The 57,671-nt window shown below is 42.3% G+C and carries 54 protein-coding genes and 1 pseudogene; 36 read left to right on the forward strand and 19 right to left on the reverse strand.

Going from position 1 to position 57,671, the window contains the following annotated elements; translation table 11 throughout:
- On the forward strand, positions 1–445 hold a 445-nt coding region (locus AAC854_RS03940; RefSeq protein ID WP_479715121.1), incomplete at its 5' end, for a phage tail fiber protein.
- Positions 446–1,027: 582 nt separating this feature from the next.
- Here AAC854_RS03940 and AAC854_RS03945 read toward each other — a convergent pair.
- Positions 1,028–1,561, reverse strand: a complete 534-nt coding sequence (locus AAC854_RS03945; protein ID WP_273548121.1) for a hypothetical protein — start codon at positions 1,559–1,561, stop codon at positions 1,028–1,030.
- Positions 1,562–2,214: 653 nt separating this feature from the next.
- Here AAC854_RS03945 and tmaR point away from each other — a divergent pair.
- Positions 2,215–2,535 carry a PTS system regulator TmaR gene (gene tmaR / locus AAC854_RS03950; protein WP_047964408.1) on the forward strand — a complete coding sequence of 107 codons (321 nt, stop codon included), beginning with the start codon at positions 2,215–2,217 and terminating at the stop codon, positions 2,533–2,535.
- A 76-nt stretch (positions 2,536–2,611) separates the two neighbouring features.
- On the opposite strand, the gene AAC854_RS03955 is transcribed toward tmaR, so the two are convergent.
- Together AAC854_RS03955 and rne are read right to left on the reverse strand one after the other, a co-directional pair.
- Complete coding sequence (locus tag AAC854_RS03955) at positions 2,612–3,238, reverse strand: SDR family oxidoreductase (RefSeq protein ID WP_340615976.1); 627 nt, start codon at positions 3,236–3,238, stop codon at positions 2,612–2,614.
- A gap of 176 nt (positions 3,239–3,414) precedes the next feature.
- Positions 3,415–6,654: a ribonuclease E gene (gene rne, locus AAC854_RS03960; protein WP_340615977.1), complete on the reverse strand. Its 3,240-nt coding sequence runs from the start codon at positions 6,652–6,654 to the stop codon at positions 3,415–3,417.
- Between the two features lie 556 nt (positions 6,655–7,210).
- Here rne and rluC point away from each other — a divergent pair.
- The gene (rluC, locus tag AAC854_RS03965) at positions 7,211–8,167 is read left to right on the forward strand and encodes a 23S rRNA pseudouridine(955/2504/2580) synthase RluC (protein WP_340615978.1); all 957 of its coding nucleotides are present in this window, start codon (positions 7,211–7,213) and stop codon (positions 8,165–8,167) included.
- Here the strand turns inward: rluC and AAC854_RS03970 are convergent.
- Positions 8,164–8,754 carry a Maf family protein gene (locus AAC854_RS03970; protein WP_340616023.1) on the reverse strand — a complete coding sequence of 197 codons (591 nt, stop codon included), beginning with the start codon at positions 8,752–8,754 and terminating at the stop codon, positions 8,164–8,166. The two genes, rluC and AAC854_RS03970, sit on opposite strands and share 4 nt — an antisense overlap.
- A 144-nt stretch (positions 8,755–8,898) precedes the next feature.
- On the opposite strand from AAC854_RS03970, the gene yceD reads away from it, so the two are divergent.
- The 19 genes from yceD to umoD all read left to right on the forward strand — a co-directional run bounded on the left by yceD (position 8,899) and on the right by umoD (position 25,634).
- Positions 8,899–9,423 (forward strand): 23S rRNA accumulation protein YceD, encoded by a 525-nt coding sequence (gene yceD / locus AAC854_RS03975; RefSeq protein WP_340615979.1) that lies wholly within the window; start codon positions 8,899–8,901, stop codon positions 9,421–9,423.
- Positions 9,424–9,435: 12 nt separating this feature from the next.
- A complete protein-coding gene (rpmF, locus tag AAC854_RS03980; RefSeq protein ID WP_004247080.1) occupies positions 9,436–9,606 on the forward strand; it encodes a 50S ribosomal protein L32 in 171 nt (56 codons plus the stop codon).
- A gap of 29 nt (positions 9,607–9,635) precedes the next feature.
- On the forward strand, positions 9,636–10,688 hold the full coding sequence (gene plsX / locus AAC854_RS03985; RefSeq protein WP_340615980.1) for a phosphate acyltransferase PlsX: 1,053 nt from the start codon (positions 9,636–9,638) through the stop codon (positions 10,686–10,688).
- A 7-nt stretch (positions 10,689–10,695) separates the two neighbouring features.
- Positions 10,696–11,649: a beta-ketoacyl-ACP synthase III gene (locus tag AAC854_RS03990; protein WP_340615981.1), complete on the forward strand. Its 954-nt coding sequence runs from the start codon at positions 10,696–10,698 to the stop codon at positions 11,647–11,649.
- Positions 11,650–11,667: 18 nt separating this feature from the next.
- The gene (gene fabD, locus AAC854_RS03995) at positions 11,668–12,597 is read left to right on the forward strand and encodes an ACP S-malonyltransferase (protein ID WP_340615982.1); all 930 of its coding nucleotides are present in this window, start codon (positions 11,668–11,670) and stop codon (positions 12,595–12,597) included.
- An 11-nt stretch (positions 12,598–12,608) separates the two neighbouring features.
- On the forward strand, positions 12,609–13,343 hold the full coding sequence (gene fabG, locus AAC854_RS04000; RefSeq protein ID WP_340615983.1) for a 3-oxoacyl-ACP reductase FabG: 735 nt from the start codon (positions 12,609–12,611) through the stop codon (positions 13,341–13,343).
- Positions 13,344–13,504: 161 nt separating this feature from the next.
- On the forward strand, positions 13,505–13,741 hold the full coding sequence (acpP, locus tag AAC854_RS04005) for an acyl carrier protein (protein ID WP_012989255.1): 237 nt from the start codon (positions 13,505–13,507) through the stop codon (positions 13,739–13,741).
- Between the two features lie 74 nt (positions 13,742–13,815).
- Complete coding sequence (gene fabF / locus AAC854_RS04010; protein ID WP_340615984.1) at positions 13,816–15,057, forward strand: beta-ketoacyl-ACP synthase II; 1,242 nt, start codon at positions 13,816–13,818, stop codon at positions 15,055–15,057.
- 170 nt (positions 15,058–15,227) lie between these two features.
- Positions 15,228–16,055 (forward strand): aminodeoxychorismate lyase, encoded by an 828-nt coding sequence (gene pabC / locus AAC854_RS04015; RefSeq protein WP_340615985.1) that lies wholly within the window; start codon positions 15,228–15,230, stop codon positions 16,053–16,055.
- Positions 16,056–16,122: 67 nt separating this feature from the next.
- Positions 16,123–17,148, forward strand: a complete 1,026-nt coding sequence (mltG, locus tag AAC854_RS04020) for an endolytic transglycosylase MltG (RefSeq protein ID WP_340615986.1) — start codon at positions 16,123–16,125, stop codon at positions 17,146–17,148.
- Positions 17,145–17,786, forward strand: a complete 642-nt coding sequence (gene tmk, locus AAC854_RS04025) for a dTMP kinase (protein WP_340615987.1) — start codon at positions 17,145–17,147, stop codon at positions 17,784–17,786. Before mltG ends, tmk begins: the two co-directional genes overlap by 4 nt.
- Positions 17,783–18,772, forward strand: coding sequence for a DNA polymerase III subunit delta' (gene holB, locus AAC854_RS04030; RefSeq protein WP_340615988.1), 990 nt, complete (start codon positions 17,783–17,785; stop codon positions 18,770–18,772). The genes tmk and holB overlap by 4 nt, the downstream gene beginning before the upstream one ends.
- Positions 18,773–18,794: 22 nt before the next feature.
- Positions 18,795–19,574, forward strand: a complete 780-nt coding sequence (locus AAC854_RS04035; protein ID WP_340615989.1) for a metal-dependent hydrolase — start codon at positions 18,795–18,797, stop codon at positions 19,572–19,574.
- 25 nt (positions 19,575–19,599) lie between these two features.
- Positions 19,600–19,950 carry a purine nucleoside phosphoramidase gene (gene hinT / locus AAC854_RS04040; protein ID WP_099113227.1) on the forward strand — a complete coding sequence of 117 codons (351 nt, stop codon included), beginning with the start codon at positions 19,600–19,602 and terminating at the stop codon, positions 19,948–19,950.
- Between the two features lie 50 nt (positions 19,951–20,000).
- Positions 20,001–20,570, forward strand: a complete 570-nt coding sequence (gene lpoB / locus AAC854_RS04045) for a penicillin-binding protein activator LpoB (protein WP_340615990.1) — start codon at positions 20,001–20,003, stop codon at positions 20,568–20,570.
- Positions 20,533–21,417 (forward strand): phosphotransferase, encoded by an 885-nt coding sequence (locus tag AAC854_RS04050; protein ID WP_340615991.1) that lies wholly within the window; start codon positions 20,533–20,535, stop codon positions 21,415–21,417. Before lpoB ends, AAC854_RS04050 begins: the two co-directional genes overlap by 38 nt.
- A 167-nt stretch (positions 21,418–21,584) precedes the next feature.
- Entirely contained in the window at positions 21,585–22,607 is a 1,023-nt protein-coding gene (gene nagZ / locus AAC854_RS04055) for a beta-N-acetylhexosaminidase (protein WP_340615992.1), read from the forward strand.
- 422 nt (positions 22,608–23,029) lie between these two features.
- On the forward strand, positions 23,030–24,334 hold the full coding sequence (locus AAC854_RS04060; RefSeq protein WP_340615993.1) for an NAD(P)/FAD-dependent oxidoreductase: 1,305 nt from the start codon (positions 23,030–23,032) through the stop codon (positions 24,332–24,334).
- An 835-nt stretch (positions 24,335–25,169) separates the two neighbouring features.
- The gene (gene umoD / locus AAC854_RS04065) at positions 25,170–25,634 is read left to right on the forward strand and encodes a UmoD family flagellar biogenesis regulator (protein WP_340615994.1); all 465 of its coding nucleotides are present in this window, start codon (positions 25,170–25,172) and stop codon (positions 25,632–25,634) included.
- 153 nt (positions 25,635–25,787) lie between these two features.
- Here the strand turns inward: umoD and mfd are convergent, their stop codons facing one another.
- Positions 25,788–29,237 (reverse strand): transcription-repair coupling factor, encoded by a 3,450-nt coding sequence (mfd, locus tag AAC854_RS04070; protein ID WP_340615995.1) that lies wholly within the window; start codon positions 29,235–29,237, stop codon positions 25,788–25,790.
- 647 nt (positions 29,238–29,884) lie between these two features.
- Between mfd and lolC the strand changes: the two genes are divergently transcribed.
- From lolC to pepT, 5 genes are all read left to right on the forward strand, one after another.
- On the forward strand, positions 29,885–31,087 hold the full coding sequence (lolC, locus tag AAC854_RS04075; RefSeq protein WP_340615996.1) for a lipoprotein-releasing ABC transporter permease subunit LolC: 1,203 nt from the start codon (positions 29,885–29,887) through the stop codon (positions 31,085–31,087).
- Positions 31,080–31,811 carry a lipoprotein-releasing ABC transporter ATP-binding protein LolD gene (gene lolD, locus AAC854_RS04080; RefSeq protein ID WP_340615997.1) on the forward strand — a complete coding sequence of 244 codons (732 nt, stop codon included), beginning with the start codon at positions 31,080–31,082 and terminating at the stop codon, positions 31,809–31,811. Before lolC ends, lolD begins: the two co-directional genes overlap by 8 nt.
- Positions 31,811–33,058 carry a lipoprotein-releasing ABC transporter permease subunit LolE gene (gene lolE / locus AAC854_RS04085; protein WP_340615998.1) on the forward strand — a complete coding sequence of 416 codons (1,248 nt, stop codon included), beginning with the start codon at positions 31,811–31,813 and terminating at the stop codon, positions 33,056–33,058. The genes lolD and lolE overlap by 1 nt, the downstream gene beginning before the upstream one ends.
- 188 nt (positions 33,059–33,246) lie before the next feature.
- Positions 33,247–34,077, forward strand: coding sequence for a Sir2 family NAD+-dependent deacetylase (gene cobB, locus AAC854_RS04090; protein ID WP_340615999.1), 831 nt, complete (start codon positions 33,247–33,249; stop codon positions 34,075–34,077).
- Between the two features lie 64 nt (positions 34,078–34,141).
- On the forward strand, positions 34,142–35,386 hold the full coding sequence (pepT, locus tag AAC854_RS04095) for a peptidase T (protein ID WP_340616000.1): 1,245 nt from the start codon (positions 34,142–34,144) through the stop codon (positions 35,384–35,386).
- Between the two features lie 176 nt (positions 35,387–35,562).
- On the opposite strand, the gene AAC854_RS04100 is transcribed toward pepT, so the two are convergent.
- The 8 genes from AAC854_RS04100 to rluE form a co-directional block, all read right to left on the reverse strand.
- Entirely contained in the window at positions 35,563–36,684 is a 1,122-nt protein-coding gene (locus tag AAC854_RS04100) for a ribosomal protein uL16 3-hydroxylase (RefSeq protein WP_340616001.1), read from the reverse strand.
- Between the two features lie 133 nt (positions 36,685–36,817).
- On the reverse strand, positions 36,818–38,275 hold the full coding sequence (gene phoQ, locus AAC854_RS04105; RefSeq protein WP_422824044.1) for a two-component system sensor histidine kinase PhoQ: 1,458 nt from the start codon (positions 38,273–38,275) through the stop codon (positions 36,818–36,820).
- Positions 38,268–38,951 carry a two-component system response regulator PhoP gene (phoP, locus tag AAC854_RS04110; protein ID WP_340616003.1) on the reverse strand — a complete coding sequence of 228 codons (684 nt, stop codon included), beginning with the start codon at positions 38,949–38,951 and terminating at the stop codon, positions 38,268–38,270. Before phoP ends, phoQ begins: the two co-directional genes overlap by 8 nt.
- 517 nt (positions 38,952–39,468) lie before the next feature.
- Positions 39,469–40,839, reverse strand: a complete 1,371-nt coding sequence (purB, locus tag AAC854_RS04115) for an adenylosuccinate lyase (RefSeq protein ID WP_340616004.1) — start codon at positions 40,837–40,839, stop codon at positions 39,469–39,471.
- Positions 40,840–40,890: 51 nt separating this feature from the next.
- Positions 40,891–41,517 carry a high frequency lysogenization protein HflD gene (gene hflD, locus AAC854_RS04120; protein ID WP_340616005.1) on the reverse strand — a complete coding sequence of 209 codons (627 nt, stop codon included), beginning with the start codon at positions 41,515–41,517 and terminating at the stop codon, positions 40,891–40,893.
- Positions 41,518–41,519: 2 nt separating this feature from the next.
- Positions 41,520–42,623 (reverse strand): tRNA 2-thiouridine(34) synthase MnmA, encoded by a 1,104-nt coding sequence (gene mnmA, locus AAC854_RS04125; RefSeq protein WP_340616006.1) that lies wholly within the window; start codon positions 42,621–42,623, stop codon positions 41,520–41,522.
- A gap of 83 nt (positions 42,624–42,706) precedes the next feature.
- Positions 42,707–43,183, reverse strand: coding sequence for an NUDIX hydrolase (locus tag AAC854_RS04130; protein WP_340616007.1), 477 nt, complete (start codon positions 43,181–43,183; stop codon positions 42,707–42,709).
- Complete coding sequence (gene rluE, locus AAC854_RS04135) at positions 43,176–43,805, reverse strand: 23S rRNA pseudouridine(2457) synthase RluE (protein WP_340616008.1); 630 nt, start codon at positions 43,803–43,805, stop codon at positions 43,176–43,178. Before rluE ends, AAC854_RS04130 begins: the two co-directional genes overlap by 8 nt.
- A gap of 140 nt (positions 43,806–43,945) precedes the next feature.
- On the opposite strand from rluE, the gene icd reads away from it, so the two are divergent.
- Positions 43,946–45,199: an NADP-dependent isocitrate dehydrogenase gene (gene icd, locus AAC854_RS04140; protein WP_340616009.1), complete on the forward strand. Its 1,254-nt coding sequence runs from the start codon at positions 43,946–43,948 to the stop codon at positions 45,197–45,199.
- Between the two features lie 96 nt (positions 45,200–45,295).
- Here the strand turns inward: icd and AAC854_RS04145 are convergent.
- Positions 45,296–45,454: pseudogene (locus tag AAC854_RS04145) on the reverse strand (integrase); the annotation flags it as partial.
- An 81-nt stretch (positions 45,455–45,535) separates the two neighbouring features.
- The gene (locus AAC854_RS04150) at positions 45,536–46,285 is read right to left on the reverse strand and encodes an SDR family oxidoreductase (protein ID WP_340616024.1); all 750 of its coding nucleotides are present in this window, start codon (positions 46,283–46,285) and stop codon (positions 45,536–45,538) included.
- A 149-nt stretch (positions 46,286–46,434) separates the two neighbouring features.
- Between AAC854_RS04150 and AAC854_RS04155 the strand changes: the two genes are divergently transcribed.
- From AAC854_RS04155 to prfH, 4 genes are all read left to right on the forward strand, one after another.
- A complete protein-coding gene (locus tag AAC854_RS04155) occupies positions 46,435–46,644 on the forward strand; it encodes a hypothetical protein (RefSeq protein WP_273548380.1) in 210 nt (69 codons plus the stop codon).
- 114 nt (positions 46,645–46,758) lie between these two features.
- Positions 46,759–47,160: a putative signal transducing protein gene (locus AAC854_RS04160; protein ID WP_273548379.1), complete on the forward strand. Its 402-nt coding sequence runs from the start codon at positions 46,759–46,761 to the stop codon at positions 47,158–47,160.
- A gap of 463 nt (positions 47,161–47,623) precedes the next feature.
- Positions 47,624–48,745, forward strand: a complete 1,122-nt coding sequence (locus tag AAC854_RS04165) for an RNA ligase RtcB family protein (protein ID WP_340616010.1) — start codon at positions 47,624–47,626, stop codon at positions 48,743–48,745.
- A complete protein-coding gene (gene prfH / locus AAC854_RS04170) occupies positions 48,742–49,359 on the forward strand; it encodes a peptide chain release factor H (RefSeq protein ID WP_047962055.1) in 618 nt (205 codons plus the stop codon). Before AAC854_RS04165 ends, prfH begins: the two co-directional genes overlap by 4 nt.
- 117 nt (positions 49,360–49,476) lie before the next feature.
- Here prfH and AAC854_RS04175 read toward each other — a convergent pair whose 3' ends face one another.
- The gene (locus AAC854_RS04175) at positions 49,477–49,848 is read right to left on the reverse strand and encodes a hypothetical protein (protein WP_340616011.1); all 372 of its coding nucleotides are present in this window, start codon (positions 49,846–49,848) and stop codon (positions 49,477–49,479) included.
- A gap of 111 nt (positions 49,849–49,959) precedes the next feature.
- On the reverse strand, positions 49,960–50,442 hold the full coding sequence (locus tag AAC854_RS04180; RefSeq protein ID WP_273548376.1) for a PliI family lysozyme inhibitor of I-type lysozyme: 483 nt from the start codon (positions 50,440–50,442) through the stop codon (positions 49,960–49,962).
- Positions 50,443–51,750: 1,308 nt separating this feature from the next.
- Here AAC854_RS04180 and AAC854_RS04185 point away from each other — a divergent pair.
- Complete coding sequence (locus AAC854_RS04185; protein WP_273548375.1) at positions 51,751–53,205, forward strand: alanine/glycine:cation symporter family protein; 1,455 nt, start codon at positions 51,751–51,753, stop codon at positions 53,203–53,205.
- A gap of 269 nt (positions 53,206–53,474) precedes the next feature.
- Entirely contained in the window at positions 53,475–54,305 is an 831-nt protein-coding gene (locus AAC854_RS04190; protein ID WP_273548388.1) for an N-acetylmuramoyl-L-alanine amidase, read from the forward strand.
- A gap of 113 nt (positions 54,306–54,418) precedes the next feature.
- Here AAC854_RS04190 and AAC854_RS04195 read toward each other — a convergent pair whose 3' ends face one another.
- Entirely contained in the window at positions 54,419–54,805 is a 387-nt protein-coding gene (locus AAC854_RS04195) for a helix-turn-helix domain-containing protein (protein ID WP_047962082.1), read from the reverse strand.
- Positions 54,806–54,993: 188 nt separating this feature from the next.
- On the opposite strand from AAC854_RS04195, the gene mgrB reads away from it, so the two are divergent.
- Positions 54,994–55,155, forward strand: coding sequence for a PhoP/PhoQ regulatory lipoprotein MgrB (mgrB, locus tag AAC854_RS04200; RefSeq protein WP_340616012.1), 162 nt, complete (start codon positions 54,994–54,996; stop codon positions 55,153–55,155).
- Positions 55,156–55,440: 285 nt separating this feature from the next.
- Positions 55,441–56,808 (forward strand): amino acid permease, encoded by a 1,368-nt coding sequence (locus AAC854_RS04205; protein WP_340616013.1) that lies wholly within the window; start codon positions 55,441–55,443, stop codon positions 56,806–56,808.
- 163 nt (positions 56,809–56,971) lie between these two features.
- Here AAC854_RS04205 and pagP read toward each other — a convergent pair whose 3' ends face one another.
- On the reverse strand, positions 56,972–57,586 hold the full coding sequence (gene pagP, locus AAC854_RS04210) for a lipid IV(A) palmitoyltransferase PagP (protein ID WP_340616014.1): 615 nt from the start codon (positions 57,584–57,586) through the stop codon (positions 56,972–56,974).
- Between the last annotated feature and the right edge of the window lie 85 nt (positions 57,587–57,671).

A 57,671-nucleotide genomic window follows, 5' to 3' on the forward strand; every position in this document is an offset into this window, starting at 1 on the left:
GTACATCAAAAAATCCTCCCCCATCATCCAAATCCACCCCGACGGCACCTTCATCACCAACGACGAATCCGAGGGGGCCACGGTCACTAAACTCGGCCTCGGTCATTATCAAATATCCGGTGTGCTGGGCTATAACGCCGATGGCGCATGGGGCGTGCATGGCGGCATTTCATCGCCGAAGAATAACAACGGCCTCGAACTCATCTACATCGACGATAAGGTCCACAAGGACGGCAGCATCACTATTGAGACGTTCCACCGTCAGCATACCCATTTACCCAAGCAGTTTCAGAACAAGCGGATAAAAGAAATTGTGGACGGGGAAAAGGTTTACTATGCCGATGGTGAGCCGTGTGATATTCCCGAAGGTTGTCGCTTAGACGTCCGTGTCCAGATGCCGGAAGATTCGGTGTGGAATGTGGGGCAGGGGGAAATTGAGGCGTAAAATAAACCCGCAGAAGTTGCGGGTTTAAATTGCCTAGTTATCTCGCCAATTAATCCAGTGCTATTACATCAAATGTAATCGAAATTAATATTTGAGTACAAAATTGAGTACATAAAAAATTAATTTTAATTAAATTACGTTTAAATACAGTAAATTACCAGTTGGCTTTCATAGTCATGAAAGTAGAAACTTTGTTCTTCTTTACTGGTGTTCAATGTTGAGTTATCCCCATTTAATTTATCAATTAATTATAGAGTTAGGCTTTTATTGGCTTCTCATTTGTTTGGTTAATGTAGCTAAATTTCTTTACTGTTTTCCTGATGAAATACTGTATATGTGTACCAAACTCATGTTTAAGATGTGTGCTCAGAACTACGGTTCTCAGTGACACCAGATTAAGCCTTTTACATGGTAAACCATATTCAGGCCAATCTGAATTATTAGATATGGATGGTTTTGGGATTAAGGTATCCGTTATGTTGTGATATTCCCTTTCGCATATCAAAAAGCACACTTGCCGATTATCGGGTAAGGCGTGCTAACCAAACAGGTGTGCTTTTTGATATGAGGGATTCGGTGCTGCTATTTGGTCAGAGAAAGGAGCGCATAAGCATGGATGTTAGCAGCATCTGCATTAAGGTGTACCAATCCTCTATCTAGCAAACGTAAGTCTATGTTGCTGTTATCCCATACAAGTGGGTCAACACAATCATCAGATAGAAGATCAGGAATATAATATTTTGTACCTTTCAGGGGCGGTTTTCTTTCAGGTACAGGTACGTCACATTCGCCAATGCGGACAATGAGCGGATTAGGCTTTAGCCTGAATTCCAATGTCTGGATAAAAATTAAATTTTTAGTGCAATTCTGCCAATTTTCGGAAGCGTCCTTGCGATATTGAAACCAGCGCCATGGTTCATCATGTTCGGCTGCGAGTTTTGCATATTCTTCAATTAAAGCCGCGTGTGGGTGCGGATACACGGCTACCACAGTGTCAGAATGAACAAAAACCCCATTAATCGAATACTTACCGTTATCTTGCTCTGTGAGTTTATAAATCTTGTTTTTAACTAAATTATTTTGGGGATCATCTTTCCCGATATATTTGGCGTACATGTGTATTCCTCGGCCTGTGCAATGTTTAACTCATTACAGTCCACTCGAAAATGAGCTAGAGTTAGTTAAATTTGCAGTAATTCAAACTGTATCTTTTTACCGAAACCTGTTTTCCAATGTATTCAGGCAATTTTTTAAATTTTCCCAGTGTGGGCAATATTACCTAAGGTTTCGACAAGATTTAATAAACCGATTTTGGATTTTATGATGGGGTTGTTAGTATGAGGCATGTGAATTCACTGTTTGCAATCTGTTTACGCGATCAAGGGAGGTTGATTGGTATGGGACGTGTGATTGGAGATGGAGCATGTTTTTTTCACATAGTAGACATTATGGTTGATCCTGACTACCAGCTTACAGCGCCAAGTGCTCAAGGAATGTGCCAGAGAAATGGTTTAGGGGGATGTTGTTGATTACCATTTTGCTTGTCAGGATTGTGGTGAACAATTCACTTTAGGAGCAGAAACCTATCATGGCAGCGGTGGCTATTGGGCTCCGGATACAGACAAAAAGAGGTTAATTGATTAAGGGGTATCTCTCGAAAGTAGATCCCATCAATAAATTGTCGAAACTGACTTGTCTATGTGTTGCTTGAAATTGTATTGTGTAGTTAGCATAAGAAATTATCGGTCTGATTAAAAAAGGTGTAAAAAATGGACAACACAAATAAACCAACATTCCACAATGTACTGGAGTTTGTGCGTATATTCCGTCGTAAGAACAAATTACAGCGCGAAATTGTAGATAATGAGAAAAAAATTCGAGATAACCAAAAGCGTGTACTCCTCCTCGATAACTTAAGTGACTACATCAAACCGGGAATGTCGGTTGAAGATATTCAAGGGATTATCGCTCATATGCGCAGTGATTATGAAGAACGCGTTGATGAATACATCATCAAAAATGCTGAACTGTCTAAAGAGCGCCGGGAATTATCTAAGAAACTCAAAGCGATGGATAGTGGAATCAAGTGAGTTTTAGTTGTTCAAGTTTGAACAGACAATTAACCACGCCATTAGGCGTGGTTATGTTTTTAGGATCTTTTGTAAATCAGTTCCAATGCGGTTTTAGCTCAGGATCAACTAAGGCATAAATTTGATAGTAAGCTTGTTCATCTTCGGCCATTTGTGCTAATTGCTTGGCGACATCTTCCCGACTTACCATGCCATGAACTTCTTTTTGATAACGCTGGCAATGGCCTGTACCTGATTGATCAGTTAAGCCTCCAGGACGAATGATTGTAAAATCCAATGTGCTGGTTTGCAGGTAACTTTCTGCAAGTGATTTGTGCCGGACTGACTGCCCAAATAATGATTTGGCCCGTGGAGATAATGTCTTCCAACTGTCACCACATCCGATAGATGTCACCAATAACATGCGAGAGATCCCAGCCTGTTCCAACGCATCTATGATGGCAATATTTCCATAATGATCGGCATCTCCCCCTCCAATAGTTGAAAAGATGATAGGATTTTCTCCTGCTTGTGAAATCGCTTTTTCTATACTCTTTTTGTCACAGGCATCACCGTGTATTACGTTAACGCCTGCTGTACTCAGTTCCAACGCCTGTTGGTCATTGCGGATTAATGCTGTGACAGGGCGGTTCTGTTCCAGAGCGATAGTGACCAGATGGCGTCCGACCCCTTTTCCTGCACCAAAAATAAGCCAAGGTTTCATAGATGGGAATTTCTCCATAAAATTAACTATATTAAATGAGAATGATAACCATCCAATTTTATTGGAATAGTTGGCTAAATAAAATTAAATTGGACTATATTTATCGTATATGGATAAAAAAATGGCTCCTAACAAGAGGAGCCACTTTGAGTTTTACAGAAAATCACACTATCTGATTATTCGAATGATTGTGGTTTCGACATAGCAGAAGTTGCGATGTTTGTTGCAGAATGCCCACCTGCACCACCTTTACCTTTGAACGGATAATCAGGGCGCTGCCATTCAGTGATAACAACAGGTTTTGTTGCCATATCTGGTGCTGGCGCTTTCGTCATTGGGGAATAAGCGTGATGATTTTTTTCCACGATAATCGAAGACTCAGCAGCTTTTGCCTCTTTCGTTTTAACTTCCTCTGCCTTAGCACATACTTCCGTTGCGACAGTTGGTTGTTCTTCATGATGTTCCTGTTCAAGAATAGGCGTCACAACGATGGTTTCCGCAGGGTGACGTGTTTCTTCAGCATCATGTGATGCTGCACTATCATGCTGTACTGTTTCATGAGATACAGCTTCATGAGATACAGCTTTATGAGATGTAATATCACCTAAAACTTCTGGCTGATGTTTTTCATGATGATTGATAATAGGTTCCGCGATTTCCGGTTCTACAGATATCGTGATAGGCGCATCATTGCTGGCTGATTCAGCCTTGTCATGAGTAGTGACATCTTGTTTTTCCACAGCCTCAATATGAACTTCTGTTGAAGCTGGCGCAGATTCAACTACTGCTGGCATTAGAATCACATTTTCTTGCTGCGCAAGTGTTGTGCTTTCTTCAATGCTAGCAATAGCTACCGGGGTTTCAAGCTCAGCAGATGTTACTGGTGTGACGGGATAACGAACCCAAACTTTGCCTGATGCCAGTTCTGGTGAAACGACAGCCATTGTCAATGGCACTGGTGATTGAGTCAGATTACGTTCATCACGATAACGACGACGACGTTGACCACTGACACGTAAGTGGCGTGGCGAACGGCGGGAGCGACGTGGCATCGTGTTATCTTGTTGCTCATTATTTTGTGAAGCTGCATTTTGTGCAACCGGGCTTTGTGGCATAGCGGGTTGGTTTGCTGCTTCAATATTCGTATCAATAACGGCAGGGACAGACGCTTTAACTTTTTGCGCTTCTCCTGTATTTGTTGATACAGTTTCAGGCATTACTGTTGGTAAAGCTGCAATGCTGACTTCTTTTTTCACTTCATCAATGATACGTACTTTTTGCTCAAGCTGGCGACGTTGACGACGAGGCATGACAGGCTGGAGCTCTTCAACTTCCTCTTCAACAACCTCAGGTTTATTCGTTGCCTGTTGAGCTTTGGCTTCCAGTTGTTGCTGGCGTTTTTCTTCCTGACGACGACGCTGACGTTCAGCACGTTGTTCACGGCGTTGTTGTTGCTGTGCTTCACGGGCTTCATTGTCTATTGCCGGGTTTTCTTGAGCATTATTTTTCTGCTGAACATTGCGGCCCTTGCGTTGTTCATCGCGTTCACGGTTATTGCGAGTTTCATTCTCGTTGCGTTCACGGCGTTGATTCTGGCGGCGAGAGTTGCGACGTTCTACTGTGCGACGGTTATCATTACCAGAAGGTTTTCTTCCCTTTTCCTGAGCTTGTTTTTCTTCTTCACCACCGAACATTTTCTTCAGGGCAGAAACAAAACGGCTGAGTAACCCGGGTTTTTCAGCTTGCTTCTGGTTATTGACAATTGCCTTTTTCTCTTTTGCTTTTGCAACAGCAGGTGCTGGTGTTTCTGCTGGTAGATCAAACGCTGAAATGGCAGGTTGTTCTGGACGTTTACGCTCAGGCTGGCTGTCATCCTGAGCGTTTATCATTTCTGTTTCATGAATTTGAGGGAGCATATAACTTAAAACAGAAATTTCTTCACCTTTACGTACACGTAAAACGGAGAAATGCGGAGTCTGCATCTGATCGTTCGGGACAATAACAACACCGACACCACCCTGGCGATGTTCAATTGCGCTGACTGCCTTACGCTTTTCATTCAGTAAGTAGGAAGCAATTTGTACCGGAACAATAGCATGAACCTGATGTGTATTTTCTTTTAGTGCTTCTTCTTCAATGAGGCGCAATATTGACAAGGAAAGTGATTCATTGTCACGAATAGTCCCTGTGCCGCTACAACGGGGGCAGACATGGTGACTGGATTCGCCCAGAGATGGACTTAAACGCTGGCGTGACATTTCCAATAGGCCAAAGCGGGAAATACGGCCAATTTGAATACGAGCCCGATCTTGGCGTACCGCATCACGCAACCGATTTTCAACTTCACGCTGGTGACGAACAGGTGTCATGTCAATAAAGTCAATAACAATGAGGCCACCGAGGTCACGCAAACGCAATTGGCGGGCAATTTCATCAGCAGCTTCTAAGTTAGTATTAAAGGCCGTTTCCTCGATATCGCCACCGCGGGTTGAGCGGGATGAGTTAATATCGATTGCGGTCAAGGCTTCAGTCGTATCAATGACTACTGAACCACCGGAAGGCAAACGAACTTCACGCTGAAAAGCCGATTCAATTTGTGACTCTATTTGATAATGGCTGAACAGGGGAACTTCACCGCTGTACAATTTGATTTTACTGGCAAAATCAGGACGGCCCAGAGCAGTGATGTGCTGGCGTGCCAAGTCAAGGATTTTCGGATTATCAATCAGGATTTCGCCGATGTCTGGACGCAGATAATCACGGAAAGCCCGCACAATAACATTGCTTTCCTGATGAATCAGGAATGGAGCGGGGTGGCTGTCTGCCGCTTTCTTAATTGCTTCCCAATGTTTCAGACGGAAATTCAAATCTCCCTGCAAGGCTTCAGCAGATTTGCCTACACCTGCGGTACGGACGATAAGCCCCATTCCCTCAGGAACTTCAAGAGAAGAAAGCGCTTCTTTTAATTCGATGCGATCATCACCTTCGATACGGCGAGAAATTCCGCCTGCTCTTGGGTTATTTGGCATCAGAACCAGATAGCTGCCAGCCAGACTGATAAAGGTTGTTAAAGCTGCACCTTTATTACCGCGTTCTTCTTTATCAACTTGAACGATGACTTCCTGACCTTCTTTAAGGATATCCTTAATATTAGGGCGACCATGGGAGTGATAATTACTTGGGAAATATTCGCGAGCAATTTCTTTAATGGGGAGGAAACCGTGCCGTTCTGCGCCATAATCAACAAAAGCAGCTTCTAGGCTAGGTTCAATCCGGGTAATTTTACCTTTATAAATATTGGCCTTTTTCTGCTCGTGTCCTGGGCTTTCAATATCCAAATCATAAAGACGTTGCCCATCAACAAGGGCAACACGCAACTCTTCCTGTTGAGTTGCGTTGATTAACATTCTTTTCATTCTAACTTACTCATTATTTTTTACATTAATATAGAGCTGCGAGTAAAAAGAGATGCGCTACTGGTTACCGATGGCCTCGTGTCTTTTACAAAACCGCCAGCCTCACGGCTATCGTTTGTATAGAGGCGCCTATTTGTCGGTGAGCCTGAATTTCATTTAAATACAGCACTCTTTATTTGGGATACTGTAATAAACTGGTACAGATTTTACCCAATCCAGTAAGCTGCAACTCGCAGCCCATAAATTGTTTGCTTAAACATTACGTCTTACGCCATTGCTGCGTTTTTGTTCAAACAAACAGATAACAAACAATTTCAATCTTGCCATTCATAGTTTAGTAAACTGTGGCCAGAAAGCATTATTCCATTGCTATTGGGGTGATAGCAAGGTGACTTTATCGCTTTGCGGCTTTTTTATTAGGAAATAGTGATAAGTTGTTAATCTTTAGTCTTTATCCTAAGACACTTGGAATAATGAAGTAAGAAAATATGGATATTATTTAGTCATATTTAAAAATGAGTGGCACTATGTTTGTTGGATAATTAGAATCTCGCCCATGAAAACAAATAATCAAATTGTACAGTTTGTCACGATTGATGACGATGAAGCAGGTCAGCGAATTGATAACTTTTTGCTGGCTCGTTTAAAAGGTGTACCTAAGAGCATGATCTATCGAATCTTGCGAAAAGGTGAAGTTCGAGTTAACAAAGGAAGAATCAAGCCTGAATATAAATTGACCGCAGGCGACATTATCAGAATCCCGCCTGTCAGGGTTGCGGAAAAGCAGGAAGCCCCTGTATCTGCGAAACTGGATAAAGTAGCAGCTCTGGCAGAGTGTATTTTGTATGAAGACGACCATATTTTGGTCATTAATAAACCCTCTGGAACGGCAGTACACGGTGGTAGCGGGCTGAGTTTCGGGGTGATCGAGGGATTGCGTGCGCTGCGCCCGGAAGCACGTTTCCTTGAGTTGGTGCATCGTCTTGATCGCGATACCTCGGGTATTTTGTTGATTGCCAAAAAGCGCTCTGCGTTGCGGGCACTGCATGAACAATTACGTTTGAAACAGATGCAGAAAGACTATTTGGCTTTAGTACGCGGGCAATGGCAGTCTCATTGTAAAGTCGTAGACGTCCCCTTGTTGAAAAATATCCTGCAAAGTGGGGAAAGGGTGGTAAAAGTCAGCAGTGAAGGCAAACCCTCTGAGACGCGTTTTAAAGTTGAAGAGCGGTATGAGTTTGCTACATTAGTGCGGGCAAGCCCGGTTACAGGGCGAACGCATCAGATCCGCGTGCATACTTTACATGCGGGTCATCCTATTGCTTTTGATGATCGCTATGGTGATAGAAGATTTGATGCACAGCTTGCAGAAACCGGCCTTAACCGACTGTTTCTGCATGCAAGTTCATTGAAGTTTACTCATCCCTCTACGGGCGAAACGTTACGTTTCGAAGCACCAATGGATGATAGGTTAAAGCAATGTTTAAAAGTATTGCGGCAAAATAATCATTAAGAACATTCCGTCAGTGGGTTGACCCCCTGACGGATAAGCATGTCTGTCAAAGTTATCAATGGCAATCCGATGAGTGTGTTGGGATCTTTACCGTCTAACCTTTCGAATAACATAATTCCCAGCCCTTCACTTTTAAAACTGCCGGCGCAATTGAAAGGTTTTTCTTTGTTTAAATAGCCAATGATTTCTTTTTCAGTAAGTTCTCTGAAATAAACATTGAATAGCTCACAACGGGTATCTATGTTCCCGGTTTTGCTATTTAACAGTGTCATCCCCGTATAAAAGGTGACACACTTCCCACTGGCTTTTTGGAGTTGAATGAAAGCGTTCTCAAAATTATGGGGTTTACCTGTAATTTTGTTATCTAAAACACAAACTTGGTCTGAACCTATAATAAGATGGTCAGAATAATTCAACTGTAATGAACAGGCCTTTGTCTGTGCGAGCCGCATAACTAAATTTTCTGGACTTTCGTTTTCCTGCGGACTTTCATCAATATCGGGAGAGGCACAAGTAAAAGGCAATCCTATTTTTTCCAGTAATAAGCGGCGATATACAGAAGTTGATGATAAAACAATCGGAAGCATCATTTTTCCATAAAATACGTAGAGAAATATTCGCAGGCATTTTAAACTATACACCGCTTAATAAGCGAATTTTTGGCGGAAAGGTGCAGATGTGTGGCCTTTTTCTTTGACTATGTCTCATTACAAAGATAATATGCGCGCCTTATGCAAAAGGTAAAATTACCCCTGACCATCGATGCGCTTCGAGCAGCTCAGAAAAGATTGGACTACCAAGGTAGTTATTCTGCTGGGCAAGTTTCTCGTATTGCAGAATCTGTGGTCAGTGTGGATAGTGATGTAGATAACTCATTATCATTTGAAATTGATAATCAGCGTCTGGCAGTTGTAAAAGGGCATTCTGATGTGGATGTCACGCTTCGTTGTCAGCGTTGTGGCAGTAATTTCAGTCATCATGTTCACACAACGTATTGTTTTAGCCCGGTCGTCAGTGATGAGCGTGCTGAGGCATTACCGGAAGAGTATGAGCCAATTAACGTTAATGAATTTGGCGAAATAGATTTGCTGGCAATGATTGAAGATGAAATAATTCTATCTCTGCCGGTGGTTCCGGTACATGATTCTGAACACTGTGAAGTGTCCGACGCGGACATGGTATTTGGTGTTCTGCCTCTTGAAGCAGAAAAACCAAACCCATTTGCCGTATTAGCCAGTTTAAAGAAAAGTACTTAAGGAGTAAGGTCAATGGCCGTACAACAGAATAAACCAACTCGTTCTAAACGTGGTATGCGTCGTTCTCATGACGCACTGACTGCAACACATGTCTCTGTAGACAAAACTTCTGGTGAAACTCACCTGCGTCACCATGTGACTGCTGATGGCTACTACCGTGGCCGCAAGGTAATCAACAAGTAATTTCGGCTAATTATTAGCAAGTTGATATCTTGGCTAATCTAACCTTAGCGTTAGATGCAATGGGCGGGGACTTTGGTCCTCGCGTTACGGTGCCTGCTGCATTGCAGGCACTGGCATCTAATCCACAACTAAAATTGTTGTTGGTCGGTAATCCCGAAACCATCTCTCCTTTGCTTGCAAATCAAAATGCTGAGCTGCTCAGCCGTTTGCAAATAATCCCTGCGGAACACGTTGTTTCCAACGATGTAAGGCCTTCTCAGGCTATTCGTTCCAGCCATGGTACTTCAATGCGCATTGCTCTGAGTTTAGTTAAATCGGGTGAAGCGCAGGCTTGTGTCAGTGCGGGAAATACAGGAGTTTTGATGGGATTGGCCAAATTGATGCTGAAATCCATAGAAGGAATTGAACGGCCTGCATTAATGACAGTGATACCTAATTTAAAACAACAGAAGACCGTTGTATTGGATTTAGGAGCTAATATTAATTGTAATAGCGGCATGTTAGTTCAGTTTGCGATTATGGGCGCCGTAATGGCGGAGTATGTTGCAGGGATTAATAATCCTCGTGTTGCATTACTCAATATCGGGGAAGAGGAATCCAAAGGGCTGGATAATATCCGCGAAGCTGCTATGACCTTACGCAATAGCCCGGCAATTAACTATATAGGTTATGTGGAAGGAAATGAGCTACTGACAGGAAAAGCTGATGTGCTCGTATGTGACGGCTTCGCAGGTAATGTTACGCTGAAAACGATGGAAGGTGCGATCAGAGTGATTCTATCTCTGGTAAAATCACCGGGTGGTCAGCAGAAAAATTCATCTTGGTTGATGAAAATCTTCAAGATGAAAATATTCAAAAAATGGTTGCTGAAACAGCTGACCAGACGGTTTGGGCATCTAAACCCTGATCAATATAATGGAGCAACATTAATAGGGTTGCGTGGTATCGTCATAAAAAGTCACGGTGCTGCCAATGAACGTGCGTTTAAGGCTGCTATCGATCAAGCTGTACAGGCTGTAGAGAAACAAGTTCCTGACAGAATCGCTGCCCGGTTGGATGCAGTATTACCCAAGAGTGAATAAAACATAAATGTATACAAAAATCTTAGGTACGGGCAGTTACTTGCCTGCGCAGGTGCGTACTAACGCAGATTTGGAAAAAATGGTGGATACGTCTGACGAGTGGATCGTCACCCGGACTGGTATTCGTGAACGCCGTATTGCAGCTGAAGATGAAAACGTTGCAGTTCTGGGGTTTAAAGCCGCTGAAAAAGCCATTGAAATGGCGGGTATCGATAAAACACAAATTGATTTAATCATTGTTGCGACAACAAGCTCAACTCACGCTTTCCCAAGTGCTGCTTGCCAAATTCAGCAGTTATTAGGAATTCAGGGCATTGCGGCTTTTGATGTTGCGGCAGCATGTGCAGGCTTTACTTACGCGTTAAGCGTTGTTGATAAATTTATTAAAACTGGTGCTGCCAAGCATGCATTGGTGATTGGTTCCGACATTATTTCAAGAGTTGTAGATCCTGAAGATCGCAGTACAATTATCCTGTTTGGTGATGCTGCGGGAGCAATGGTGGTCGGGGCTTCAGAGGAGCCGGGTATACTATCTACCCATCTTCATGCTGATGGTCGTTATGGTGATTTATTGTCGCTGCCTCATCAGAGGCACGTGAAGGGTGATACGCCAGCATACGTTACGATGGTTGGTAATGAAGTCTTTAAGGTTGCCGTCCGGGAATTGGCTAATATCGTTGATGAGACATTGGAAGCTAATAATTTGGCTCACAGCCAGCTTGATTGGCTGGTTCCTCATCAAGCTAATTTGCGCATTATTTCGGCAACAGCCAAGAAATTGGATATGACGATGGATAAAGTGGTTATCACACTGGATCGTCATGGCAATACTTCGGCTGCATCTGTTCCGACAGCGTTCGATGAAGCGGTGCGTGATGGAAGAATCCAACGTGGCCAGCTTATCTTACTTGAAGCATTTGGCGGTGGCTTTACCTGGGGCTCAGCGCTAGTACGTTTTTAATTTAACAGGAAGATAGACATGTCTGATTTTGCAATGGTGTTTCCCGGTCAAGGTTCTCAGTCTTTGGGTATGCTGGCGAATTTAGCCTCAGAATTCCCGCTGGTTGAACAGACCTTCGCAGAAGCTTCTGCGGTTTTGGGATATGATTTATGGACATTGGTTCAGCAAGGGCCAGCAGAAGAACTGAACAAAACGTGGAAAACCCAACCTGCGTTGTTGGCCGCTTCAGTGGCGGTCTGGCGAGTATGGCAGGAAAAGGAAGGGAAAGCTCCTTCCATGATGGCAGGCCATAGCCTTGGCGAATATTCAGCACTGGTTTGTGCTGGCGTGATTGAATTCCAGCAGGCCATTAAGCTCGTTGAGTTGCGTGGAAAGCTGATGCAAGACGCTGTACCGGAAGGGCAAGGAGCGATGTATGCCATTATCGGTTTGGATAATGAATCCATTGCAAAGGCATGTGAAGAATCAGCACAGGGTCAGGTAGTTTCACCTGTTAACTTTAATTCGCCTGGTCAGGTAGTGATCGCAGGTGATAAAGACGCCGTAGAGCGAGCAGGAGCCGCATGTAAAGAGGCTGGTGCAAAACGTGCATTGCCTCTGGCTGTTAGTGTGCCTTCGCATTGTGCACTTATGAAATCTGCCGCCGGGCAATTGGCTTCTGCGTTGCAAGAGGTTGTGTTTAACCAGCCACAGTTCCCTGTCGTCAATAATGTTGATGTAAAAGTGGAACAATCTGCCGATGCTATCCGCGACGCGCTGGTTCGTCAGTTGTATAATCCCGTGCGCTGGGCAGAGTCAGTTGAGTATATTGCCGAACAGAATATTGAACAACTGCTGGAAATTGGACCGGGCAAGGTATTGACTGGGTTGACTAAACGAATTGTTGATACTTTAAGTGCTGTAGCAGTAAATGATGTATCATCACTCACAGTTGCTCTGAATAAATGACTGAGGAAAACATGAGCTTTGATGGAAAAATTGCACTGGTCACTGGTGCTAGCCGTGGTATAGGTCGCGCGATTGCTGAATTATTGGCTGCACGTGGTGCATGTGTTGTTGGCACTGCAACCAGTGAAAAGGGAGCAGAAGAAATCAGCTCCTACCTTGGTGATAAAGGCAAAGGTTTTGTACTGAATGTCACAGATTCAGAATCCATTGAAAATGCACTATCGAATATTCGTGCTGAATTTGGTGAAATAGACATATTGGTTAATAATGCTGGCATCACTCGTGATAACTTGTTGATGCGCATGAAAGATGATGAGTGGCAAGATATTATTGACACTAATCTCTCTTCGATTTTTCGTCTGTCAAAAGCAGTAATGCGCTCTATGATGAAAAAACGTTATGGACGTATTATTTCCATTGGATCTGTTGTTGGGACGATGGGAAATGCAGGGCAGGCGAATTACGCGGCAGCGAAAGCAGGAGTTATTGGTTTTAGTAAATCATTGGCTCGTGAAGTCGCTTCTCGTGGCATCACCGTCAACGTTGTTGCACCTGGTTTTATCGAAACAGATATGACAAAGGCGTTGACAGACGAACAACGTGCAGGTATTTCTGCTGGAATTCCTGCTAATCGTCTCGGTGATGCAAAAGAAATTGCCAGTGCTGTAGCGTTTCTTGCTTCTGACGAGGCCGCTTACATTACGGGTGAAACATTGCATGTCAATGGTGGCATGTACATGATCTAAAAATGAGCGAACCCTCTGTTTTTGATGCTTTTTTTGTACAAAAAGAAGCAGAAAGAAGCAGATTGTGGTTCGACCAGCCGGGATTTGGTTGCATCTTTTCCTGTATTTTATAAACTACGAAAACCATCGCAAAAGCGAGTTTTGATAGGAAATTTAATAGTATGAGCACTATCGACGAACGCGTTAAGAAAATCATCGTTGAACAACTGGGTGTTAAAGAGGAAGAAGTTGTGAACACAGCTTCATTTGTTGATGACTTGGGCGCTGATTCTCTTGACACAGTTGAACTGGTAATGGCTCTGGAAGAAGAGTTCGATATCGAGATCCCAGACGAAGAAGCTGAAAAAATCACCACAGTTCAGGCTGCTATTGACTACGTTGAAAACGCAGGTAAATAAGCACACATACCTAGGCGGTCGTTCGACCGCCTATGTTTTTCGTCCTAAATTTTTTCCCTCCCTGGAGGATAACCGTGTCTAAGCGTCGAGTAGTCGTGACCGGACTAGGCATGTTATCTCCTGTCGGCAATACAGTAGAATCTTCTTGGAATGCTGTTTGTGCCGGACAGAGTGGTATCGGCCTTATCGAACATTTTGACGCCTCTAACCATGCAACTAAATTTGCTGGTGTGGTGAAGAATTTTAATCATGAAGATTTCAAACTTTCGCGCAAAGAAGCACGGAAGATGGATCTCTTTATTCAGTATGGTATTGCTGCCGGCATACAAGCCTTTGAAGATGCAGGAATCGAAGTAACAGAAGCCAATGCTAGCCGCTTTGGTGCTGCTATTGGTTCTGGTATTGGTGGTTTGGGCCTGATTGAAGAAAACCATAGTACATTGCTTTCGGCGGGGCCTCGCAAGGTCAGCCCATTCTTTGTACCTTCGACCATTATTAATATGGTGGCAGGCCATCTGAGCATCCTTTATGGTCTGCGTGGCCCTAGCATTTCCATCGCAACCGCGTGTACTTCTGGTGTACATAATATCGGTCATGCGGCTCGTATCATTGCTTATAATGATGCTGATATTATGCTGGCGGGTGGTGCAGAGAAAGCCAGCACAGAATTTGGCATTGCCGGATTTGGTGCTGCACGAGCATTATCAACCCGTAACGATAATCCTCAGGGTGCAAGCCGTCCTTGGGATAAAGATCGTGATGGTTTCGTTCTGGGCGATGGCGCAGGTGTTGTCGTTCTTGAAGAATATGAACACGCCAAACAGCGTGGTGCAAAAATCTATGCTGAAATTGTTGGCTTTGGCATGAGTAGTGATGCTTACCACATGACATCACCTCCTGAAGATGGAGCTGGTGCTGCTTTAGCGATGGAAAATGCCCTGAAAGATGCGGGTATTTCACCAGAGCAGGTGGGTTACATTAATGCTCATGGTACTTCAACATCAGTTGGTGATATTGCAGAAGCTCGCGCGGTTGAGTCTGTTTTTGGTGAAGGCACTAAGGTATTGGTGAGTTCAACCAAATCCATGACAGGCCACTTGCTGGGAGCTGCGGGAGCGGTTGAATCTATTTTCACTATTCTTTCCCTGCGTGATCAGATTGTTCCTCCGACCATTAACTTGGAAAATCAGGATGAGAACTGTCATTTGGATTTAGTTCCAGGTGAAGCGCGTAAAGTTGAAGGAATGGAATACGCATTGTGTAACTCTTTCGGCTTCGGTGGCACTAATGGGTCATTGATCTTCCGTAAGATCTAAAAACGCTTTGTGTTTATAAAGAGCCTCAACATTTGTTGGGGCTTTTTTACATCTGTTTTCTGACTGGTTGTTTTTTTATGGTTTTTTGCACTGTCCGGACTCCTATACTATTATAACGCCCCTTAATAGTTGAGGTTATCACGCCTTTTTATCGAAAATAAGAAGTTAAAATGACGTATTGGATTAATGGCAATCAGTGTGATCAATTGCCTGTGAATGATCGCGCGGTACAATTTGGTGATGGCTGCTTTACCACAATAAGAGTTGAGCAAGAACAGCCCGCTTTGTTACCTTTGCATATAAAACGGTTGCAAAAAGGCGTTGAAAAACTGTTTATGCCAGCCCCGGATTGGACGCAGCTTGAGAATCATATTAAACAAGTAGTGCAAGGGTGTGAATCAGGAGTTCTGAAGGTTATTCTTTCCAGAGGAGCCGGAGGGCGTGGTTACGGTATTGACCATGAAATTGAACCCACAAAGATTCTCTCTTTGAGCCCATATCCTGCACAATATATTACCTTGCGTCAAAATGGTGCTGCGTTGGCTCTTAGCCCGATTTCCATGGGGATTAACCCCTACCTTGCAGGCATCAAGCACCTGAATCGTCTGGAACAGGTTTTGATCAAAAGATTTATTGAACAATCCAAAGCGGATGAAGCATTGGTGCTTGATAGTGATGGCCTATTGGTTGAGTGCTGTACTGCTAATATTTTTTGGCGAAAAGGAAAAAATGTTTATACGCCTGATCTCAGCCAGTGTGGCGTGGAAGGGATTATGCGGCAAAAAATAATCGAACTATTGACAGACAGTGATTATAGCCTGTCATTTGTTATGCGTTATCCTGAAGCACTGGCTCATGCCGATGAAGTGATTATCTGTAATTCTCTGATGCCCGTGGTTCCAGTAAATCAAATTCAGGCACATCAATATCAACCTGCATGGCAGTATCAATCAAGGGAGCTGCATGAGTATTTATTGCCAGGATGTTTAACACTTTAATTAAATAATGTTTAAGGTTTTAGCTATTTAGTCCTCATCATTGAAGCACAATAAAAGTGATTACCGAATGAAACTAAAAAAGCGCATTCTCATTCTACCCGGATTGATTATCGCAATCGCTGTGATCGTATTCTTTTCTTTTGTGAAAAAAATAGAAAATTTTGCAGATCAGGATATTAATCTTAATCAAGAGCTTATATTTACTGTACCGGCGGGCACAGGGCGAACAGGACTGGAAACCTTACTGATCCAGCAGAAATTAATTGAAAATAATCGATTATTGCCGTGGTTATTTCGACTTAAGCCTGAACTGGCAAAATTTAAGGCGGGAACTTATCGTTTGCAAAAAGGGATGTCCTTAAGAGCCGTTTTGCAGTTGTTTGCCAGTGGTAAAGAAACCCAATTTACTATCCGTTTTGTGGAGGGGAGCCGCCTTTCTGATTGGTCAAAAATTTTGCAGAATGCGCCATACTTAAAGCATGAAGCGGAAAGTAAAACTGCACAGGAGCTGGCTGACGCATTGGGAATGAAAGAGGGAGAATCACTGGAAGGGTGGTTTTATCCCGATACTTATCTGTATACAGCGGGCACGAGTGATGTGGAATTACTCAAGCGGGCGCATAACAAAATGAAAACAGTACTGGATCAGGAGTGGAAAAACCGCGAAACGAATCTCCCGTATAAGAATGCTTATGAGATGTTGATCATGGCATCCATCATCGAAAAAGAGACAGCAATTGAATCTGAACGCACCAAAGTTGCTTCTGTATTCTTGAATCGTCTACGGTTAAAGATGCGGTTACAGACTGATCCGACAGTTATTTACGGCTTGGGAGATAAATACACAGGTACGATTTTTCGCAGCAATCTCACTACCCTTACACCGTACAATACCTATATGATTGATGGATTGCCGCCAACACCTATTGCTATGCCAGGTTTGGCTTCGATTAAAGCAGCAGCCCATCCTGCTGTCACTGAGTATTTATATTTTGTGGCGAATGGCGATGGCGGCCATACATTCACCACTAATCTGGTAGCACATAATAAGGCGGTAAATCTTTATCGTCAGAAGTTAAAGCAGGATAAATGAACAGCAAATTTATTGTAATCGAAGGGCTTGAGGGCGCAGGAAAAACGACTGCGATCCAAACAATCGTTGATACGTTGAAACAGTATGGTATTTCTGATCTGATTTTTACCCGGGAACCTGGTGGAACACCATTGGCAGAAAAGTTACGTCAGCTAATTAAGCAGGGGATCGAAGGCGAATCACTGACAGATAAAGCAGAAGTATTGATGCTATATGCTGCCAGAGTTCAATTGGTAGAAAATATCATCAAACCAGCGCTATCAAAGGGAACTTGGGTTGTTGGTGATCGTCATGACCTTTCTTCTCAAGCTTATCAGGGGGGGGGGCGTGGTATTGCTCAAAACCTGATGGCATCATTGCGCGAAGCTGCGTTAGGTGACTTTTATCCTGATTTGACTATCTATCTTGATTTACCTCCAGAAGTAGGTTTACAGCGTGCTCGTGAACGTGGTGAATTGGATCGTATTGAAAAAGAATCGTTGGATTTTTTCAATCGCACACGTGAAAAGTATCTCGAATTAGTGGCAGAGAATGACAGCATCAGAAAGGTAGATGCAACTCAGTCATTAGAGAAAGTGCAGGATGATATACGTCATACCTTACTGAATTGGTTAAAAGAACAGGAAACGCAGGCATGAATTGGTATCCGTGGCTTAATCATGCGTACCGCCAATTAGTTGAATTCCACCAACAAGGGCGGGGGCATCATGCAATTCTACTTCATGCGCATGAAGGGACGGGTGCAGATGCATTATTGTATGGATTGAGCCGCTGGTTAATGTGCCAGAATAAACAGGGTCTGAAAAGCTGTGGCAAATGCCACGGCTGCCATTTAATGTTGGCAGAAACTCATTCTGACTGGCACGTTCTTGCTCCTGAAAAGGGAAAAAATATCATTGGAGTGGATGCCGTGCGTCATCTTAATGAAAAACTCTATGAGTATTCCCAGCAAGGAGGGGCAAAAATTGCCTGGTTGCCATTAGCAGAATCCCTGACTGATGCTGCATCCAATGCCTTATTGAAAACATTGGAAGAGCCACCTCAAAACACGTATTTTCTGTTGCGGTGTCAACATCCCACAAATTTGCTGGCAACACTGCGTAGCCGTTGTTTTTATTATTTCCTCCCAGCGCCCGAAAATTCCATAGGGCTTTACTGGCTTAAAAATCAGCTTCCGTCTGTATCATCGCTGGATGCGCAGACAGCATTAAGGCTTTCTCAGGGAGCGCCACTGGCAGCGGAAAAATTACTTCAGACTGAAAAGTGGCATCAAAGAAATTCACTTTGTCAGGCGATTACACAGGCATTACATAATTGTGATACCTTGTCGCTTTTGCCATTGTTGAATCGTGATGATGTACAGCAATCCTTACATTGGTTGATCAGTTTATTATCAGATGCTGTAAAATGTCGGCAGCAAGTGCAACATTACTGCGTTAACCAGGATCAGCAGGCTTTGATTTATCTCCTTGCCTCTGCCCAAAGTGCGGAAAGATTGTTAAGCACGGTTGATGATTGGATGCGTTGTCGTCATCAATTATTATCTGTGGTGGGTATCAATCGTGAATTATTGCTGACAGAACAATTACTCAATTGGGAAAAGCAACTCGGCCTCACACAGTAACTTATTTAGATATGAGCATATTATGTTTTTAGTTGATTCACATTGTCATCTCGATTGCCTTGATTATGAAACACTGCACAAAAGTGTAGATGATGTCGTGGCTAAAGCCGCAGAACGCGATGTTAAGTATATGTTGGCAGTAGCGACTACATTGCCCGGGTTTCAACAAATGAAAAGCCTGATTGGCAAACGGGAAAATGTAGCGTACTCCTGTGGCATCCACCCATTGAATCTGGATGAAGGTTATAATTTTGAGGAACTTGCCCGTTTGGCTGCGGATGAGGATGTCATAGCAATGGGTGAAACGGGGTTGGATTATTATTATCAGAAAGAAAACGCTGAACTCCAGAGAACATCATTTCGTGAGCATATCCGTATCGGTCGTGAGCTAAACAAGCCGGTGATTGTGCATACCCGCGAGGCAAGGGACGATACACTGATGGTGTTACGGGAAGAGAAAGTGCAAGAATGTGGTGGTGTTTTGCACTGCTTCACAGAAGATAAAGAAACAGCAAGGCTTTTGCTTGATTTGGGATTTTATATCTCTTTTTCTGGTATTGTTACTTTCCGCAATGCAGAACAGATCCGCGAAGCGGCAAGATTTGTACCACTTGACCGTATTTTGGTGGAAACTGACTCACCTTATTTAGCACCTGTTCCCTATCGCGGTAAACAGAATCAGCCTGCTTATGTGCGTGATGTTGCTGAATATATGGCAGTTTTAAAAGGCGTTAGTATTGAAGAATTGGCAGCAGTGACCACAAAAAACTTTTGTGAACTGTTTCATGTCAATATTGCATAAAATTAAGTGGAAAAGGAGAAATAAGATGGCAGAAGAAACTATTTTTAGCAAAATTATTCGCCGTGAAATTCCTGCTGATATTATTTATCAGGATGATTTAGTCACAGCATTCCGTGATATTTCCCCACAAGCACCGTCACATATTTTGATTGTTCCTAATGTGCTGATTCCGACAGTGAATGATGTTACCGCTGAGCATGAGCTTGCTTTGGGTCGTTTATTTACGGTTGCAGCAAAAATAGCGAAAGATGAAGGTATTGCAGAAGATGGCTATCGCTTGATTATGAACTGTAATCGTCACTCTGGTCAGGAAGTTTTCCATATCCATATGCACTTAGTTGGTGGACGACCATTAGGCCCGCTTTTGGCAAAATAATATTATTCATGAGTATCGGTACAAGGTAGCGATGTAACTGGGGTAGATTAATGAAAAGAATTCTCTTTGTTATATTATCAGCAATGTTGCTGGCAAGTTGTGTAATTGAAACAACGCAACAGCCTGCTCCTGTTACGCCCGTGGAACCAAAGAAAAAACAGGAACCGCCGGTAAAACCGTCGGAAAAAGTTCCTCAGCCTCCTAAGATCCAGTCTATTAATTGGAATAGTGTCGTCCAGCCATTGGTGGAGCAGATGGTTAAGGCTAACGGGGTGGAAGCAGGAAAAGTATTGCTTGTTGATTCTGTCAAAAACAATACCAATAGCTCATTGCGGACACTGAAAGCGACAGATGCGATTACGGATGTAATCAGTAACAAACAAGTCTTTCAGGTTGTTCCGAAATCTCAAGTTCATACTGCTCGGCAGGCTTTGGGATTGTCATCGGAAGATAGTTTGGGGTTACGCAGTAAATCGATTGGTCTCGCGCGTTATTTGAATGCTGATTATGTTTTGTATACCGCAATTTCCAGCCACAATGGTCAACGTGACATAGAGATGCAACTGTTGCTGGTTAAAACCGGTGAGATACTTTGGTCTGGTCGTGGTGACGTTAACTAACCATCATTCTTTGTTAAAGATGTTGTCTCAGCAATGGCCTGATACTCCAGTAGATTCTTGGAAAATTAGGCCATTAACGGGTCTGACACAGGCAAGTTATTACATTACGGATGGTGTTCGTCAGATGGTTGGACGCGCACAAACATCATATAGTGGTACGCTGGGAGTAAAACGTCAGCGGGAAAATCAGATTTTGCGCAGGTTATCTCCTACTGGTGTTGCACCTAAAGTATTGGCGACGAACGAAACTTGGTTATTGCTGGAATGGCTCACGGGAACAAAAGTAGATGCTGATACATTGAGTTCACCAGCTATACAACAATCATTGGCTCAAACGCTTGCCACTCTTCACAGCCACTCTCCATTGGGCTATCCCCTTAAGCTTAAGCAGCAAATTGCATATCAATGGCAGCAAATAGATCGGAAACGTCTATCCCCTCGTTGGTTACGCCTGCATAAATTATTTATGGCTGCCAGAACACCTGCCGCATTAAAAATCGCTCCGGCTCACATGGATGTTCACCCTGATAATCTGTTAATGACCGAAGATGGGCTAAAATTGATTGATTGGGAATATGCTGCTGATGTTGATATTGGTTTCTCATTGGCTGTTCTCTTTAAAGGAAATCAATGGGATAAACTACAGCAAAAAACCTTTTTGAATTACTATTGCATCCAAATGTCAGGGTATTCAGATATTCAACGATTACAGCAGCAGATTGAACGATGGGAACCGTGGGTTAAGTACATGATGCTGATGTGGTATGAAGTACGCTGGCAGCAAACGAAAGAGCAACAATTTTTATCACTGGCGTATCCTTTGCGCCATGCTTTTAAACTGTCGTAACAAATTGATACTGGCACATTGGCTGACACACTGGCATGGTGCGCTGGTGTAATTTTAATCAATGATAATTAATCATATACCCAATGGATTTCAAGATGCAGCCAACAAAGCGGCAACTTGAAAGACGACGGATATAGATAGCAACCAATAAAAAGAAGTGAGGAATTATGGGTCCAGTAATGTTAGATGTTGTTGGCTATGAATTGGATAATGAAGAACGAGAAATTCTGCAACATCCATTAGTGGGCGGTTTAATTCTGTTTACCCGCAATTTCCATGATACAAAACAGTTACGTGAATTAATTCGTCAAATCCGCGAGGCTTCCCATCATCGTCTGGTGATTGCAGTGGATCAGGAAGGCGGGCGTGTTCAGCGGTTTCATGAAGGTTTCACTCGTTTACCAGCAGCACAGTCATTTGCCTGTATGAATGATTTGCTTATGGGAGCACATTTGGCAGAAGAGTCTGGTTGGCTGATGGCATCAGAAATGATCGCAATGGATATCGATATCAGTTTTGCGCCAGTGTTGGATTTGGGGCATAAATGTACGGCAATTGGAGAGCGTTCATTTCATGAAGAGCCTGAGCCTGCAATGGTTATGGCAGAAAAATTTATTAAAGGCATGCATTCTGCGGGAATGAGATCGACGGGTAAACATTTTCCGGGGCATGGGGCAGTGACGGCAGACTCACATAAAGAAACACCGAGGGACAACCGTTCAATGGATGCCATTAGTTGTCACGATATGGTGATATTCCGTGATTTTATCCAGCGCAATCTGCTGGATGCCATTATGCCTGCCCATGTTATTTACCCTCAGGTAGATCATCGCCCTGCTAGTGGTTCACCGTATTGGCTGAAATCTATATTGCGTGAGAAACTGGGTTTTGAAGGTGTCATTTTTTCTGATGATTTATCAATGGAAGGTGCCGCAGTTATGGGTAGTTACTCCGAACGCGCAAAAGCTTCATTGAATGCTGGTTGTGACATGATCTTGGTGTGTAACAATCGGGAAGGGGCTGTCAGTGTACTGGATAACCTTCCGATTATCGACTCAGGTAAAGTCACACGGTTATATCATCGAGGTAAACAATTTAGTCTGGAAGAATTGCAGAAATCGGACCGTTGGCAACAGGCTAATAAAGCCTTGCACGGCCTGTGCGAAGAATGGCTAAGATGTGAATCCTGATTGAATAATATAGACTTATTTCAATAAAGCCGGGAATAGGAGTGCCACTGGTGATCTTATTCCTTATTTCTCTTCAATATGCTATTTCTCGTCTTTCTCTCCGATAGTATGATATTTTGCCCTGAAAATCTCATGTTCACACAATATTAACATTTACAATGTTAATTATTCATAAATCCGCTTTAAGTCTAATTAATTGAAAATTATCATACAAATTTTGTGATTGTTGTCTAATTAATCAAAAGAATTTGATTGAGGCTATTTTTGGTATGACCAACTGACCGGCCATGATATTCTGGAGATATTTGCAGTATGAAATTTATTTAGCTTGGTGTTATTTAAGGACGTTATCCAAGGTTTTTGCTCAAAAAAGTAAGTTAACACCTTACATAACATTATGTTGTATTTTCAGTGGGGTAGTCATGACAACGCCAAAGACAAGAATTGTCATCATTGGTGGGGGCGCTGGTGGTTTAGAGCTGGCAACGCGTTTGGGACATAAATTGGGTCGTAAGCAAAAAGCCGAAATTACTTTGGTGGATCGCAATAACAGCCATTTATGGAAACCGTTATTACATGAAGTAGCAACAGGTTCCCTGGATGATGGTGTTGATGCACTGAGTTATTTAGCGCATGCCAGCAACCATTATTTCAATTTTCAGCTAGGTACGCTCACGGATATTAACCGTGAAGAGAAAAAAATCACTTTGGCTGCAATCCGTGATGAAGACAGTGATTTGTTGGTACCAGAGCGTGAGTTGGCCTACGACATTCTTGTCATGGCATTGGGCAGCCAGTCGAATGATTTTGGGACGGCTGGAGTGAAGGAAAACTGTATTTTCCTTGATAACCCGCATCAGGCACATCGTTTCCACAATGAGATGCTGAACTTATTCCTGAAATACTCTGCAAATCAATGTGCGGAAGAAAAAGTGAATATCGCGATTGTTGGTGGCGGCGCAACGGGTGTTGAGCTTTCTGCTGAGCTATATAATGCGGTCAAGCAGCTTCATAATTATGGTTTTGAAAGCCTGAGTTCCGATGCTTTAAATGTGACTCTGGTTGAGGCTGGTGAACGAATTTTGCCTGCATTGCCGGCACGTATTTCTGGTGCGGCCCATCAAGAATTGACTAATCTTGGTGTCAAGGTCTTAACCAAGACAATGGTGACCAGTGCCGATGAATACGGCCTGAATACTAAAGATGGTGAACAGATCAAAGCTTCCCTGATGGTCTGGGCGGCAGGAATTAAAGCACCGGACTTTATGAAAGACATTGGCGGATTGGAAACAAACCGTATTAACCAATTAGTGGTGAAACCAACTTTGCAAACCACACTGGACGATCGTATTTTCGCCATTGGGGATTGTGCATCATGCCCGAAAAAAGAGGGTGGTTTTGTCCCTCCCCGAGCTCAGTCCGCTCACCAAATGGCAAGCCGTTGTTATGATAATATTCTGGCATTACTGAATGAAAAACCATTGAAAGAATATGTTTATAAAGATCATGGTTCATTGGTTTCACTATCGAAGTTCAGTACAGTTGGTAGCCTGATGGGGAACTTAATGCGTGGATCAGTGATGGTGGAAGGCCGTATTGCCCGTATAGTTTATATCTCCTTGTATCGGATGCACCAAGTCGCTTTGCACGGATACATTAAAACAGGCTTGATGATGTTGGTTGGTGGAATTAACCGTGTTATTCGTCCACGGTTGAAGTTACACTAATCAGTTAGCTGAAAATGGTTCATCTAGACATAATCAACCCAGATGAGCCATTTTCCTCCTTATTATATTTATTGTTATACATATCATAATTATTCTTATCTAAATCTATCTCAGTTATTTATTATAATGAATAAAACTGTATTTAATATAATTACAGCTATCCATTTGAGTTAACTCATTATTGTTATATATAAAATATATTAACATAATTAAGTTGTTATTGTTTATACATTAAAAACAGTAAACCCAGATAACTCAATGGAGTATGTGTTACCTGTGGGTAAATGGAATAATTTATCAGTGTAGCTAATTAATCGTTGTAATAAAGCCAGTTTTCGTTAGGTTACTGTAGTATCACAACTTTGATCTGACTGTTAGAATTGGATACATTATAAATGATGTATGTCCTTCATTTTTCGAGTTGCCGCTTTACTGGTTGTATTAATACACTTCGGTTTGTAGTTATATAACATATAGATATATAACATCTTATTCTATAAGGATGTTTACTTTCATTATGTTACAACTTTTCTTGGCACAGAAGAGAAGAATATCAAATTATAGATTTTCCGACTAAACCACTTTATTTTCTATTCTGGATCTAGACTGCGCTGAGATAAAAAAGATAAAGTTTGAATACACTTTTGTGTGCTTTATAGAGGAGATGAGGAAAATTAAATCTCATTACTGAATGATAATGGTTTTATTATATTAGATTAAGGGAATAGGATTTTTCTTAAATAACGAATTTAGCGCATTTTTAGTTTACATCAAATATCGGTAAATATTTTCCATACAAAATATGTGGAAAACTATTAATATATCAAGGTGCTATGTGGTTAAATTAAAGATAAGACAGTATGTAATTGGTTCAATAATTACTATTGCCATTATTGGTACTGCTGCAACGTTTTACTTTGAATCCCCGCGTCCCAGCGTTGCGCAAGTATTATACTCGAAGCCTATTAGATCAACTGTTGCGGTTAGTCAATCCTATTGCCATATCACAGAATCTCCCATTCCTGCTACAGTAGAAGATATTACGGAAAGTTTTTTACCGAATCATGAATATCGTATATTAACACTTATTAATACCTTAAAAGTAAAGAGGGAATACCCTGCGTTAAAGCATTCGGAACTAAAAAATTGCGTCACCGTTGATCTTAAGCAACCACGTGTTGTTGGGTACGATGTCGTTTATTATATCGGAGATAAACCAGGAAAAATCAGGATACCATATATACCAGGGGAAACGATTCCTTTAAATGAGAAAGGCCAATTAATTCTAAAAACACAGTAGAATAATACGTTCACGATACTCTTTAATAGAGGGTTAATTAGAAGATTACACTGTTTAGCGGGTAGTTCACCTGAAATTACATTAGTGAGCTGTATTAGCAAAACAGTGCAATCATAAAATTAACCCCTCAACTTTTAATTTACAGATTAAAGGCTATTGGGGACAATTCTGATGTTGAATAAACGCTTCTAACAATTGTTGAATGAAAGATAAACGAGCCGCTCGCTCCGTCAATTCTGTAATGAATTTCAGTTTAGACGGGCCATCTAGTCGATAGATATGAGGCTGATTCTGTAATAAACCGATCAAATAATTAGGATCGACTTTATTATCATTGCTAAAATCAATGAACCCCCCTTTCTCATGCGCTTCAATACGTTTGATACCCAATTTACGGGCTATCAGGCGAATGGAAGTCGATTGTAATAGTTGGCGTCCCGGATCAGGCAATAAACCAAATCGATCGATGAGTTCAACTTTCAATTCATCCAATTCGGCATTATCTTGCGCGCTGGCAATGCGCTTATAGAAAGACAGGCGCAAGTTTACGTCCGGGATATAATCATCGGGTAAAAGTACCGGCATGCGTAGCTCTATGTCGGTCTGGTTATTGGTGAGATCTTCAAGTGAAGGTTCACGCCCATTTTTGAGTGCATCAACAGCACTTTCCAACAATTCCATATAGAGGGTGAAACCGATGCTGGCCATCTGCCCGCTTTGATCTTCACCCAGTAATTCACCTGCCCCTCTGATTTCCAGATCATGAGTCGCCAATGCGAAACCAGCGCCTAAATCCTCAAGAGATGCGATAGCCTCCAGCCGTTTTTGGGCATCACTGGTCATGGCTTTAGGATGTGGTGTCAGCAAATAAGCATAGGCCTGATGATGGGAACGGCCGACACGTCCACGTAATTGGTGTAATTGAGCCAACCCAAAATGATCAGCGCGTTCAATAATAATGGTATTGGCACTGGGAATATCAATACCTGTCTCAATAATGGTGGTGCACACCAAAACATTAAAGCGTTGGTGATGGAAATCTGTCATAACGCGTTCCAAATCACGTTCACGCATTTGACCATGTCCTACAACAATTCTGGCTTCGGGAACCAGTTCTTCCAATCGTGCTTTTGCCTTTTCAATGTTTTCGACATCGTTATAAAGATAATAAACTTGCCCGCCACGCAATATTTCACGCAGGATGGATTCACGAACAACAAGGCTGTCATATTCCCGCACAAAGGTTTTTACTGCCAAACGACGGGCAGGAGGAGTGGCGATAATGGACAAATCGCGCATGCCACTCATTGCCATATTGAGTGTACGGGGGATTGGCGTTGCAGTAAGCGTTAGGATATCAACATCTGCCCGAATGGCTTTAATACGTTCCTTATGGCGAACCCCGAAGCGATGTTCTTCATCAACGATTAGCAAGCCGAGATCTTTCCAGCACAGATCACTTTGCAGAAGTTTATGGGTGCCAATAATGATATCCACTTTCCCTTCAGCCGCCATATCAATGACTTGTTGTTGTTCCTTTGCACTGCGGAAGCGTGACATAACTTCAATGTGCACAGGCCAGTTCGCAAAGCGATCACGGAAATTATCATAATGCTGCTGCGCCAATAGGGTTGTTGGTACAAGTACGGCGACTTGCTTGTTATTGGTAATGGACAGAAAGGCGGCACGCATCGCCACTTCCGTTTTTCCAAACCCGACATCGCCACATACCAGACGATCCATAGCAATGGGCTGACACATATCACCCAATACAGCGTTAATGGTCTGTTCCTGATCAGGTGTCGTATCGAATGGGAAACTCTGGCAGAACAGTTGGTATTGTTCGCGATCTTGCTTGAAGGCAAAACCCGGCTTAACGGCGCGTTGGGCGTAAACATCTAATAGTTCGGCGGCAACATCACGCACTTTTTCGGCCGCTTTTTGGCGAGCCTTGCTCCATGCTTCTCCCCCCAATTTATGCAGCGGTGCGTTTTCCTCTGCACCACCAGCATAACGGCTTATAAGATGGAGAGAGGAGACAGGTACATACAGTTTGTCTTCTCCTGCGTAGGTAAGGATAAGATATTCAGCCTTGATGCTGCCCGCTTCCAACGTTGTTAACCCTTGATAACGCCCGACACCATGTTCAAGATGTACGACAGGCTGACCGGGCCGTAACTCAGCGAGATTTCGGATTAGCGTATCAGTATTGATAGTACGCCGGTTATCCTGACGGCGGCGACTGACTCGCTCCCCAAGCATGTCACTTTCACAAATAAGCGCAAGTTTATGGTCTTCATCAATAAAACCGTGCTCTGATGCCCCAATCATCAAAAAATGGCCGGGTTTATCAGCATCTGTTAGCTGGCTTATTTTGATTGGATTAACTTTGATTCGTGATAACAATTCTTGTACGGATTCCCGGCGTCCTTCACTTTCCACTGAGAACACGATCTTACCGTTAAACTGCTCCATAAAACGGCGCAATTTATCCAAAGGCGCTTTTTGTTGTGGGGACACCGATAGATCAGGCAAAACTTGATAAGCAAGATTGGTGTTTCCTGCTTTTTGAGGAAGTGTTTCGTTATCAACTTGAAGACGAGGCCAGTTTTTTAACGCTGAGAATAGCTTATTGACCGGCAACCAAATCTGCTCAGGGGAGAGTAGCGGACGCATGGGGTCAACTTTGCGGCTTTCAAACCGCAGTTTTGTATCCTGCCAGAATCGCTCAGCAGCACTGATAAAATCCTGCGTGATAAGCAGCGTATTTTCGGGTAGATAATCAAAGATGGTCGGCAAGGGCTGTTCAAAGAATAGTGGCTGCCAATACTCAATGCCGGCGGGTAACACTTTTTTACTGACTTGCTGATAAATATGTTCAGCATCACGGCGAACTTCAAACTGCTCTCGCCATTGACTGCGAAATAGTTCAATCGCATCTTGGTCAGTTGGAAATTCATGGGCTGGCAATAAACTGATTTTTTCCACTTCTGCCAGCGTTCGTTGGGTATCCACATCAAAGGTGCGGAGGCTATCGATCTCATCATCAAAAAAATCAATGCGATAAGGATATCCACTGCCCATTGGAAACAGATCGAACAAGGCGCCGCGCGTAGCAAATTCACCATGTTCAAGCACCTGTTCAACGCTGCGATAACCGGCTTGTTCCAATTCTGCCCGCAGTTTATCACGGGAAAGGTGTTGTCCCTTGTGCATGACCAAAGCATGTCCCTTGAGGTACTCATGGGGGCAGACACGTTGCATCAATGTATTGACAGGTAGAATTAATGCGCCTTTTGTCATGAATGGCAAGTGATACAGCGTGGACAAACGGTTAGAGATGATTTCCTGATGAGGAGAGAAACTATCATAGGGCAAGGTTTCCCAATCTGACATCATATTTATTGGTGCGTGGGTGAATTGTTGGATTTCATCGCGCAATCGAAGGGCATTCTGCATATCCTTTGTCACCAGCAGTATTGGCCCTGAGTGGCGTTCAATGATTGCAGCGCATTCGACAGCGCAGGCGGCACCGGTCAAGTGACCTAATTGGCGGATATCACCGCGGCGTTCAGGAAGTTGATAACGATTTTTTGCTGACATAAGTGTTTGATGTGTTCTCTAAGATTCAGTTCATTCCCAACACACTTTTGACCCAGTAGCCTTGTAATAAATAAGCTGGCAGGTTGAGAGAAAGTAAAAAAAACAGAACCGGGATGTGAATGGCTCCATAAAGTACAGCTACCCTTTATTATCCTCGTACACTTTGCTTTGGCAACAGGAGAGTAGCAGATTTCATGTAAGGATAGATTGTACAGCCAACTTGAGTCACTGCAAAAGAACAGGCATTTCTTAATCCGGGTGAAAAATATCGTATCGTTAACTGGGTAGCCTGCATATCTATAAATGTTGAGAATATCTTAGGACGGCGTTTTTTGGGTGAATAAGGTTTACGTTGAAAGTGAATTTTCTAGTTTAAAATCGGTAGAATTTGTTGTCTGAATTCATTTTTATATACCCACGTTATCAATAATCAGATTAAACGATATCTTTAAGTGGAAAGGGGACATTTTTTTACCTTCAACCTGGAGTGGTGATAAGTAAATCTCTGCCAAACGATGATAATATGTAACAAGTGAACTATATGGATTTGAGTTTTGTACATAATGCGTACAAAAAATAGAGGTTAAAAATGAATTTTCTTATTAATCTATTGTTTCTAAATAAACTTCTTTGATACGGCGGATTTCATGTTTCAATCTGTCTCATTATTTATAGGATTGCGCTATATGCGCGGACGAGCGGTCGATAAATTTGGCCGTTTTGTTTCATGGTTATCAGCTATTGGCATTACGCTGGGGGTGGCTGCACTGATTACCGTATTGTCAGTAATGAACGGTTTTGAGCGCTCACTGGAGAGCAGTATTTTAGGCTTTATGCCTCAGGCTATCATCACATCGGAAAAAGGTTCTATTAATCCGGTGGATCATCCGAGTGATCAATTGAAAGGATTAAAAGGTGTTAACAACATTACACCTATTGTGCAAGGAGATGTAGTGTTACAAAGCCCCGGTAATGTTGGGGTTGGTGTTATGTTGGGTATCACTCCACATGAATATTCCCCATTGGCAGAACATATTGTCAATGCTGATCGTAGCCAGTTACAACCAGGGCGATATTTTGTCATTCTGGGGGAAAGACTGGCTGCAAAATTGAATGTTAAACGTGGTGATAAAATCCGCGTTATTGTACCAAGTGCCAGTCAATTGACGCCGATGGGGAGGATCCCCAGCCAGCGGTTATTTACTGTCGCTGGCACGTTCTTTGTCAATAGTGAGGCTGATGATACAGAAATGCTGGTTAATCAGCAGGATGCAGCGCGATTGTTACGTTATCCTATTGGTAATATTACAGGTTGGCGCTTGTATCTCAATGAACCCCTGTTGGTTGATGAATTGAGCCAACAAACTCTGCCGGAAGGGTTGATTTGGAAAGATTGGCGTGAACGCAAGGGAGAATTTTTTCAGGCAGTCCGCATGGAAAAAAATATGATGGGTTTATTGTTGAGCCTGATTATTGCTGTTGCTGCTTTTAATATTATTACTTCTCTCTCTTTGCTGGTGATGGAGAAACAGGGGGAAATAGCCATTTTGCAAACGCAAGGGCTGACCCGACGTCAGGTAATGGCAATCTTCATGATCCAAGGCGCAGGAGCAGGCATCATTGGTACTTTACTGGGAACTGGATTGGGGGTGCTGCTTTCCAGCCAGTTAAATAATCTTATGCCGGTTGTTGGCCTGCTGGTTGAAGGCATTCAATTACCTGTTGCGATTGATACCACGCAAGTGGTGATGATCGCTATCAGTGCAATGCTGATATCCCTATTATCGACTTTATATCCTTCCTGGCGCGCGGCTGCCACTCAACCTGCTGAGGCTTTACGTTATGAGTAACCAACCTTTATTGCTGTGTCATCACCTGTGCAAAAAATATCAGGAAGGAAAGGTTTCCACAGAAGTATTGAAAAATGTCACTTTCTCCATGCAGCAAGGAGAAATGATGGCTATTGTCGGGAGTTCGGGGTCAGGTAAAAGTACGCTTTTACATTTACTTGGTGGTTTGGATTCCCCTACTTCGGGAAAAGTGCTTTTCAAGGGGCAGTCACTGAACGATATGTCCTCTTCTGCGCGGGCAGAATTGCGCAACAATGAAATTGGTTTTATTTACCAGTTTCATCATTTATTGCCTGACTTTAATGCACTGGAAAATGTTGCCATGCCGCTATTGATTGGAAGGAAATCGATTGGTGGGAAATCAATTGGCAGTAAGAGACGTCTGGCACAACAAAAAGCGCTGGAGATGCTGGCGGCTGTTGGGTTGGAACATCGGGCACAACATCGGCCATCCGAGCTGTCAGGAGGGGAGCGGCAGCGTGTAGCGATTGCCCGGGCGTTGGTCAATGAGCCTTCATTAGTATTGGCGGATGAACCAACCGGTAATCTTGACCAGCGTAATGCAGACAGTGTGTTTCAGCTTTTGCAGGAGTTAAACCAGCGGCAGGGCACGGCATTTCTGGTTGTGACTCATGACTTGAAATTAGCTGACCAACTGACACGTCAGGTAGAAATGCGTGATGGGTATTTACAGGATGAATTAACCCTAACGGGAGAGATGTAATGGCAAACCTGCCTCTTGCATTACTGACTGCTTTACGGTTCAGCCGGGGCCGCCGTCGTTCAGGGATGGTATCTCTGGTTTCTGTCATTTCGACACTGGGAATTATGCTGGGCGTTGCAGTATTGATTATTGGTCTGAGTGCTATGAATGGTTTTGAACGAGAGCTGAAAAACCGGGTACTTTCCGTTGTTCCACATGGGCAGATTTATGCAGTAGAGCAGCCTTTTCAAGATTGGCAACCGGCGCTTGAGCGTGTAAGGCAGACTCCGGGTATTGTGGGGGCGTCTCCCTATATTACGCTTACTGGCTTGATGGAACGTGGCGAAAAGCTCCATGCTGTACAGTTGCGGGGTGTGGATCTGGAAACTGAAGCGGAAGTCAGCAGCTTACCTCAGTTTGTGCGTAATGAAGCGTGGAAAACGTTCAGGGCAGGTAAGCATCAGGTAATTTTGGGGAAGGGTGTGGCGAATTCACTGAATGTAAAACAAGGTGACTGGCTGACGGTTATGCTTCCCAATACTGATCCGAGCCTGAAACTCTTACAACCTAAACGTATCCGCTTACAAGTTGCCGGCATTTTCCAATTGGGAGGAATGTTAGATCACAATTTTGCTTTGGTGCCTTTATCTGATGCCCAGCAATATCTGGATTATGGCAATGCCATTACAGGAATTGCTATCAAAGCCGACAATGTTTTTGCTGCGGAGAAGCGGGTTTTAGAGGCAGGTAAAGCGACTGAGAAATATGTTTATATCAGCACATGGTTAAAAGATTATGGCTATATGTACAACGATATCCAGATGATACGCGGCATTATGTATCTGGCTATGGTGCTGGTTATCGGTGTCGCTTGTTTTAATATCATTTCAACGCTGATTATGGCCGTGAAAGATAAAAGCAGCGATATTGCTATTTTGCGCACACTGGGCGCTAAAGACAGCCATATCAGGGCCATATTTTTGTGGTATGGATTACTGGCGGGCATGATTGGTAGCATCATCGGCGTGGTTGTCGGGGTTTTCACATCATTAAATTTGACGACTATTATTAAAGGACTGGAAAAACTGCTTGGGCATCAATTTTTGTCAGGCGATATTTACTTTATTGATTTTCTGCCGTCAGAATTACATATGATGGATGTTTTTTATGTTTTGCTAACGACATTGGTATTGAGTTTATTGGCTAGTTGGTATCCTGCTCGTCGGGCCAGTAAGCTTGATCCAGCCCGAATTTTGAGTGGTCAATAATAAGCCAAAGTGTCAACATATATCTAATCACGCTATTGTATGATCTTCAATCGGTAAAAAATGGATCAGCAAAACGCTCTTAGGCGCATGTTCTGAGTGGAATAGTGATTAAGAATGAAGGGCATTTAAAGAATCGGTTTTTTAAGCAATCACTCTTTAAGAACATCGTTCCTTAAGGAAATAGCCATATGCGGGTTCGTTATCGGTATAGTCAATTCTGCCGGATTAGACGGTTACGGCGGCAGAGGCTGCAAAGACAAATTTTTTACAGGGATACTCAATTGGCAAATAAAATAAGAAAACCCCATGTGGTGGTGGTGACTGGAGCGGGTATTTCTGCTGAGTCAGGCATTCAGACATTTCGCTCTTCCGATGGCCTGTGGGAAGAGCATCGTGTTGAAGATGTTGCTACACCTGAAGGTTTCCAGCGTGATCCGAGTTTAGTACAGGCTTTTTACAATGCACGGCGGGAACAGCTCCAACAACCAGAAATTAAGCCTAATGCAGCGCATTATGCTTTGGCAGAGCTTGAACGGGTGCTTGGTGACCATTTTCTATTGGTGACACAAAATATTGACAATTTGCATGAACGTGCGGGGAATCACCGTGTGTTACATATGCACGGTGAATTGCTGAAAGTCCGTTGTTGCCAGTCTGGGCAGGTGATTGAATGGACGGCTGAACTAAGCATGGAAGAGCGTTGTCATTGTTGCCAATTCCCATCTCTGTTGCGTCCTCATGTCGTGTGGTTCGGGGAAATGCCATTAGGTATGGAGCAAATCTATTCTGCTTTGACTGACGCCGATATCTTTATCGCTATCGGAACATCAGGTCACGTTTACCCTGCTGCCGGTTTTGTACATGAAGCAAAATTATCTGGAGCACATACGGTTGAGCTGAATCTGGAACCCAGTCAGGTTGAAAGTCAGTTCGATGAAAAACACTATGGCTATGCCAGCGAAATTGTTACTCAATATGTTCAGTCTTTAATTCAGCAGGTGAAGGCAGATAAAAGCTGATTTGACGCAATACCTGCTCTATTCATCTTCTTCATAATAAACCCACATAAATTAGGGGGAGAAGATGGATAGACTATTAGAGCGTTTTTTTAAATATATTGCATTTAATACTCAATCAAAACCATCCGCTAAGACCATTCCCAGCAGCGGTGGTCAACTACAACTCGCTAACGCCTTATATGAGGAGCTGATTCAGCTCGGCTTTGCCGATACTACTTTCGATGAGCGAGGATGTGTTATGGCTACATTACCATCAAATGTTGCCTGGCCTGTACCGGTGATTGGCTTTATTGCGCATCTTGATACCTCACCGGATTTTTCTGGAAAGCATGTTAATCCTCAAGTTTTGGAAAATTACCGTGGCGGTGATATTGCATTGGGAATAGGCGATGAAGTGCTGTCGCCGGTGATGTTTCCGATATTGCATAACTTGCTGGGAAAAACGTTGATTACGACCGATGGAAAAACCCTGTTAGGTGCGGATGATAAAGCAGGTATCGCTGAAATCATTACCGCTATGGTGCGTTTGCAGCAAAAAAATATTCCGCATGGCGATATCCGGATTGCGTTCACGCCTGATGAAGAGATTGGGAAAGGGGCGCACTATTTTGATATAGCGGCTTTTGGTGCTGAATGGGCCTATACCGTTGATGGCGGAGGTGTGGGGGAATTGGAATTTGAGAACTTTAATGCAGCATCAGTGCTTATTAAGATTGCGGGTAACACAGCTCATCCCGGCAGTGCCAAAGGCGTAATGGTCAATGCCTTGTCACTGGCAATGCGTATTCACCATGAATTGCCAGCCGAAGAGACGCCTGAACATACAGAAGATCGTGAAGGTTTTTATCATTTGCTGAACATGAAAGGCACGGTAGAGCGTGCTGAGATGCACTATATCATCCGGGATTTCGACAGTACAAATTTTGATAAACGTAAAAAAACACTACTCGCCATTGCTGGAAAAGTAGGAAAAAGGCTGCATCCGGATTGCTATATAGAGCTGACGATTGATGATGATTATTACAATATGCACAATGAGATAATTAAACATCCGCATGTGATTGCGTTGGCTAAACAAGCCATGCTGGATTGTGGTATTGAACCGATTATCCAGCCAATTCGGGGTGGTACGGATGGAGCACAGTTATCTTATCGTGGGTTACCTTGTCCGAATATTTTTACCGGAGGATATAATTATCACAGTAAGCACGAATTCATTTCGCTGGAAGGTATGGAGCAGGCAGTTAGCGTTATCATGCGGATTGCTGAATTGGCAGCAAGTCATGAAAATAGAGCAATACCTGATTAATGCTATGACACCAACAGGCTATTTTCCCTTTATAACCGATAACATAAACCAGATTCAGTAAAACAGAATTCAGTAAAACAGCCTGAATCCCCGGTTAGCGATAACGGTTCAGAAATAAGTATCTCAGGTTAGAAAATATGAGAAAAGGGGCAAAAGAGCGCCCCTTTGTTCACGAATTAATCATTAAAATACCAATAACCACTATTGACTAAGGCTGTGAGCAGGCTGATAAATCGAACATCATCGATCGCATCGCCCAAAAGACTGGCGTTGACTTTATCATATTGACAAAGCGCATCAGCAGCGTGGATATGAGAAGTATCCATCAACTCTCCATTGACGAAACATTGATCACCGACACGCAAGACGCGCAATCCACTCAACCGATTTAGCTCTTCACCCTGTTTCAGCAATTCATAAATCTCGTCACTTTCATAAGGTGGTTCAGGTGGTGCAAGATCCAATTCATGGCGTGATTGCGAGATAAATTCACCAAACCAGTTTTGGAAAGTTTCGGGTTGTTCCAGCAATTCACGCATCATTAAACGCAGTGAATCCAGTTCATTTGTTTGGACCAAGGCTGGATTATCACGGAATTTCAGGTCAGGATCGCTGTAACGATAGCTGCCTAATTCATTTGCCAGAATATAATCAGCAAATCCACTGAATAACTCACGGGCGTTGGGGGCACGGAATCCGACCGAATAATTCAGCGAATCTTCAATAGCATAGCCTTCGTGTGGGAAACCCGGTGGAATATAAAGTATATCGCCCGGCAACATTTCTTCATCGATAATTGCCTCAAAGGGATCAACCTGTAATAAATCAGGATGAGGGCAATGTTGTTTCATTGGTATTTTCTCGCCTACGCGCCAGCGCCGACGACCTTTTCCCTGAATGATAAAAACATCATATTGATCAAGATGAGGGCCGACACCACCACCGGGCACAGAGAAAGAGATCATCAAATCATCCGTGCGCCAGTCAGATAGCACACGGAAAGGCTTCATAAGTGCAGAGGAGGGGAGATGCCAATGGTTGACGGCCTGTACAAGCAATGACCAGTCTTTCTCGCCTAAATGGTCGTAGGATTCAAATGGCCCATGGGAAACTTCCCAGCGCCCGTTTTTCTGGCTGACCAAACGGCTATCAATTTCATTTTCCATCGCCAGACCCGCCAGTTTATCGGGAGAAAGGGGATCGATAAACTGATGGAAACCCTGCTTAATCAGCAATGGTCGTTTTTGCCAGTGGTTTTGCAAAAACGCCTGCCAGTCCAGATTCAGCTGATAATCCATGGTGACATCCTGAAGTGAGAAGTGAATTTCGCGCTATTATAACGAATAGTTAACGGCGATATCAGATTTGGTTGAAATATTTCGCGATTGTTATGACAATCACTTAACTATCAGACAGCTAGGTATCAGCCACCTAGCTATCAGCGACATTGATTTGCTGCACCCGAAATATCACGCTCACTCTGGCCCCACCAAGTGGGCTATCTTCAATACTGATAGTGCCTGCATATTGCTCGACAATTTCAGAAGCTATCGACAGACCTAACCCTTGTCCTACCCGCAATGTATCAGCTCGTAACCCACGCTGAAAAATCATTTCACGTTTGTCTGGTGGTACTCCGGGACCATCGTCATCAACTATTATGGTGACAGAGTTTTCTCCCATGGTGGCGGTGACTCTGACAAACTCCAGGCAATATTTACAGGCGTTATCCAGAATACTTCCCATGACTTCCAGAAAGTCATTCTTTTCACCTAGCCATGTCACTTCAGGGGATACATCCAGCGTAATACTGATGCCTTTATGTTGATAGACTTTCGTCAGCGCACTGATAAGGCTATCCAGCAAGGTTGGGACGGAAGAAACTTGTCTAAGGAGCAGGGGATGATCACTGTGCATATTGGCTCGATGCAGATAGTAGCCGATTTGTTGGGATATCCGATCAATTTGCTCAAGCATGATGGGTTCAGCTTGTTCAATGGTCATTTTTTGAGGGGGACGCAGAGAGCGCAGGGTCGATTGCAGCACTGCCAAAGGTGTTTTCAGGCTATGCGTTAAATCAGAAAGCGTTGTGTGGTATTTTGCATAGCGTTTACGCTCATTGTTTAATAGGGAATTTAAGTTCCTGACCAGTTTTTTTAATTCTGTGGGGGGATTTTCATCAAGTTTTTCTCGTTCTCCGTTTTCTAAAGAGCTTATTTGAGTAATCAGTGACTTAATGGGACGAAGGCTCCAATCAGCAGCAAGCCAAATGAGTGGAATAACCAGCAGTAGGTTGGCTATTAACACATATCCAAACCATTCCCAGACCTTCGCTGATTCTTGTACATCCTGTGGCATGATATCAATAATGGCGATAGTCAATGCAGGCAGCCTATCAGTTGCGGGATAAATATTGACCGCCACCGAATAGGTTAACAACACATCATTATCGTCGACTGACTTGTTTTTATCGCCTTGATTTGATGCCTGATTATAAAGAAAATCCCCTTTTTCTTTGAGATTTGTCTCTAGTTCATGTAAGCCATCTTTTTTCAGCCAATTAGGGTCGAGCATTTTTTCCAGTTCAGGTACATTATTCTGACGCCAGAGTATATTTCCCTTATTGTCATAAATCAGAACTGATAAGCGTGGGTTCATGGAAAAATGCTTTGGAATAAGAATTTCCAGCTTGTCGTTATTCCATTGAGCAAGCGTAAAAAATAAATTACTTTGGCTCCGGAGTATAGAGTAGGTTGTTTTATCAAAACTCACTAAATACCCAACAATAGCGACAATTCCATATGATAGCGTTAAGGCTAAAATAATCGCTGCTGTTGCTATGAGGAACCGGGTTCTTAAAGAAAGATGTTTTTCAGCGAAATTACGCATCATGTGATTTCACGTCAAAACGGTATCCTTGACCACGGACGGTGACTATCACCTCCTTGGACCATTCACTCAATATTTTTTTCCTTAATCGTCCCATTAATACATCAATTGTATGACTCTCACGTAATTCGGCATCAGGATATAACTGGCGCATTAACGACTCTTTACTGACAACCTTGCCATTATTACGCATCAAGGTTTCAATAATAGTGTATTCAAAGGCGGTCAACTTGATATTGGTACTATTGATAGAAAACTCTTTTCGTGAAAGATCAATTAAAAAAGGTGAAATTTCAACTAATTGTGATGCCAAACCATTATTACGTCGCATTAATGCTTGTATCCGGGCATTAATTTCTTCCAGATGGAAAGGCTTAGTCACATAATCATCTGCTCCTGCGTTTAACACAGTCGCTTTTTCTTGCCAGCTATCGCGAGCAGTAAGGACAAGGATAGGTAAGTTAATCTGCTCATTACGCCAACGGCGTAACATACTCAGCCCGTCCTCGCCAGGTAAACCCAGATCAACGATAGCAATATCAGGATGACTTTCTTTAAGATAATAATCGGCTTCTTTAGCATTCTCCGCAGCATCGACTTGATGCCCAATATCCCGCAGTTGTACGGTTAAGTGATGACGAAGTAATGCGTTATCTTCAACAATCAATATCCGCATAATGATTCCTTATGCTAATCAGTAACGTTTACCAAGTAAATTTAAAATAGCTAAGTAGTCAAATTCGTCAATAAATATTAAATAAAATTATGGGTAATTCTTTTTATGAGTAACCTTAAGTATAGTAACTATTTAGACTTTGTTGGTATGTTAATGAGTGAACCATTTAAAAACAAATGTTTAGATAGAAATAGAAAATAAATTTACAACCTATTTATATTTTATATAAGGTTAGGCTGTTTTTGGAGAGTTTGCTCTCTATATTTTAACCCATTGTTCTGCTGATTTTATTCACTTCTTCAAACTCTGTGATTATCTACGCATTAACTATGGTTCCCAATAGAGAGTTATTTTCGTTTCAGTTCTGTTTTAATACTGAAAGCATAAGATTTGCAGGTGATTTTTGGTAGGAAGTTCAGCTAATTAAGAAAATCAGTTAAATGTCGTTGAAGTACAATTTGGATGAGGCGTATTGAGTATGGGCGGAATATATCCGCCCATTTGCATAGAAGAACGTTTACTTCAACTTATCAACCAGCGAAGTGGCATAACCAATGTAATTTGCTGGCGTCATGGATTTAAGGCGTTCTTTTTCCGCTTCAGGAAGTTCAAGGCCATCGATGAACGTTTTCATTCCTTCTGCATCAACACGTTTACCGCGTGTCAATTCCTTCAATTTTTCATACGGTTTTTCAATGCCATAACGGCGCATAACAGTTTGAATAGGCTCCGCCAGCACTTCCCAGTTGTGATCCAGCTCATCCAGTAGGCGTTGTTCATTAACCTCTAACTTACTTAACCCTTTCATCGTGGATTGATAAGCAATCAGAGCATATCCCAGACCTACGCCAAGATTGCGCAGCACGGTTGAATCCGTTAAGTCACGCTGCCAACGGGAAACAGGAAGTTTGCTGGCAAGGTGCCCCAGAACGGCGTTTGCCAATCCCAGATTTCCTTCTGAGTTTTCGAAATCAATTGGATTGACTTTATGTGGCATGGTGGAAGAACCGATTTCCCCAGCAATGGTTTTTTGTTTGAAATGATTCAGGGCGATGTAACCCCAGATATCGCGATCAAAATCGATCAGAATGGTATTGAAACGCGCTACACAATCAAACAGTTCTGCAATGTAGTCATGAGGTTCGATCTGTGTGGTATACGGATTCCATTGGATACCCAGAGAAGTCACAAATGATTCGCTGAATTGATGCCAGTCAATGTGTGGATAGGCTGACAGGTGCGCATTATAGTTACCGACTGCCCCGTTGATTTTACCCAGAATGTCTACCTGACTGAGCTGACGGAATTGGCGTTCCATACGATAAGCTACGTTAGCCAGCTCCTTGCCGACGGTAGAAGGGGTCGCTGGTTGCCCGTGAGTACGTGATAGCAGAGGAAGATCGCGATAATCGTGCGCCATACGCGTGATGGTGTCGATCAACTGGCGCCATTGAGGCAATAAAACTTCTTCACGGGCAGTTTTAAGCATCAAGGCATGTGACAGGTTATTGATATCTTCTGATGTGCAGGCAAAATGAATAAATTCCGCAACTTGATGCAAAGCCGGAATATGTGCGACTTTTTCTTTCAGAAAATATTCAACAGCCTTAACGTCATGGTTGGTTGTGCGTTCAATTTCTTTGATACGCAACGCATCTTGTTCATTGAAATTTGCAATAATTTCATCAAGGTAAGCGTTTGCGTTGGCGTCAAAAGCAGGGACTTCTTTGATTTCTGCTGTAGCGGCCAGTTTTTGCAGCCAACGTACTTCGACCTGCACACGAAATTTCAGTAAGCCGAACTCACTAAAAATGGCGCGTAGCGCGCTGACTTTATCGCCGTAACGGCCATCAATTGGAGAAACAGCGGTCAGTGAGGATAATTCCATTGGTAGCAACTCCCGGATTTTATTTAACAATTTGTGTCTGATAATTTTTGTTTAACAACGAGCAAGAATATCTTTTGCCTGTTTGATCAGGCGCTGACGGGAAAACATGATTTGCAGGCGGGTACCGCCAACTTGTTTCCATAAAACAGCACTGCGAATGCCCGCCAGTAAAACTGATCTGACTTTTGCCTGAATGAGTGTATTACGTAATACATCAGGTGACCCTGTCACTTGGATACGAGGCCCCAGTGGACTGATGACGTCGACATAAATCCCAGCAAGAGCGTTGAGCATCCCTTCTGACATCGGTTCAAAATAGGCTTGCTGACGTTCTAACTGGTTGATGCGGTTTGCTAATTCATTAGCAGAAGATTGATTTTTACTCAGATGACGTTCCAGAGCCATTAAACCCAGCATATAGCGGGTAAGGTCAGCAGAAACGCCGCTATGTGAGCCATTGAACATGCCCAGCATAGCATCAAGGCCAATGCGGAGGTTACAGGCATTGTTGCCAAAAACATCCAAGGTGGATGCCGGATTCATATTCAAGATACTGTTGAGCATCATTTCAAAAGCATCATTATCACACTGGCCTTCATGAGCAAGCTTTTGTACCAGACGGCCTGACTGGCAGATACCTGCCAGCGCCAGCGTAATGTCGTAATAATTTTTAGCCACAATTACTCCTGTATACGTTGTTCGATCACGCCACCACCGAGACAGACTTCATCTTGATAAAACACGGCTGATTGGCCGGGAGTGACAGCGGCAACAGGGCTATCAAAACGAATTTCAATTTTATCTTCGCCTAGAGGAACGATAGTGCAGGGAATATCGTGCTGACGGTAACGCGTTTTCACTACACAACGGATTTTTGCCTTCAATGGCTGGCGATCAACCCAATGAAGTTGCTGTGCAATCAAACCGACAGACATCAGGCGAGGATGTTCATGGCCTTGAGCAACAAGAAGCGTATTGTTTTGGACATCTTTATCAACAACATACCATGGCTCTTCACTGCCATCCTTCGTTCCGCCGATTCCCAACCCTTTGCGTTGACCCAGTGTATGGTACATCAAGCCAGAATGCTGGCCGATAGTTTGCCCGTCTACTGTCATAACTGGGCCCGGTTGGGCAGGCAAATAGCGTCCCAGAAAATCACGGAATTTGCGCTCACCAATAAAGCAGATACCCGTTGAATCTTTTTTCTTTGCCGTGACCAGACCGAGTTCTTCGGCAATGCGGCGCACTTCAGGTTTTTCGAGTTCTCCGACGGGGAACAGACTCTTGGCAACCTGTTGGTGACTTAAGGTATATAAGAAATAGCTTTGATCTTTATTGCCATCCAGACCGCGAAGTAATTGGCTAATACCATCTACATCCCGACGACGGACATAGTGCCCGGTTGCAATGTAGTCAGCACCCAAATCCTCAGCGGCAAACTCTAGAAACGCTTTGAATTTGATCTCTTTATTGCAGAGAATGTCCGGATTTGGGGTTCTGCCAGCTTTATATTCAGCAAGAAAATGTTCGAATACATTATCCCAATATTCGGCTGCAAAATTGATGGTATGCAGTTCAATGCCCAGCTTGTCACAAACGGCTTGCGCATCGGCAAGATCGGCGGCAGCCGAGCAATACTCTTCACCATCGTCTTCTTCCCAGTTTTTCATGAACAGGCCAGCTACCTGGTAGCCCTGCTGTTGCAGAAGGTAGGCGGAAACTGATGAATCAACACCGCCGGACATTCCGACAATGACTTTTTTCTGGCTGTTATCTGACATGGATATATCTCACTGCGGAAAAAAACAAACGCAATACTTTAGCACGTTGATGGCTGTGGTGCATCAAACGTCTCACGTTCTTTCTATTCGATTTTTTTATTTATGCGGCCATTTTCAAAAGGAGGGCCGTAACTGTCCAATATTGATAGAGGATACGCCTTGTGTTCTAAATAACAGCGAATACTTTCAGCGACCAATGGTGAGCGTAGTTGTGAACTGTTAAGAATTTCTTCTGCACTTAACCAGTGGCAGCAATGGATATCGTCATCTTGTGGATTGGTATCAATGATTTTTTCCATTTCAACCAAGAACAGGAAACGGATAAATGGCGTTCCGTCTGGAGCAACCCATTGGTATAATTTCAAAAATTTCTGTGGCTGAGAACGAATCCCTGTTTCTTCCCATAATTCCCGTTCAGCGGCTTCCTGCAATGTTTCTCCGGCCTCGAGATGGCCGGCAGGCTGATTCCAGAGAGATTTGCCATTAATGAATTCTTCGACAACCAGAAATTTATTTTCTGCATGTACAATACAGGCAACAGTGATGTGTGGACTAAACAAGATTAATTTCTCTCCATTCTCCGGGGGGCAATGAGCTTAATTGTATCGAATCCATACTGAAACGAATTAGGCGCAATGTGGGAAAACCAACATGAGCAGTCATTCTGCGTACCTGACGGTTACGGCCTTCATATAGCGTTATCTTGAGCCAGCTTACGGGAATATTTTTTCGCTCTCGAATGGGGGGTGTTCGTTTCCAGAGCCATTCTGGTTCTTCCACTCGTTCTGCGCCGGCAGGTAGCGTCGGGCCATCTTTTAACGTGACGCCATTGCGCAGCTTACCCAGAGCTGCTTCATCAGGAATACCTTCTACCTGAACATAATAAACTTTAGCTGTTTTTTTGTGAGGTTGAGTCAATCTGGCTTGTAATTTACCGTCATTGGTCAACACGAGTAACCCTTCGCTGTCGCGATCCAAACGTCCTGCGGCATAAACATCAGTAAACGGAATAAAATCTTTTAACGTTGTTCTTCCCATTTCATCGGTGAATTGGGGAAGAACATCATAAGGTTTGTTAAAGATTAATACCCGACGAGGGCCTGTTAGTTTTTTTATCGTATTGTCATTTTTTCTTTGGCTGAATCGGTTAAGTTTGCGTTTTTTAAAAGAGATTTTTGTCATGATAAGCCATCGTGAAAAATTAGGGTGCGTATTATACCTTAAATCTGTGACCATTGGCGTTTGCAGAATATTCAAGTAGTATTGACACGTCCCTTACAAAAATTTAACAAGGCATTGCGTTTATTTGAAAGGAGAGGTTAATGGAAAGCAAAGTAGTTGTTCCGGCGGAAGGTAAAAAAATTACTATCGATGCCAAAGGTAAATTAAATGTTCCGAATAACCCTGTAATCCCTTACATCGAAGGGGATGGCATTGGTGTTGATGTTACGCCGGTCATGCTGAAAGTTGTGGATGCTGCTGTTCAGAAAGCTTATAGCAGCGAGCGCAAAATTTCTTGGATGGAAATCTACACAGGTGAAAAATCCACACATGTTTATGGTAAAGATGTTTGGTTGCCAGATGAAACACTGGATTTGATCCGTGAATACCGTGTTGCTATCAAAGGTCCTCTGACAACGCCAGTCGGTGGCGGCATCCGCTCGCTGAATGTGGCGCTGCGCCAGCAATTGGATCTGTATGTCTGCCTGCGCCCGGTTCGTTACTATCAAGGTACGCCAAGCCCTGTTAAACAGCCTGAGCTGACTGATATGGTCATTTTCCGCGAAAATGCTGAAGATATCTATGCGGGTATCGAGTGGAAAGCCGGTTCAGCGGAAGCGGACAAGGTCATCAAATTCCTGCAAGATGAAATGGGTGTTAGCAAAATTCGTTTCCCTCAACAGTGTGGCATCGGCGTGAAGCCTTGCTCAGAAGAGGGCACTAAACGCTTGGTGCGTGCTGCAATTGAATATGCTATTGATAATGATCGTGAATCCGTGACTCTGGTTCATAAAGGCAACATCATGAAATTCACTGAAGGTGCCTTTAAAGATTGGGGTTATGAATTGGCCCGCACTGAATTTGGCGGAGAACTGCTGGATGGCGGCCCGTGGGTTAAGATCAAAAATCCTAAGAGTGGCAAAGACATTATTATCAAGGATGTGATTGCAGATGCTTTCCTGCAACAAATCCTGCTTCGCCCTGCTGAATATGACGTTATCGCTTGTATGAACCTGAATGGTGACTACATTTCTGATGCACTGGCTGCGCAGGTTGGTGGTATCGGTATCGCCCCGGGTGCAAACATTGGTGACGAGTGTGCATTGTTCGAAGCGACACACGGTACTGCACCTAAATATGCGGGTCAGGATAAAGTCAACCCGGGCTCTGTCATTCTCTCCGCTGAGATGATGTTACGCCACATGGGATGGTTCGAGGCTGCCGACTTAATCGTTAAAGGTGTTGAAGGTTCCATTGCTGCCAAGACCGTAACTTACGATTTTGAGCGTCTGATGGAAGGCGCTAAGCTACTGAAATGTAGTGAGTTCGGTGATGCAATCATCTCTCACATGTAATTGATTGCGTAACTGAATAGATAACGGGGGCTTAATGGTTCCCGTTATTTTTAGATATTGAAAAATTCTTCTGCAAAACTGATTAAAAATTAACCGTTATTTCACAGCCAGAACAACCCAATCTTTGCCCCTATCATCATGGTATTTGTCTGTCATTGCCTGACTCCTGTGTCCTAATAATGTCTTCGTATTGATACCTTGTTCGCGGTATAGACGCTCCGACAATGAGCGTTGTTCATGGAAAGTTGCCGGAGTTTCTTCTCTCACTCAATATGTATTAGTTCAGGCCTGACATCTACCGGTGTAGTCGTTTGCGCAGTTTGATAGTCAACCAATTTATAAACCACCGCATAAGTCTGTAAGGCTTCCAGTCACGAATGAAGCTTCGTCACTAAGTAGCCAAAGAATCGCATTTGCAACCTCTTCAGGAGTTCCACCTCTTTGCATCGGGAAGTTCTTGGCAATACGTTCAACTCTAGAAGGCTCGCCGCCATCAGCATGAATATCGGTGTAAATGCCTCCCGGGCGAACGCAGTTGACTCGTATGCCGTCAGCGGCGACTTCTTTAGATAATCCTGTAGTAAATGTATCAACTGCACCTTTCGAAGCAGCATAATCAATGTATTCGAAAGGTGAGCCACTTTTCGATGCACCTGATGAAACGTTAACAATTGAACCTCCAGAGCCTCCTCTGGAAATCGACATACGCTTAATCGCCTCAGAAGAGCAATAAAAATGACTCATTACATTAGTTAATAGTACTTGTTGAAATCGTTCCCCATCCATATCAATTAAGGGCATTTTTTGTTTTAAGATTCCAACATTATTGACAAGGTGAGTAATACTTCCTAGCTGAGTATCAATGTCGTCGAACATTTTTTTTACTTGATGCTCATTGGAAACGTCAGCACGTACAGCGATACATTTGGCATCCAGATTCAAAATCTCATCACGGACTTTAAACGCAGACTTTTCATCGTTTAAATAATTTAAACATATAGAGTATCCTTTATTTGCTGCCAGTATAGCGGTAGCCGCTCCAATACCTCGACTAGAGCCTGTAACTAAAAGTATTTTTTCGTTCATCATTATCCTATTTAGTGTCATTACTTGACAAAACTAAACGCGATTAGCATTAGCATATAACTATACACATACCAGTCACCTACAGAAACGTACGTTGTTACTGTAGGATAAAGCAACACTGGGAACAATGCCGTTGATAGCAAGATGATATGTTGTTTTGTCATACTCTACAGCAAGTTCAACTTATTGGACAAACTGCTCTAAAACTGAATGTGAGCACAACCACACCGGCTGATCTTTTAGGGGTAATTGAAAGTAATGCGCTCACTGTGGCTAACCTTGATGGCACCATTAGCGTAATTGCTGCCAAGACTGTTATTTACGATTTCGAATGTCTGATGGATCGTGCTACCCGCTGAAATGCAGCGAGTTCGGTGATGCAATCATCTCTCACATGTAATTGATTGCGTAACTGAATAGATATCCAATAATGGTTTATACTTATTGATAACTTATCTCACTATGGTGCGCTTATGTGGAACAGCTATCTTCAGAGAGGAAATATGCGGTTATTGGCAAATTTTCTGTCACCAATAGATGCTCACATTATCCTGGGTAGAATGTTATCAGAAGGCATTTGTGCGGTAGTGATAGATGAAGATATCGTATGGAATAACTACATGTGCTCTCAGGCATTTGGAGGGGTGAAACTCCTTGTCCATCATTGTGATATTGAGCGGGCGAAAGAGATACTTTTTAAAATTGAAGATAATCAGTATCTTTTAGATGGAAAACAATTGGGTTTAGAAAAAAGAAAATTATCATCACCTCAATACTCTTTTACGATGCTAATAAATATTTTTTTAGTTCTTTCTTTGTTTTTGACAACATACATAGCTTTACCTTTAAAATTTGATGATTATTCTTCTCCGTAATTATAATAATCTGAACATGCGGATTTTGACGGTAAATATTCTCAATGTCATGGCTATTTTATATGACAGGGAAAACAGTAAATGATGTACATCCTTTATTATAAATATCTTGTAATAATGGATATGAATGCAGTTGCAAGGTGGTGGAATTGCATTCAAATCAATCACTAGTTGAAATTAAAAATAAACTGATTAAATCATCATTCAGTTGATCTAATAAAAATAAATTCAAAGAAAATACTGGTAATTATAATAAAACTTGAAGTATGATGCTGCGTCTGCAAAATGCAGCTATTCATTAAACCCCACTAACAACTGAAAAGGAGGAATTTATCATGATGACAATAACAATGACTCTTTTCAGGCCAGTCCATAGCTAATTACGAAATTAGTTTTTTCAGTATTGCTTGGCTAGGAAGGCCTGACCGCACCCTTATTTTTTCATTGATCATAAGGTTGATCTATGGGCAATACTTTGTATTCGGCTGCACCAAACGTACAGCTTATCGTAACAGAAAACACTTGGCTGGAAGGCAAGGCTATCCAGCAGCTTGAAACGACAGCACAACTTCCTGAGATGGTTCGCGTTGTCGGTCTGCCAGATCTCCATCCCGGCAGAGGATATCCAGTTGGTGCGGCATTTTTTACACAGTCACATTTCTATCCGGCACTTATCGGGAACGATATTGGTTGCGGTATGGCATTGTGGCGAACAGATTTGACACTGAATAAATGGTCATTGGATAAGCTGGAGAAACGGCTTGGTTCCATTGACGCTCCCTTGAAAGCAGAAGATTTACCTGACGATATACCTGAATATTTTTTCCATTCACCGGGAACGATTGGTGGTGGAAATCATTTTGCTGAGTTGCAGCAATTGGATGAAATTTATCAACCGGAACTGCTCGAAACATGGCAACTAAATAAACAGCAGCTTCTGTTATTGGTACACAGTGGTTCACGTGGTATGGGGCAAATGATCCTTGAGCAACATGTCCGTGAGCATGGGCATAATGGGTTGGTTGCATCAAGCTCACAGGCTCAGAATTACCTTCAGCAACATCAACAAGCGTTGGATTATGCTTGTTTTAACCGACAATTAATTGCTGAAAGAATGCTGAAACGCTGGCGGGCCAACGGAGAGCATTTGCTTGATGTCTCACATAATTTGCTTACGCCATGTACTATTGGCGGTGTTGATGGCTGGTTACACCGCAAGGGAGCAACGCCCGCAGACCAAGGCCCGGTAATTATTCCGGGATCTCGAGGAGATTACAGTTACCTAGTGCAACCGCTACCCAGTGAACAGAGTTTGTTTTCTCTTGCGCATGGAGCGGGGCGGAAATGGATGCGTGGTGAATGTAAGGAACGCTTGAGCGGGCGTTATAATGCTGTGCAACTTTCTCGTACTGCATTGGGTAGCCGAGTCATTTGCTTAGATAAGCAGCTGATTTTTCAAGAAGCGCCAGAAGCCTATAAACCTATTGATGGCGTAATGGAAGCTATGTTACAGGCTGGTTTAATTCAATTGATAGCGCGGCTGAAACCTGTTCTGACATATAAAACGCGGGGAGGCAATGAGTGATATTGTTGCAGATTTCCTCGGCTCAAGGGCCAGATGAATGTATGTTAGCTGTTAATAAGGCGTTGGAGCGATTGATTCAAGAAGCCGAAGAATTGAGCGTAAGAGCGAATATTCTGGAGGAAGAAAGGGGATTGCGTTCCGGTACGTTGCGTTCGGTATTAGTGGCTATTCATGGAAAAAATGAACAACAACTATTTGAGTGTTGGAATGGTACGATTAAATGGATCTGCGAAAGTCCTTGGCGAAAAGGAGCAGGTCGTAAAAATTGGTTTATTGGTGTGAGGCAGTTTGAACCGATGCCGGAAATGAAAGAAAGCGAAATTCGGTTTGAAACATTGAAAGCTTCTGGCCCCGGTGGTCAGCATGTTAATAAAACAGAATCAGCGGTTCGGGCAGTGCATATTGCCAGTGGTATTAGCATCAAAGTACAGTCCGAGCGCAGTCAGCATGCTAACCGTCGACTTGCTCATATGTTGTTGGGGCATCGGCTCCAGCAACATCAAAATATGCATCAGGCACAGATTAAAGCAGAAAGACGGATATTTCACCATCAGATTGAAAGGGGAAATGCAGTGCGTACTTTTATCGGAATGAAATTTATTCCACAGAATTGATATATACCTGACAGATTTCAAGTTGTAGCACAGTCAACAAAACAACAATTTGAAAGATAAAGGTATAGATATTAATGAAATAGAGCGACGACATGAGTCAGTCGCTCTATCGGAAGTTTATTTAACCCCCTGAGATAAGGAATGCTTTGTTTGCTCTTTGCAGGCTTTGACTGATTTATCCAACGATTCATCAAAATGGCGGGTACTCGGGAATGCCTGTTTATTTTTTCTGACTTCTGTAACGGTTTGTTTGATAGATGCAATAAACTCATTCTTGTTGCTATGGATTTCTTTAAGATCGAACCCCTTATTGCTTAATTCACTAAAAGCTTTTTGAGCTATCGCATCAGGTGAGTCATTGGTTTTAAATGCTTCGACAGAGACTTTTCCAAACAAATCACAATAGGTTTCTACTGTTTTATCTACATTCGTCTGAGCGGCATAAGAGAAGAATGGGGCAAGGAAAAGTGGCAGTAAAAGACGTTTCATAATTTCCTCTTGATCGACTATACCATGGTAGTGGTGACAACATTAACAATAGTACATTATTCATTGTTTGTGCCGAATCCCGGTAGAAAATCGGACTTGTTAAATATGCGTTTATTGGTGTTTCTGCTCTACACACTGACCTCTTTTACATAATGCACGGAGTGCTTTAACGGGATCATTCTTACCGTTTATATTGATGCGAGTAAGAAGGTTAACATTTTTGTCAGTAATTTTGAGCGCATCAACTTCCAGATAATTTCCAGATCCTACCGAAAGCTTGGTGACAATTAATTCTTTGGCGCCATCATCGTTGATGTCTGCAAATGTAATCCTGGGTTTATTGTTATCATCAAACACTGAACCGTCACGGGAAAAAATGGCACCAGTTTCAAATTCTGAGAGCTCTTTATCTTTGAAAACAGCGATTGAATAGCTGCCAATTGATTCACTTTCCAGATCACCGACTGATATAACGGCAAATCGTTTATCAGGTAAGTTAATCAATGTTCCATCTTTTGCGATAGCTGGCACTGATAAAAACAGGACGGTTAGAGAAGAAATAACAATATTTTTTAGGCTCTTACTTATACACATAAGCAATACTCCATTGTTTACTATCTTGTTCGAGATACTCATAGGGTGAGTTTTATAGAGTAGCACGAATTTTGAAAGACCATATTTTTAGTAAAAGGTGCAATTCGGAACCTATTTGGGCCCAACGCTATAGTGCTTAGTTGTTAGAAATAAAACGTCAGGATATCTGATTTTTGTGGGTCTTTTGGAAATGCCATTCATTAATATAAGGAATGGAAAGATATTTTGTGGTATAGGTTATTTTTGATGTATTTAATGAATTTTATTCAAATAGTGTAATGCCGTGGAGTCAACGGGAGTGGTGACTCCCGTTTTTTTATTAACTTCAACATATATTAAGCTCTATGTGCTGTTTTTTTCTATTTTTTCGACAATCTTATTGTACTCTTTCCAAACAACGGATACAGGTGAACTCAAACAGCAGATAGAGATTGAACCGCCTGTTGCAGGATGATATTCATACTTTGATTTTCCTCTATAAACTCTTTTGGGCAGTATGTTGTCCGCGGGGTTTTTTCTTTTGCGCTCTAACATCAATTATAACCTCACTTGCAGATTACCTGATGGCCAGATAGTGGAATATTAACATGTTATTAACTTGCTGTTGTGATTTCCTACCGTAAAAATAACAATTGAAAATTTTAATATGGGATGGTGGCTTTTTCCAACTATCACAGTATTAAAATTTAATAAGCTCATTTGAAGAAAAATATTGCTATATGTTTCCAAAAATATTAGAAATTTCAATATTAAATTTTGTAATTATTTTGTGGTTTTTAATGAATTAGATTATTGCTATGTAAACGATATCACTCAGAGTGACCATCTAAATTTGTTTGGTACATTTGTGTAACTTGGCATCAAGAACTTTTGATTAACACTCTCTTTTTGTAAGGTTATTGCGTTGGTGTTATTTTATTATGATTGCCATTTGGTTATTCAATGGTTTCTTATTTTGGGCTAAATTGTTAATCAATTAATGCTCCTTACTTATATATAGGAAAGGAAAATTCTCGTATTTATTATTTGCAAAATGAGTCAAACAGGCTTGATATGGGGAATGAGGCATTATGAATACCAAAAGAAATGTTTAGTAACGCTAAAGTAAATGTAAAAAATTCATTAAAAGTTACCCATTGAAATAGATCTTGTGTTACATTCTTTTCGTTTTACTGGCTAGTATCTCTGTGTTTTTTGTATACAGAATTGTATTACCTGTTCATTAATAAAGGAAATTAAGCACAACAAAATTTCGCCGGATACTGCATTATGGTCAGCTAATGTTTTAATTAGTAAGGGGAAAATATCTTGACGGATCCGATTAACTTCATTAACAACATTCTTTGGGACTATGTACTAATATACCTGCTGCTTGGGGTTGGTCTCTACTTCACACTGCGTTCTGGTTTTATACAACTTCGCCATTTTGGCCACATGTTTTCAATTCTGAAAAATAGTAATAAATCAGATAGTTCTGGCATTTCGTCTTTTCAGGCTTTATGTACTAGTCTAGCTGCCCGTGTAGGAACCGGTAACTTAGCAGGGGTTGCTATTGCAATTACTGCCGGTGGACCAGGAGCTATTTTCTGGATGTGGGTAGTGGCATTCATTGGTATGGCAACTTCCTTTGTGGAAAGCACGCTTGCCCAGTTGTACAAGACGAAAGACGATCAAGGGAATTATCGAGGTGGCCCTGCCTACTATATGGAGAAGGGGCTCAATAAGCGATGGATGGGAGTGTTATTTTCATTCTTCCTTATTATCGCGTTTGGTCTTGTATTTAATGCCGTTCAGGCAAACTCAATTGCGGAAGCGGCTGCCTTTGCCTTTAATATCAAACCTCTTTATGTCGGTATTGTATTAGTCATCATCAGTGGCGTAATTATTTTCGGCGGATTGCGTTCTATCGCACGGGTAGCGGAATTAGTTGTACCGCTTATGGCAGGGGCTTATTTAATACTGGCATTTTGGGTTGTTGGTCACAATATTGAACGCATTCCAGATGTATTTGCATTAATTTTCAAGAGTGCCTTTGGCCTTCAGGAAGCGATAGCCGGAACATTAGGCTACGGTATCTCTCAGGCAATGCTTCAGGGTGTTCAACGCGGATTATTTTCGAATGAAGCAGGGATGGGTTCTGCGCCAAATGCGGCGGCGTCAGCTTCTCCATATCCTCCACATCCTGCCTCTCAGGGTTATGTGCAGATGTTGGGGGTATTTATGGATACCATCGTTATCTGTAGTGCAACGGCTGTCATCATCCTCTCTTCTGGAGTTCTCAACGAAAACGTCACGGCTATCAGCGGAATTGAATTGACTCAGCGAGCATTGTCATCCGCGGTTGGGCATTGGGGAACATCCTTCATTGCTATTGCTATTTTCTTCTTTGCCTTCACATCGATCATTGCTAATTATGCTTATGCTGAAAGCAACATGATATTCCTGGAACGTAACCACACAGCCGGTTTATTCATTCTGCGATTGGCTGCGTTGGGAATGGTGATGTTTGGTTCATTGGCAGAAGTCCCTGTGGTTTGGAATATGGCTAACTTATCGATGGCTTGTATGGCTATTGTTAACCTGATTGCCATACTGCTATTGTCAGGTATTGCGATAAAGCTGGCCAAAGACTATAACCGGCAGAGAAAATTGGGTCAGTTACCAACATTCAATATCAACTCTTACCCAGAAATTCAGCAGCAAGTTGAAAAAGGTATCTGGGATAATGATGCTGAGCATAACAGTGGGAAAGATACTCGTTAGTACTGAAGGGGATATCCCAAGAGATAGATTGAAGATGCCGCTAATAAAGCGGTAACTTGAAAGATGATGGGTAATAGACTAAAGCCGTAACAAGGTATTGCTCATATAAAATAATATTATCAGCCGGGCATTTCGACCATTTCACAAATGCCCGGCTTTTATTTGTTCTTAATATTATGCTTGAAAGTATAAAATATCACATCTATTTTAGTTTCATCTACTATATAGTCATCATAACGTTACTTTTTTAAAATATCTGACCAATCATGATAAGAATATTAATAGCATGCGTGTTTATCACTCTGTTGATTGGCTGCTCTTATTCCCCTGAGCGTGAAGACAGAAATAGTTATATCGTTGATCACTCCTACCCTTATTCAACTAAGCAACCTGTTGATTCAGTTGATTTCCTTGTTTTGCATTATACGGCTTTGGATGATAGACGCTCTCTACAAGTATTAACGGGAGGAAAGGTCAGCGCGCATTATCTTATTCCCTCTCAACCAAAGTATGAGAATAAAGAACCGATTATTTTTCAATTGGTTTCAGAAAAGGAAAGGGCATGGCATGCGGGAAAAAGTGAATGGGATGGATACCAAAGTCTAAACCGCTATTCTATTGGTATTGAAATTGTTAATTGTGGATTTAAGCAACACTTTATCAAAAAAGAGTGGTGCTTATATCACCCATCACAAATTGATGCAGTGATTCGATTGGCAAAAGATATTATTCAGCGTTATCAAATTAAGGCTGTGAATGTTGTTGGTCATAGTGATATAGCACCACTTAGAAAAGAAGATCCCGGGCCTGTTTTCCCGTGGCAATTACTTTATGAACAAGGGATCGGTGCTTGGCCTGATCATGTGACAGTCAATAAACATTTGGCCGGTAGGGCTCCTGATGTGCCAGCATCAGTAATATCAATACAGAAAGCCTTGGCTCATTATGGCTATAGCATCCCTCAAACGGGTTTACTGGATGATGCAACCCATAAAATTATCCAAGCATTTCAGATGCATTTTCGCCCGTCAGATATCAGTGGCAGTCCCGATGCAGAAACGGAGGCGATTGCTTTGGCATTGGTCGAAAAATATCGATAACCGTGTATGCTTAATGTACCGGAAAAGAAAAATAACAAAATGTTATTTAACAAAAGGGATCGTGAGGGGTCATGCAGGAGCGGCCATTCAATGGCCGCTGACGATATCAAGCTTTATGATTCGCAGTTGTAAGTCAGATGCAATGGAAGTTTAACTTCAAGTTCAATATCTATACTTTGGCGAAAATCATAAGGTGTAATGCCATATTCTTTACGGAACATATATGTGAAGTGAGATTGAGAACCGAAGCCGAAGTCCAGGGCAATATCAAAAATTGGCAATGAACTGTTTCTCAGTAGGGAAACCGCTCCGGCCAGGCGTCTCTGGCGAATGTATTTGCCAAGCGATATTCCCGTGACTTCTTTGAATATTTTCTGCATGTGCCAAAGCGAATAGCCAGAGTAAGCAGCAAGCTCTTCAAGATGAATGACACGGCCAAGATGGTTTTCTATCCATTTACTCAGTGCGCATACAAGTGCTAAGTGGTTATCTTGTGGCATTACAATTTTAAATTGGTTGAAGGTTGGGGAAGTATACACAACTTCTTTTCAAGATGACAAAATCCATCATTGCGATGTTCAGTAATGACTGAACTAAAATTTGAATGTTTTATCATATAAAAACCCCCTATAATATTTGATTATAACATTAACTACAATGAAATCATTCTAAGGTGACCTAATTGAATATGAAAGTAATAGTATTAATTTTGTGCTTGATATTAGTATGTCTATTTTTGTATTTACTGGCACTGGACATACATTGTGAGCAAGGCACCGTACACGGTGATCAAGGACATGGTCAATTCGAATTAGGTATTTGTTCTATTACTCGATATTTACCTTTTTGATGATCATCCTAATCATTTTCCTGCTTGCATGTGTGTTAACATACATTCGTGGTATTCATTCTTTGTAAATGATGTTTTAATATCCACCTGATTCTAATTAACAGACTAAATATCACGTTAAATCAGGGGATAGCCCAATTATTACAATAATTGAAGTAATTCAGATTCGACAAATTTTGTGAGAATTGAGAGGTAGGTGGATTTTTTACGCTACTCAGGTCTAAGAGCAACAAATAAAATGGCTTTTAATGAGACAAGTTCCAAGCATCGCAAAAAGAGGACTAGATGGCAGGACAACAAGAACAACAAACCACGCTTAAGCGTGGTTTAAAAAACAGGCATATTCAGCTTATTGCCCTCGGTGGTGCAGTAGGAACAGGATTATTTCTGGGCATTGCCCAAACGATAAAAATGGCCGGCCCTTCGGTACTTCTCGGATATGCGATTGCTGGGTTTATTGCATTTTTGATTATGCGCCAGTTAGGGGAGATGGTCGTTGAGGAGCCTGTCGCAGGGTCATTTAGCCATTTTGCTTATAAATACTGGGGAAACTTTGCTGGTTTTTTATCGGGCTGGAATTACTGGGCAATGTTCATTCTGGTCGGTATGGCAGAATTAACCGCTGTTGGTATATATATCCAATATTGGTGGCCAGAAGTTCCGACATGGGTTTCTGCTGCAATATTCTTTGTACTGATCAATCTTGTTAACCTGATTAATGTTCGGTTATACGGTGAAACCGAATTTTGGTTTTCTATCATCAAAGTTACTGCAATTATCGGCATGATTATCTTTGGAAGCTACTTACTGATTAGCGGTAATGGCGGCCCACAGGCAAGCATAACCAATTTATGGCAGCAGGGCGGTTTTATGCCAAATGGGGCTACTGGCCTGATTATGGCGATGGCGGTAATCATGTTTTCATTTGGTGGGCTGGAAACTGTGGGAATTACTGCGGCGGAAGCGGAACATCCTGAGAAAAATATACCAAAAGCAACCAATCAGGTTGTTTATCGAATTTTGCTGTTTTATATCGGTTCACTGGCTATCTTGCTTGCACTTTACCCTTGGCAAAACGTAGTAGAAGGTGGTAGCCCATTCGTTTTAATCTTCCATGATCTGGATAGCTTTTGGGTAGCGAATATTCTAAACGTGGTGGTACTGACGGCTGCATTATCTGTTTATAACAGTGGCGTGTATTGTAATAGCCGAATGTTATATGGTTTGGCTAAACAAGGTAATGCCCCCCGCATCCTGACACAAGTTAATAAACGTAGTGTGCCTGTCTTGTCCATTGGTTTATCGGCCTTAGCAACATCGATTGGTGTGTTGATTAACTATATTATGCCCGGTAAGGCATTTGAGTTGCTGATGTCATTGGTGGTGACAACGTTGGTCATTAACTGGATTATGATTTGTTTTGCTCACCTGAAATTCCGCGCGGCTAAGAACAAAGAAGGTGTTAAGACCCAATTTCGGGCATTATGGTATCCATTCGGGAACTACCTGTGTCTGGCATTCCTGGCGTTCATTCTCATCATTATTCTGATGATGCCGCCAATTCGTATTTCAGTTATTCTGATGCCACTCTGGATTGGTGTATTGTGGGTGGGTTATTTGGTGGCTAGATCCAAAAAGCAGACAAACGAGTAAACTAGCTATTAATCCATTCAGCGTGTTTTTCAGCCGGATATGATATCGATATCCGGCTGATTATTATTGTCAGTGCCAATATGACAAACATAGTGGTATATGAAAACCAATTGACTAAGATAATTTTTGTTATATACCCAATGAATTTCAATATATTAGATATTTACCATTGCCAACGTAACCAGCTAAACAGCACATTGCCGTTATTGTATGTACCGGGAATATAGGTTGATTGAAAAGAGAGCCTGTTATACTCAATGGAAAAAAGCGGTAATGGTATGGGCAAGGGTATATATTGATAATCATGACGTGCTGTAATACTAAATGTAAACCCTCCACCCACTCTGAAACTATCAAGGCCATTAGGGATATACATTTTTTGAAACCCGTAGCCAATAATAGGCTCAAGACGATTATGTGAGTCCATAAAAGCCATCGCATACAAAGAGTGCCAATCATTATCTTTATCGTAGTGAGATTTGCCGTAACCAAATCCCCAAGGCATTTCGTTGTACCTATCTGTTTTTTCTTTATCATAGGTAAAACGGTTATGCCATGTGATTATGGGTAAATAAATGTCATTGTCTGGTGAATTCCATGTTAATGAAATATTATTCCTGAATTTTTCCCATAATGCAGAATAAGTGTATTTATAGCCTTTTTCGGATTTTCCCTGCTGTACAATCCCATGCTCTGGAATGGTATCTGAATAGGCCATCTCTGATGAGATAAATAATGTTATTGGTAGAACATATGATGTGGCGAAATGCAACTTCATTTTAAACTCCAACCACTCTAATTTCAGTAAGCTGTATGTAATCAGTTTATCATTAGATAGAATAGTCAATTTTTAGCAATTAATA

This window comes from Xenorhabdus entomophaga (assembly GCF_037996725.1).
GTDB classification, from domain to species: domain Bacteria; phylum Pseudomonadota; class Gammaproteobacteria; order Enterobacterales; family Enterobacteriaceae; genus Xenorhabdus; species Xenorhabdus khoisanae.

Bases quoted from the DNA above. Each gene is read 5' to 3' on its own strand.
- AAC854_RS03945 (WP_273548121.1), bottom strand. From the start codon at position 1,561: ATGTACGCCAAATATATCGGGAAAGATGATCCCCAAAATAATTTAGTT.
- tmaR (WP_047964408.1), top strand. From the start codon at position 2,215: ATGGACAACACAAATAAACCAACATTCCACAATGTACTGGAGTTTGTG.
- AAC854_RS03955 (WP_340615976.1), bottom strand. From the start codon at position 3,238: ATGAAACCTTGGCTTATTTTTGGTGCAGGAAAAGGGGTCGGACGCCAT.
- rne (WP_340615977.1), bottom strand. From the start codon at position 6,654: ATGAAAAGAATGTTAATCAACGCAACTCAACAGGAAGAGTTGCGTGTT.
- rluC (WP_340615978.1), top strand. From the start codon at position 7,211: ATGAAAACAAATAATCAAATTGTACAGTTTGTCACGATTGATGACGAT.
- AAC854_RS03970 (WP_340616023.1), bottom strand. From the start codon at position 8,754: ATGCTTCCGATTGTTTTATCATCAACTTCTGTATATCGCCGCTTATTA.
- yceD (WP_340615979.1), top strand. From the start codon at position 8,899: ATGCAAAAGGTAAAATTACCCCTGACCATCGATGCGCTTCGAGCAGCT.
- rpmF (WP_004247080.1), top strand. From the start codon at position 9,436: ATGGCCGTACAACAGAATAAACCAACTCGTTCTAAACGTGGTATGCGT.
- AAC854_RS03990 (WP_340615981.1), top strand. From the start codon at position 10,696: ATGTATACAAAAATCTTAGGTACGGGCAGTTACTTGCCTGCGCAGGTG.
- fabD (WP_340615982.1), top strand. From the start codon at position 11,668: ATGTCTGATTTTGCAATGGTGTTTCCCGGTCAAGGTTCTCAGTCTTTG.
- fabG (WP_340615983.1), top strand. From the start codon at position 12,609: ATGAGCTTTGATGGAAAAATTGCACTGGTCACTGGTGCTAGCCGTGGT.
- acpP (WP_012989255.1), top strand. From the start codon at position 13,505: ATGAGCACTATCGACGAACGCGTTAAGAAAATCATCGTTGAACAACTG.
- pabC (WP_340615985.1), top strand. From the start codon at position 15,228: ATGACGTATTGGATTAATGGCAATCAGTGTGATCAATTGCCTGTGAAT.
- mltG (WP_340615986.1), top strand. From the start codon at position 16,123: ATGAAACTAAAAAAGCGCATTCTCATTCTACCCGGATTGATTATCGCA.
- tmk (WP_340615987.1), top strand. From the start codon at position 17,145: ATGAACAGCAAATTTATTGTAATCGAAGGGCTTGAGGGCGCAGGAAAA.
- holB (WP_340615988.1), top strand. From the start codon at position 17,783: ATGAATTGGTATCCGTGGCTTAATCATGCGTACCGCCAATTAGTTGAA.
- AAC854_RS04035 (WP_340615989.1), top strand. From the start codon at position 18,795: ATGTTTTTAGTTGATTCACATTGTCATCTCGATTGCCTTGATTATGAA.
- hinT (WP_099113227.1), top strand. From the start codon at position 19,600: ATGGCAGAAGAAACTATTTTTAGCAAAATTATTCGCCGTGAAATTCCT.
- lpoB (WP_340615990.1), top strand. From the start codon at position 20,001: ATGAAAAGAATTCTCTTTGTTATATTATCAGCAATGTTGCTGGCAAGT.
- nagZ (WP_340615992.1), top strand. From the start codon at position 21,585: ATGGGTCCAGTAATGTTAGATGTTGTTGGCTATGAATTGGATAATGAA.
- AAC854_RS04060 (WP_340615993.1), top strand. From the start codon at position 23,030: ATGACAACGCCAAAGACAAGAATTGTCATCATTGGTGGGGGCGCTGGT.
- mfd (WP_340615995.1), bottom strand. From the start codon at position 29,237: ATGTCAGCAAAAAATCGTTATCAACTTCCTGAACGCCGCGGTGATATC.
- lolC (WP_340615996.1), top strand. From the start codon at position 29,885: ATGTTTCAATCTGTCTCATTATTTATAGGATTGCGCTATATGCGCGGA.
- lolD (WP_340615997.1), top strand. From the start codon at position 31,080: ATGAGTAACCAACCTTTATTGCTGTGTCATCACCTGTGCAAAAAATAT.
- lolE (WP_340615998.1), top strand. From the start codon at position 31,811: ATGGCAAACCTGCCTCTTGCATTACTGACTGCTTTACGGTTCAGCCGG.
- cobB (WP_340615999.1), top strand. From the start codon at position 33,247: ATGCGGGTTCGTTATCGGTATAGTCAATTCTGCCGGATTAGACGGTTA.
- pepT (WP_340616000.1), top strand. From the start codon at position 34,142: ATGGATAGACTATTAGAGCGTTTTTTTAAATATATTGCATTTAATACT.
- AAC854_RS04100 (WP_340616001.1), bottom strand. From the start codon at position 36,684: ATGGATTATCAGCTGAATCTGGACTGGCAGGCGTTTTTGCAAAACCAC.
- phoQ (WP_422824044.1), bottom strand. From the start codon at position 38,275: ATGCGTAATTTCGCTGAAAAACATCTTTCTTTAAGAACCCGGTTCCTC.
- phoP (WP_340616003.1), bottom strand. From the start codon at position 38,951: ATGCGGATATTGATTGTTGAAGATAACGCATTACTTCGTCATCACTTA.
- purB (WP_340616004.1), bottom strand. From the start codon at position 40,839: ATGGAATTATCCTCACTGACCGCTGTTTCTCCAATTGATGGCCGTTAC.
- mnmA (WP_340616006.1), bottom strand. From the start codon at position 42,623: ATGTCAGATAACAGCCAGAAAAAAGTCATTGTCGGAATGTCCGGCGGT.
- rluE (WP_340616008.1), bottom strand. From the start codon at position 43,805: ATGACAAAAATCTCTTTTAAAAAACGCAAACTTAACCGATTCAGCCAA.
- icd (WP_340616009.1), top strand. From the start codon at position 43,946: ATGGAAAGCAAAGTAGTTGTTCCGGCGGAAGGTAAAAAAATTACTATC.
- AAC854_RS04150 (WP_340616024.1), bottom strand. From the start codon at position 46,285: ATGAACGAAAAAATACTTTTAGTTACAGGCTCTAGTCGAGGTATTGGA.
- AAC854_RS04155 (WP_273548380.1), top strand. From the start codon at position 46,435: ATGTTGTTTTGTCATACTCTACAGCAAGTTCAACTTATTGGACAAACT.
- AAC854_RS04160 (WP_273548379.1), top strand. From the start codon at position 46,759: ATGTGGAACAGCTATCTTCAGAGAGGAAATATGCGGTTATTGGCAAAT.
- AAC854_RS04165 (WP_340616010.1), top strand. From the start codon at position 47,624: ATGGGCAATACTTTGTATTCGGCTGCACCAAACGTACAGCTTATCGTA.
- AAC854_RS04175 (WP_340616011.1), bottom strand. From the start codon at position 49,848: ATGAAACGTCTTTTACTGCCACTTTTCCTTGCCCCATTCTTCTCTTAT.
- AAC854_RS04180 (WP_273548376.1), bottom strand. From the start codon at position 50,442: ATGTGTATAAGTAAGAGCCTAAAAAATATTGTTATTTCTTCTCTAACC.
- AAC854_RS04195 (WP_047962082.1), bottom strand. From the start codon at position 54,805: ATGCCACAAGATAACCACTTAGCACTTGTATGCGCACTGAGTAAATGG.
- mgrB (WP_340616012.1), top strand. From the start codon at position 54,994: ATGAAAGTAATAGTATTAATTTTGTGCTTGATATTAGTATGTCTATTT.
- AAC854_RS04205 (WP_340616013.1), top strand. From the start codon at position 55,441: ATGGCAGGACAACAAGAACAACAAACCACGCTTAAGCGTGGTTTAAAA.
- pagP (WP_340616014.1), bottom strand. From the start codon at position 57,586: ATGAAGTTGCATTTCGCCACATCATATGTTCTACCAATAACATTATTT.